This window comes from Streptomyces sp. MUM 203J (assembly GCF_022414595.1).
Classification (GTDB): Bacteria; Actinomycetota; Actinomycetes; order Streptomycetales; family Streptomycetaceae; genus Streptomyces.
This window is the reverse complement of record NZ_JADWYO010000027.1, coordinates 1-55,394: the sequence shown is the minus strand read 5'-3', so window position 1 is coordinate 55,394 and position 55,394 is coordinate 1. Positions and strand designations below refer to the sequence as shown.

The 55,394-nt window shown below is 73.3% G+C and carries 56 protein-coding genes (1 of these 56 running past the window's edge); 26 read left to right on the top strand and 30 right to left on the bottom strand.

What is annotated here, in order from left to right; translation table 11 throughout:
* Together I3F58_RS16015 and I3F58_RS16010 are read left to right on the top strand one after the other, a co-directional pair.
* On the top strand, positions 1 to 1,338 hold the 3' portion of the coding sequence (locus I3F58_RS16015; protein ID WP_240109281.1) for a glutamate-cysteine ligase family protein. Its footprint begins 186 nt before the window's first position; the window shows 1,338 of its 1,524 coding nt (coding positions 187-1,524); its start codon lies beyond the left edge, outside the window; the stop codon is at positions 1,336 to 1,338.
* A gap of 222 nt (positions 1,339 to 1,560) precedes the next feature.
* Positions 1,561 to 2,325 carry a CPBP family intramembrane glutamic endopeptidase gene (locus I3F58_RS16010; protein WP_240109296.1) on the top strand — a complete coding sequence of 255 codons (765 nt, stop codon included), beginning with the start codon at positions 1,561 to 1,563 and terminating at the stop codon, positions 2,323 to 2,325.
* Between the two features lie 36 nt (positions 2,326 to 2,361).
* On the opposite strand, the gene I3F58_RS16005 is transcribed toward I3F58_RS16010, so the two are convergent.
* Positions 2,362 to 3,171 carry a PhzF family phenazine biosynthesis protein gene (locus I3F58_RS16005; protein ID WP_240109280.1) on the bottom strand — a complete coding sequence of 270 codons (810 nt, stop codon included), beginning with the start codon at positions 3,169 to 3,171 and terminating at the stop codon, positions 2,362 to 2,364.
* Positions 3,172 to 3,419: 248 nt separating this feature from the next.
* Here I3F58_RS16005 and I3F58_RS16000 point away from each other — a divergent pair, with 248 nt between their 5' ends.
* Positions 3,420 to 4,424 (top strand): DMT family transporter, encoded by a 1,005-nt coding sequence (locus I3F58_RS16000; protein ID WP_240109279.1) that lies wholly within the window; start codon positions 3,420 to 3,422, stop codon positions 4,422 to 4,424.
* Positions 4,425 to 4,601: 177 nt separating this feature from the next.
* Complete coding sequence (locus tag I3F58_RS15995) at positions 4,602 to 5,567, top strand: DMT family transporter (RefSeq protein WP_240109278.1); 966 nt, start codon at positions 4,602 to 4,604, stop codon at positions 5,565 to 5,567.
* Positions 5,568 to 5,612: 45 nt separating this feature from the next.
* Here I3F58_RS15995 and I3F58_RS15990 read toward each other — a convergent pair whose 3' ends face one another.
* The gene (locus tag I3F58_RS15990) at positions 5,613 to 6,257 is read right to left on the bottom strand and encodes an FMN-binding negative transcriptional regulator (RefSeq protein WP_240109277.1); all 645 of its coding nucleotides are present in this window, start codon (positions 6,255 to 6,257) and stop codon (positions 5,613 to 5,615) included.
* Between the two features lie 44 nt (positions 6,258 to 6,301).
* A complete protein-coding gene (locus tag I3F58_RS15985) occupies positions 6,302 to 7,021 on the bottom strand; it encodes a pyridoxamine 5'-phosphate oxidase family protein (protein WP_374207981.1) in 720 nt (239 codons plus the stop codon).
* A gap of 30 nt (positions 7,022 to 7,051) precedes the next feature.
* Here I3F58_RS15985 and I3F58_RS15980 point away from each other — a divergent pair, with 30 nt between their 5' ends.
* Positions 7,052 to 8,383, top strand: a complete 1,332-nt coding sequence (locus I3F58_RS15980; RefSeq protein ID WP_240109275.1) for an aminotransferase class I/II-fold pyridoxal phosphate-dependent enzyme — start codon at positions 7,052 to 7,054, stop codon at positions 8,381 to 8,383.
* A gap of 123 nt (positions 8,384 to 8,506) precedes the next feature.
* On the opposite strand, the gene I3F58_RS15975 is transcribed toward I3F58_RS15980, so the two are convergent.
* Complete coding sequence (locus I3F58_RS15975) at positions 8,507 to 9,478, bottom strand: DMT family transporter (protein ID WP_240109274.1); 972 nt, start codon at positions 9,476 to 9,478, stop codon at positions 8,507 to 8,509.
* Positions 9,479 to 9,552: 74 nt separating this feature from the next.
* Here I3F58_RS15975 and I3F58_RS15970 point away from each other — a divergent pair, with 74 nt between their 5' ends.
* On the top strand, positions 9,553 to 10,473 hold the full coding sequence (locus tag I3F58_RS15970; protein WP_240109273.1) for a LysR family transcriptional regulator: 921 nt from the start codon (positions 9,553 to 9,555) through the stop codon (positions 10,471 to 10,473).
* Here I3F58_RS15970 and I3F58_RS15965 read toward each other — a convergent pair.
* From I3F58_RS15965 to I3F58_RS15880, 17 genes are all read right to left on the bottom strand, one after another.
* Positions 10,460 to 10,972 (bottom strand): Rieske (2Fe-2S) protein, encoded by a 513-nt coding sequence (locus I3F58_RS15965; RefSeq protein WP_240109272.1) that lies wholly within the window; start codon positions 10,970 to 10,972, stop codon positions 10,460 to 10,462. The two genes, I3F58_RS15970 and I3F58_RS15965, sit on opposite strands and share 14 nt — an antisense overlap.
* A gap of 74 nt (positions 10,973 to 11,046) precedes the next feature.
* Complete coding sequence (locus I3F58_RS15960; protein ID WP_240109271.1) at positions 11,047 to 13,221, bottom strand: prolyl oligopeptidase family serine peptidase; 2,175 nt, start codon at positions 13,219 to 13,221, stop codon at positions 11,047 to 11,049.
* A gap of 253 nt (positions 13,222 to 13,474) precedes the next feature.
* On the bottom strand, positions 13,475 to 13,642 hold the full coding sequence (locus tag I3F58_RS15955; RefSeq protein ID WP_240109270.1) for a hypothetical protein: 168 nt from the start codon (positions 13,640 to 13,642) through the stop codon (positions 13,475 to 13,477).
* Positions 13,643 to 13,780: 138 nt separating this feature from the next.
* On the bottom strand, positions 13,781 to 14,239 hold the full coding sequence (locus tag I3F58_RS15950; RefSeq protein WP_240109269.1) for a cyclic nucleotide-binding/CBS domain-containing protein: 459 nt from the start codon (positions 14,237 to 14,239) through the stop codon (positions 13,781 to 13,783).
* 11 nt (positions 14,240 to 14,250) lie between these two features.
* Complete coding sequence (locus I3F58_RS15945; RefSeq protein ID WP_240109268.1) at positions 14,251 to 14,445, bottom strand: hypothetical protein; 195 nt, start codon at positions 14,443 to 14,445, stop codon at positions 14,251 to 14,253.
* A 101-nt stretch (positions 14,446 to 14,546) separates the two neighbouring features.
* A complete protein-coding gene (locus I3F58_RS15940) occupies positions 14,547 to 16,022 on the bottom strand; it encodes an AAA family ATPase (protein ID WP_240109295.1) in 1,476 nt (491 codons plus the stop codon).
* A 103-nt stretch (positions 16,023 to 16,125) separates the two neighbouring features.
* Positions 16,126 to 16,992, bottom strand: a complete 867-nt coding sequence (locus I3F58_RS15935) for a universal stress protein (RefSeq protein ID WP_240109267.1) — start codon at positions 16,990 to 16,992, stop codon at positions 16,126 to 16,128.
* Positions 16,993 to 17,330: 338 nt separating this feature from the next.
* Positions 17,331 to 17,633, bottom strand: a complete 303-nt coding sequence (locus I3F58_RS15930) for a DNA-binding protein (RefSeq protein WP_240109266.1) — start codon at positions 17,631 to 17,633, stop codon at positions 17,331 to 17,333.
* Positions 17,634 to 17,908: 275 nt separating this feature from the next.
* Positions 17,909 to 19,327 (bottom strand): PP2C family protein-serine/threonine phosphatase, encoded by a 1,419-nt coding sequence (locus I3F58_RS15920; protein ID WP_240109265.1) that lies wholly within the window; start codon positions 19,325 to 19,327, stop codon positions 17,909 to 17,911.
* A gap of 404 nt (positions 19,328 to 19,731) precedes the next feature.
* Positions 19,732 to 20,598 (bottom strand): PfkB family carbohydrate kinase, encoded by an 867-nt coding sequence (locus I3F58_RS15915; protein WP_308355026.1) that lies wholly within the window; start codon positions 20,596 to 20,598, stop codon positions 19,732 to 19,734.
* 157 nt (positions 20,599 to 20,755) lie between these two features.
* On the bottom strand, positions 20,756 to 21,250 hold the full coding sequence (locus I3F58_RS15910) for a PAS domain-containing protein (protein ID WP_308355025.1): 495 nt from the start codon (positions 21,248 to 21,250) through the stop codon (positions 20,756 to 20,758).
* Positions 21,251 to 21,530: 280 nt separating this feature from the next.
* Complete coding sequence (locus I3F58_RS15905) at positions 21,531 to 23,885, bottom strand: FtsX-like permease family protein (protein ID WP_240109263.1); 2,355 nt, start codon at positions 23,883 to 23,885, stop codon at positions 21,531 to 21,533.
* Between the two features lie 21 nt (positions 23,886 to 23,906).
* Positions 23,907 to 24,635, bottom strand: coding sequence for an ABC transporter ATP-binding protein (locus I3F58_RS15900; protein WP_240109262.1), 729 nt, complete (start codon positions 24,633 to 24,635; stop codon positions 23,907 to 23,909).
* A 47-nt stretch (positions 24,636 to 24,682) separates the two neighbouring features.
* Entirely contained in the window at positions 24,683 to 25,123 is a 441-nt protein-coding gene (locus I3F58_RS15895) for a universal stress protein (RefSeq protein ID WP_240109261.1), read from the bottom strand.
* A 142-nt stretch (positions 25,124 to 25,265) separates the two neighbouring features.
* Positions 25,266 to 25,616, bottom strand: a complete 351-nt coding sequence (locus I3F58_RS15890) for a carboxymuconolactone decarboxylase family protein (RefSeq protein WP_240109260.1) — start codon at positions 25,614 to 25,616, stop codon at positions 25,266 to 25,268.
* A gap of 1,037 nt (positions 25,617 to 26,653) precedes the next feature.
* Positions 26,654 to 27,763 (bottom strand): SPFH domain-containing protein, encoded by a 1,110-nt coding sequence (locus tag I3F58_RS15885; protein WP_240109259.1) that lies wholly within the window; start codon positions 27,761 to 27,763, stop codon positions 26,654 to 26,656.
* Positions 27,764 to 27,791: 28 nt separating this feature from the next.
* Entirely contained in the window at positions 27,792 to 28,229 is a 438-nt protein-coding gene (locus I3F58_RS15880; RefSeq protein ID WP_240109258.1) for an NfeD family protein, read from the bottom strand.
* A 446-nt stretch (positions 28,230 to 28,675) separates the two neighbouring features.
* Between I3F58_RS15880 and I3F58_RS15875 the strand changes: the two genes are divergently transcribed.
* The 9 genes from I3F58_RS15875 (at position 28,676) to I3F58_RS15840 (ending at position 35,389) form a co-directional block, all read left to right on the top strand.
* Positions 28,676 to 29,545 carry a DUF4996 domain-containing protein gene (locus tag I3F58_RS15875; protein WP_240109257.1) on the top strand — a complete coding sequence of 290 codons (870 nt, stop codon included), beginning with the start codon at positions 28,676 to 28,678 and terminating at the stop codon, positions 29,543 to 29,545.
* Entirely contained in the window at positions 29,542 to 29,925 is a 384-nt protein-coding gene (locus tag I3F58_RS15870; protein WP_240109256.1) for a DUF3037 domain-containing protein, read from the top strand. The genes I3F58_RS15875 and I3F58_RS15870 overlap by 4 nt, the downstream gene beginning before the upstream one ends.
* Before the next feature lie 212 nt (positions 29,926 to 30,137).
* Entirely contained in the window at positions 30,138 to 30,899 is a 762-nt protein-coding gene (gene fabG, locus I3F58_RS15865; protein ID WP_240109255.1) for a 3-oxoacyl-ACP reductase FabG, read from the top strand.
* A 26-nt stretch (positions 30,900 to 30,925) separates the two neighbouring features.
* Entirely contained in the window at positions 30,926 to 31,693 is a 768-nt protein-coding gene (locus tag I3F58_RS15860; protein WP_240109254.1) for an SDR family oxidoreductase, read from the top strand.
* A 119-nt stretch (positions 31,694 to 31,812) separates the two neighbouring features.
* The gene (locus I3F58_RS15855; RefSeq protein WP_240109253.1) at positions 31,813 to 33,393 is read left to right on the top strand and encodes an ABC transporter substrate-binding protein; all 1,581 of its coding nucleotides are present in this window, start codon (positions 31,813 to 31,815) and stop codon (positions 33,391 to 33,393) included.
* A 111-nt stretch (positions 33,394 to 33,504) separates the two neighbouring features.
* Complete coding sequence (gene ung / locus I3F58_RS15850; protein WP_240109252.1) at positions 33,505 to 34,188, top strand: uracil-DNA glycosylase; 684 nt, start codon at positions 33,505 to 33,507, stop codon at positions 34,186 to 34,188.
* 233 nt (positions 34,189 to 34,421) lie between these two features.
* A complete protein-coding gene (locus I3F58_RS29810; RefSeq protein ID WP_374207982.1) occupies positions 34,422 to 34,607 on the top strand; it encodes a S26 family signal peptidase in 186 nt (61 codons plus the stop codon).
* Positions 34,604 to 34,897: a S26 family signal peptidase gene (locus tag I3F58_RS15845; RefSeq protein ID WP_240109251.1), complete on the top strand. Its 294-nt coding sequence runs from the start codon at positions 34,604 to 34,606 to the stop codon at positions 34,895 to 34,897. Before I3F58_RS29810 ends, I3F58_RS15845 begins: the two co-directional genes overlap by 4 nt.
* Before the next feature lie 54 nt (positions 34,898 to 34,951).
* Positions 34,952 to 35,389, top strand: a complete 438-nt coding sequence (locus I3F58_RS15840; protein ID WP_240109294.1) for a hypothetical protein — start codon at positions 34,952 to 34,954, stop codon at positions 35,387 to 35,389.
* Positions 35,390 to 36,086: 697 nt separating this feature from the next.
* Here the strand turns inward: I3F58_RS15840 and I3F58_RS15835 are convergent.
* Entirely contained in the window at positions 36,087 to 36,605 is a 519-nt protein-coding gene (locus tag I3F58_RS15835) for a DinB family protein (protein WP_240109250.1), read from the bottom strand.
* Between the two features lie 85 nt (positions 36,606 to 36,690).
* On the opposite strand from I3F58_RS15835, the gene I3F58_RS15830 reads away from it, so the two are divergent.
* Positions 36,691 to 37,602, top strand: coding sequence for a Gfo/Idh/MocA family protein (locus tag I3F58_RS15830; RefSeq protein ID WP_240109249.1), 912 nt, complete (start codon positions 36,691 to 36,693; stop codon positions 37,600 to 37,602).
* Here I3F58_RS15830 and lnt read toward each other — a convergent pair.
* The 4 genes from lnt to I3F58_RS15810 all read right to left on the bottom strand — a co-directional run bounded on the left by lnt (position 37,520) and on the right by I3F58_RS15810 (position 41,824).
* Positions 37,520 to 39,274 (bottom strand): apolipoprotein N-acyltransferase, encoded by a 1,755-nt coding sequence (gene lnt, locus I3F58_RS15825; protein ID WP_240109248.1) that lies wholly within the window; start codon positions 39,272 to 39,274, stop codon positions 37,520 to 37,522. The two genes, I3F58_RS15830 and lnt, sit on opposite strands and share 83 nt — an antisense overlap.
* Entirely contained in the window at positions 39,249 to 39,782 is a 534-nt protein-coding gene (locus I3F58_RS15820) for a nuclear transport factor 2 family protein (protein WP_240109247.1), read from the bottom strand. Before I3F58_RS15820 ends, lnt begins: the two co-directional genes overlap by 26 nt.
* Before the next feature lie 368 nt (positions 39,783 to 40,150).
* Positions 40,151 to 41,026: an undecaprenyl-diphosphate phosphatase gene (locus I3F58_RS15815; RefSeq protein ID WP_240109246.1), complete on the bottom strand. Its 876-nt coding sequence runs from the start codon at positions 41,024 to 41,026 to the stop codon at positions 40,151 to 40,153.
* Positions 41,027 to 41,107: 81 nt separating this feature from the next.
* Positions 41,108 to 41,824, bottom strand: coding sequence for a TVP38/TMEM64 family protein (locus I3F58_RS15810; protein WP_240109245.1), 717 nt, complete (start codon positions 41,822 to 41,824; stop codon positions 41,108 to 41,110).
* Between the two features lie 372 nt (positions 41,825 to 42,196).
* On the opposite strand from I3F58_RS15810, the gene I3F58_RS15805 reads away from it, so the two are divergent.
* Positions 42,197 to 43,369: an elongation factor Tu gene (locus I3F58_RS15805; RefSeq protein ID WP_240109244.1), complete on the top strand. Its 1,173-nt coding sequence runs from the start codon at positions 42,197 to 42,199 to the stop codon at positions 43,367 to 43,369.
* A 28-nt stretch (positions 43,370 to 43,397) separates the two neighbouring features.
* A complete protein-coding gene (locus tag I3F58_RS15800; RefSeq protein WP_240109243.1) occupies positions 43,398 to 44,255 on the top strand; it encodes a spermidine synthase in 858 nt (285 codons plus the stop codon).
* A 41-nt stretch (positions 44,256 to 44,296) separates the two neighbouring features.
* Here the strand turns inward: I3F58_RS15800 and I3F58_RS15795 are convergent, their stop codons facing one another.
* Positions 44,297 to 45,385: a hypothetical protein gene (locus I3F58_RS15795; RefSeq protein WP_240109242.1), complete on the bottom strand. Its 1,089-nt coding sequence runs from the start codon at positions 45,383 to 45,385 to the stop codon at positions 44,297 to 44,299.
* A 139-nt stretch (positions 45,386 to 45,524) separates the two neighbouring features.
* Here I3F58_RS15795 and I3F58_RS15790 point away from each other — a divergent pair, with 139 nt between their 5' ends.
* Together I3F58_RS15790 and I3F58_RS15785 are read left to right on the top strand one after the other, a co-directional pair.
* The gene (locus I3F58_RS15790; protein WP_240109241.1) at positions 45,525 to 45,977 is read left to right on the top strand and encodes a DUF4442 domain-containing protein; all 453 of its coding nucleotides are present in this window, start codon (positions 45,525 to 45,527) and stop codon (positions 45,975 to 45,977) included.
* Positions 45,978 to 46,179: 202 nt separating this feature from the next.
* Positions 46,180 to 46,872 carry a DedA family protein gene (locus tag I3F58_RS15785; RefSeq protein WP_240109240.1) on the top strand — a complete coding sequence of 231 codons (693 nt, stop codon included), beginning with the start codon at positions 46,180 to 46,182 and terminating at the stop codon, positions 46,870 to 46,872.
* A gap of 88 nt (positions 46,873 to 46,960) precedes the next feature.
* Here I3F58_RS15785 and I3F58_RS15780 read toward each other — a convergent pair whose 3' ends face one another.
* Positions 46,961 to 47,503 carry a gamma carbonic anhydrase family protein gene (locus I3F58_RS15780; RefSeq protein WP_240109239.1) on the bottom strand — a complete coding sequence of 181 codons (543 nt, stop codon included), beginning with the start codon at positions 47,501 to 47,503 and terminating at the stop codon, positions 46,961 to 46,963.
* A gap of 127 nt (positions 47,504 to 47,630) precedes the next feature.
* Here I3F58_RS15780 and I3F58_RS15775 point away from each other — a divergent pair, with 127 nt between their 5' ends.
* Positions 47,631 to 48,377, top strand: coding sequence for a DapH/DapD/GlmU-related protein (locus I3F58_RS15775; RefSeq protein ID WP_240109238.1), 747 nt, complete (start codon positions 47,631 to 47,633; stop codon positions 48,375 to 48,377).
* Positions 48,378 to 48,406: 29 nt separating this feature from the next.
* On the opposite strand, the gene I3F58_RS15770 is transcribed toward I3F58_RS15775, so the two are convergent.
* Complete coding sequence (locus I3F58_RS15770) at positions 48,407 to 49,276, bottom strand: EamA family transporter (protein ID WP_240109237.1); 870 nt, start codon at positions 49,274 to 49,276, stop codon at positions 48,407 to 48,409.
* 100 nt (positions 49,277 to 49,376) lie between these two features.
* Between I3F58_RS15770 and I3F58_RS15765 the strand changes: the two genes are divergently transcribed.
* Positions 49,377 to 49,949, top strand: coding sequence for a helix-turn-helix domain-containing protein (locus tag I3F58_RS15765; RefSeq protein WP_240109236.1), 573 nt, complete (start codon positions 49,377 to 49,379; stop codon positions 49,947 to 49,949).
* A 28-nt stretch (positions 49,950 to 49,977) separates the two neighbouring features.
* Here I3F58_RS15765 and I3F58_RS15760 read toward each other — a convergent pair whose 3' ends face one another.
* Positions 49,978 to 50,415, bottom strand: coding sequence for a CoA-binding protein (locus tag I3F58_RS15760; protein WP_240109235.1), 438 nt, complete (start codon positions 50,413 to 50,415; stop codon positions 49,978 to 49,980).
* A gap of 175 nt (positions 50,416 to 50,590) precedes the next feature.
* On the opposite strand from I3F58_RS15760, the gene I3F58_RS15755 reads away from it, so the two are divergent.
* The 4 genes from I3F58_RS15755 to I3F58_RS15740 form a co-directional block, all read left to right on the top strand.
* Complete coding sequence (locus I3F58_RS15755; RefSeq protein ID WP_240109234.1) at positions 50,591 to 51,007, top strand: DUF3291 domain-containing protein; 417 nt, start codon at positions 50,591 to 50,593, stop codon at positions 51,005 to 51,007.
* A 22-nt stretch (positions 51,008 to 51,029) separates the two neighbouring features.
* Positions 51,030 to 51,656: a YigZ family protein gene (locus I3F58_RS15750; RefSeq protein ID WP_240109233.1), complete on the top strand. Its 627-nt coding sequence runs from the start codon at positions 51,030 to 51,032 to the stop codon at positions 51,654 to 51,656.
* 140 nt (positions 51,657 to 51,796) lie between these two features.
* On the top strand, positions 51,797 to 52,987 hold the full coding sequence (locus tag I3F58_RS15745; RefSeq protein ID WP_240109232.1) for an exonuclease SbcCD subunit D: 1,191 nt from the start codon (positions 51,797 to 51,799) through the stop codon (positions 52,985 to 52,987).
* Positions 52,984 to 55,394: AAA family ATPase (locus tag I3F58_RS15740; RefSeq protein ID WP_240109231.1), on the top strand; the 2,411-nt coding region annotated here is incomplete at its 3' end. The genes I3F58_RS15745 and I3F58_RS15740, both read left to right, overlap by 4 nt.

Here is a 55,394-nt window from a genome sequence, read left to right as displayed (position 1 = left end):
ATGAACAGCGAGGTGCTGGAGCGCATCGCGAGCCGGGATTTCCAGACCGAGCTGGGAATGTTCAACCTGGAATTGAACGTGACTCCGCACCGGCTCGCCGGGCATGTTTTCTCACAGCTCACGGAGGAACTGCGCACCGGGCTGGGCTACGCCCACCGCAAGGCCGAGGAGCTGGGTGCCGGGATCGTCATGATCGGGATACTGCCCACACTCACCCGGCAGGACGTGGACCTCGCCAACATGTCGGCCGGCGACCGCTACCTGCTGCTCAACGAGCAGGTCCTGCAGGCGCGCGGTGAGGACTTCACCCTGGACATCGACGGGGTGGAGCGGCTCAACTGCACGGCGGCCTCCATCACCCCGGAGGCCGCCTGCACCTCCGTGCAGCTGCACCTCCAGGTCACCCCGGCTCGGTTCGCGGACGTGTGGAACGCGGCGCAGGCGGTGGCCGCGGTGCAGATCGCCGTGGGGGCCAACGCGCCGTTCCTCTTCGGCCGCGAGGTGTGGCGGGAGACCCGGCCGCCGCTGTTCGAGCAGGCCACGGACACCCGGCCGCCGGAACTCAAGGCCCAGGGCGTACGGCCGCGCACCTGGTTCGGGGAGCGGTGGGTGGACTCGGCGTACGAACTCTTCGAGGAGAACCTGCGGTACTTCCCCTCGCTGCTGCCGCTGTGCGGGGAGGAGGACCCGCTGCGTGTCCTGGATGACGGCGGCACCCCCGGTCTGCACGAACTCGTCCTGCACAACGGGACCGTCTACCGCTGGAACCGGCCCGTGTACGGGACCGTCGACGGGGTCCCGCACCTCAGGGTGGAGAACCGTGTGCTGCCGGCCGGGCCGACCGTGGACGACGTCGTCGCCAACGCCGCCTTCTACTACGGACTGGTGCGGGCCCTGGCCGAGGACGCCCGGCCGGTGTGGCGGCGGATGCCCTTCGAGGACGCGGCGGCCAACTTCGACGCCGCCTGCCGGCACGGCATCGACGCCGAGCTGCGCTGGCCGCGCCCCGGGCGCGGGGGCGGGGTGAGCGCTGTGCCCGCCGTGAAGCTCGTACGGGACGAGCTGCTCCCGCTCGCCGCGGCGGGGCTGGACGCGTGGGGCATCGAGCCCGCCGACCGGGACCGCACGCTGGGCGTGATCGAGGAACGCTGCCGGAGGCGGGTGAACGGCGCGACCTGGCAGGTGGAGACCTTCCGCCGGGCTGTCGAGGCCGGACTCGACCGGGAGGCCGCGCTGGCCGCCACCGCCCGCCGCTACCGGGAGCTGTCGCTGCGGGGCGAACCCGTGCACACGTGGCCGGTCCGGTTCCCGGGGCCGTATCCGCAGCGCACACGCTGAGGGGCCGGGGAAAACCGGGCGGGGCGGGTCGTGAGGCGGGTCGCCCCGGGACCGGATGCACGGTGGGCGGCCGCGTCGGGCAAGCTGGACCGCGCGAGATCCATGAGCGGAAGGTGGCGCGGCGTGCGGGAGCGGACGGGCGGGGCGGGCGGCTCCGGGGGCGGGGCGGGCGGACCGGGAGGCGGGGCGGGTGGCCCCGGGGACGGCGCGGGCGGTCCCCGCGTGGCCGACCCGGGCACGCGCCGGATTCTGCGGTCCGAGACCCTGATCGTGCTGGCGCTCTCGCTGGGCGCCAGCGCCGTCTCCTCGGTGATCAGTTTCGTCGGGGCGCTCACCAGGCCCGGCGGCCTCCAGGACCAGGCGGCCAGGCTCAACAGCTCCTACGCCCCCGGGCGGCCCTGGCTGGACCTGGCCTGGCAGCTGTTCGCCATCGGCACGGCACTGGTCCCCGTCGTGCTGGTCGCCCATCTGCTGCTCCGCGAGGGGACCGGGCTGCGCGCCATCGGCTTCGACCGGCGCGCCCCCTGGCAGGACCTGGGGCGCGGCGCGCTGGTCGCGGCCGGGATCGGCAGCGCCGGGCTCGCCTTCTATCTGGCCGCCCGGGCCGGCGGCTTCAACCTCACGGTCGTGCCGGAGTCGCTGCCCGAGGTGTGGTGGAAGTACCCGGTGCTGATCCTCTCCGCGCTGCAGAACTCCGTGGTGGAGGAGGTGATCGTCGTCGGCTATCTGCTGCGCAGGCTCGACCAGCTGGGCTGGTCCCCGGCGCGGTCGCTGGCGGCCAGCTCGGTGCTGCGCGGCTCGTACCACCTCTACCAGGGCATCGGCGGTTTCGTCGGCAACATGGTGATGGGCGTGGTGTTCGTCTGGCTGTACCGGCGGTGGGGGAGGGTCGGGCCGCTCGTGGCGGCGCACGCGCTCCTCGACATCGTCGCCTTCGTCGGGTACGGGCTGCTCGCCGGGGAGGTGGGGTGGCTGCCCACGCCGTGAGCGGGCCCGGGCGGCAGCCGGGCCCGGACGCCCTGCTCAGGCGAGCAGGTCACCCTCCAGGACGGTCACCGCGTGACCCGTCAGCAGGGTGCGCTCTCCACGCAGCGCCGTACGGACGACCCCGGTGCGGGCCCCGCCCTGGAGGCCCGTCAGCTCGGACCGGCCGAGGCGGGCCGACCAGAAGGGCGCCAGCGCCGTGTGCGCGCTGCCCGTGACCGGGTCCTCGTCGATGCCCAGCCGGGGGAAGAAGCAGCGCGACACGAAGTCGAGGCCACGGGCCGGGTCCTCGGCGGCGGCCGTGGCGATGACGCCCCGCTTCGACAGCGCGGCGAGCGCGGCCAGGTCCGGTGCGAGGGAGCGCACGGCCGCTTCGTCCCTCAGTTCCACCAGCAGGTCACCGATGTGCTCGGCCGTGTCGTGCACGGACAGGACGTCGGAGCCCAGCACCTCGGCGAGGCCCTTCGGCGTCTCCACCGGGGTGAGCGGCGAGGTGGGGAAGTCCATCGTGACCGTCCCGTCCCCGGTCGCCGTGGCGGTCAGGACGCCGCAGCGCGCGGCGAAGCGCACGGCGCCGGCCGACCGGCCGGTGGTCCGCAGTACGTGCGCGGTGGCCAGGGTGGCGTGACCGCACATGTCGACCTCGGCGACCGGAGTGAACCAGCGCAGCGCCCAGTCGGCGTCGCCGCCCTCCGGCAGCGGGTGCGCGAACGCGGTCTCGGAGAGGTTCATCTCGGCGGCCACCCGCTGGAGCCGGTCGTCGTCGGGGAAGGCGTCGAGGAGCACGACAGCCGCGGGATTGCCGGAGAACGGGCGGTCGGTGAAGGCGTCGACGATTCGGATTCGCATGGGCCGACCGTAGAGGCGGCGGGAGGCCGTCGGCCAAGTCCAATCGCGGGTGACTGGACTGCATTCTCGCCGGCGGACACGGCTGGTCCGGTGCGGGCCGGGACCAGCGGCTTCGAACGGGCTGCCACGCGGCATCCATGCGCCGGGGCGCCCGCCGGGCCGGATGCCCGCCCCGGGTGGGAGCGCCCGCCGTCTCAACAGGTGCGACAGCACTTACGCTGCTGAACGCTCCCTGCCATCATGTGCCGATGCACGCGTCTCAGGTGAGAAGCGCCGGCCTGGGACTGGCCCTGGCCTCGGCGTTCGCATTCGGTGGATCAGGGGTGGCGGCCAAGCCGCTCATCGAGGCGGGCCTCGACCCGCTGCACGTGGTGTGGCTCCGGGTCGCCGGCGCCGCGCTCGTCATGCTGCCCGTGGCCTGGCGGCACCGTGCGCTGCTGCGTCGGAGACCCGCCCTGCTGGCCGGGTTCGGGCTGCTCGCCGTCGCGGGCGTCCAGGCGTTCTACTTCGCCGCGCTGTCCCGGATCCCCGTCGGGGTCGCGCTGCTCATCGAGTACCTCGCCCCCGCTCTGGTGCTTGGCTGGGTGCGGTTCGTCCAGCGGCGTCCGGTGACCAGGGCCGCCGCCGTCGGCGTGGTCCTCGCCGTCACGGGGCTCGCCTGTGTGGTCGAGGTCTGGGCGGGGCTCGGCTTCGATGTCCTGGGGCTGGTCCTCGCGCTGGGCGCGGCCTGCTGCCAGGTCGGCTACTTCATCCTGTCCGACCAGGGAAGTGACGAGGCCGAACCGGCGGACCCGCTGGGCGTCATCGCGTACGGGCTGCTCGTCGGTGCGCTCGTCCTGACCGCCGTCGCCCGCCCCTGGGACATGGACGTGCGGGTGCTGCGCGGCGCCGCCGACCTGGGCGGGACGGCCGTGCCCGCCTGGCTGCTGCTCGGCTGGGTCGTCCTGATCGCGACCGTGCTGGCGTACGTCACCGGCGTCATCTCGGTGCGGAGGCTGTCCCCGCAGGTGGCCGGAGTGGTGGCCTGCCTGGAGGCGGTCATCGCGACGGTGCTGGCGTGGGTGCTGCTGAAGGAGCACCTCTCGACGCCGCAGATCGTCGGCGGGGTGCTCGTGCTGGTCGGGGCGTTCATCGCCCAGTCGTCCACGCCCAAGGCGCCGCCGTCGGGGCCGGTGGCGGGTTCTGGAGCGGAGACGCCCGAGAGCCCGGGGGCCGACACGGGCCGGTTGTCGGCCGGGCGGTCCTCCGCGTAGGGTGCCGATCATGCATTCGACCGTTCTTCCGCCGCCCGCCGCGTAGCGCGGGCGGCCATCTCCTGACGAGGACCGGGCTCGGGGTAGTCCCCGAGCGGCTCGTCGCTGCCCGCGGAGCAGGCGACCAGTCAAATCCGTCCTCCTTCCGGGAGAAGTCACGTGTCGAATCCTGTCCGTATGCCCGCGTCCATGTCCGTCGGGCGGGCACTCCTCTGTCTGATCGTCGCCGGGATCGCCTGGGGCACCGCCGGGGCGGCGGCCTCGCTGGTGTACCGGGTCAGCGACCTGGGCCCGCTCGCCCTGTCGTTCTGGCGCTGCGCCGGCGGGCTCGCCCTGATGCTCGCTGTGCTCGCGGTGCGCAGGCGCCGGACAGCCGGATCCGCCCCGGCCGCTGTCGCGGCGGCCGAGCCGCGACGGCGCAGGCTGCTGCGGATCCTCGGTACGGGGATCGGGCTCACCATGTTCCAGAGCGCCTACTTCGCCGCCGTCGAGGCGACCGGGCTCGCCGTCGGCACCGTCGTCACGCTGGGCGCCGGACCCGTCCTCATCGCCCTGGGCGCGCGCCTGACGCTGGGGGAACGGCTCGGGGGCGGTGGCACGGTGGCGGTCGGCGGCGCGCTGGCGGGGCTCGCCGTCCTGGTGCTCGGCGGTGATGCCGGGACCGTACGGCCCGCGGGTGTGGCCCTGGCGCTGCTGTCGGCCGCCGGGTATGCCGCCGTCACGCTGATCACCCGGTGGCTGGGGCGTGACGGGGGCGGGGCCGACGCGATGGCGACCAGCACCTGGGCGTTCGGCATCGGGGCGATCGGGCTGCTGCCTTTCGCCGGGGCGGAGGGGCTGTTGCCGCACACCGCTCAGCCGGTCCAGGTGCTGGTGCTGCTCGCATACGTGGCGGCGGTGCCGACTGCGTTGGCCTACGCGCTGTACTTCGCGGGGGCGGCCGTCGTCCGGGCCGCGACGGTGTCGGTGATCATGCTGCTGGAGCCGGTGAGCGCGGCGGTCATCGCCGTCACGCTGCTCGGTGAGCGGCTGACTGCGGCGACCGTGGCCGGGACGCTGCTGCTGCTCGCTGCGGTGACCGGCCTGACGCTGGCCGAGACCCGGCTGGCGGCCGTGCGGCGCCGGGAGGCCGTCACGGCCTGAGGGCCGTCGGGCCCCGGCTGCCGCGGCCCTGCGCGTAAGCCGGGGTCACGCCCGGGCGCGGCGGCGCCGCTGCTGGGCGTGCGCCGCCGCGTCCAGCGGGGCGCCCCGGGCCGCGAGCCCGGCGGCTATCCGGTCCCCCACGGCCTCCGGCTTGTTGGCTCCGTACTTGAACTTGGCCCGCACGCCGGTCACCTCCAGCCGCAGCGCGCGCAGGCCGGGCAGCCGCCTGCTGTACGGCCCCTCGTCCACAGCCACCCGGGCCGAGCCGCCCTCCGGCTGGAAGTGGTCGACCTGGCGGTTGAGAAGCTCCGCCTTGGCGGCCGGATCGTCCACGATGTGCGCGGTGCAGACCAACTGGACCGCCGAGTAGAACGAGGTCGGCGTGCCGTGCTCGGGCGGGTCCTCAGGGGGTGCGGCCCAGGGGCCGGGGACGAACGCGTAGTCGTCGACGACGCTGAGCGTCACCCGGGGCCGGGCCTCCAGGTCCCGCCACAGCGGGTTGGGCCGGGCCAGGTGGGTGACGACCTCGCCGTACGGGCCGGGTTCGGAGTCGTACCGGAAGTGCAGTGGCTGGACCCACGGCGGGCCGTCGGCCGGGCCGTTGACGGCGAGCTGCCCGAAGTCGTGGTGCCCGAGCCACTCCCTCCACTCCGAGTCGTCCCGCGCCGCGTCCCAGGGATGGATGAGCATGGTGCCTGTCTCCCGGTCCCGTGTTCCTCCGTCCCGGCCAGGTCTCAGCGCTTCGGCGCGGCGAGGTAGCCGGGCAGGGCGATGGACGGCTCCAGGTCGCCGTTGGGGACGGGGGCGCCGTGGCGGGGCGCGACCGGGACGACTCCGGCCCAGTGGGGGAGACTCAGGTCCTCCGGCTCGTCGTTGGCGCCGCCGGTGCGCACCTTGGCGGACACCTCGGCCAGGTCGAGGCGGAGGACGGCGGTCGCTGCCAGCTCCTTGGCGTTGGCGGGGCGCGAGTCACGGGACCGGCCGGGGACGACCTGGTCGACGAGGGCGTCCAGCGCCATCCGCTTCTCCGCCTCGTCCGTGACCTGGCAAGCGATGCCGTGGACCACGGCCGAGCGGTAGTTGATCGAGTGGTGGAAGGCCGAGCGGGCCAGCACCAGGCCGTCGACGTGGGTGACGGTCACGCAGACCGCCAGCCCGGGTTCCTCCTCGCGCTGTTCGCGCGCCATCCGCAGGGGACGCGATCCTGTCGAGCCGTGGACGTAGAGCCGGTCGCCCACCCGTGCGTACAGCGTCGGCAGCACGACCGGAGCGCCGTCGCGCACGAAGCCGAGGTGGCAGAGGTAGGCCTCGTCGAGTATCGCGTGGACGAGAGTCTTGTCGTACGAGGCCCGCTCGCGGGAGCGGGTCGGGACGGTCCGCTCCGTCGGCTCGTAGGCCGGGAGCTCCGGTGCAGTTCCCGCGGTTGTCGTCGCTGCGGCTTCCGTCACGGCCATCCCCTATTGCACTAGTGCATAATGTTGTTTGTGCTAGGAGAATATCGGATCGAAGGGCGCCGCGCATCCGACATCGCGGCCAGTGTGGAGCGGGGTGTCGGCGCGGGAGCGCTGTCCCCTGGTGAACTGCTTCCTCCCATGCGGGAGTTGGCCAGGGATCTGGGGGTCAATCCGAACACCGTCGCCGCCGCCTACCGCACGCTGCGCGAGCGGGGGGTGATCGAGACCGCGGGGCGCCGGGGCAGCCGCGTGCGCTCCCGGCCCGCCACGACCGCCCGGGGCAGCGTGCGGATCGAGGCCCCCGAGGGTGTGCGGGACGTGGGCTCGGGCAACCCGGACACCTCGCTGCTCCCGCCGCTGGGCGAGGCGCTGGCGGCAGCGGCGCGGCAGAACGACGCGGCGCCCGGACTGTACGGGGAGGCCCCGGTGGACGAGGGGTTCGTACGGCTGGCGCGGGCCGCGCTGGACGCCGACGGGGTGCCCGCCGGTCCGGTCGCCGTCACCTCGGGGTCGCTGGACGCCATGGAGCGGGTCCTGGCGGCACACCTGCGGCCCGGGGACGCCGTGGCGGTCGAGGACCCGGGGTGGGGCAGCGTGCTGGACCTGGTGCCCGCCCTGGGGCTGCGGCCCGTCCCCGTACGGCTCGACGACGACGGGCCGCTGCCCGGCGAGGTCGAGCGGGCCCTGCAGGACGGGGCGCGGGCCCTGGTCGTGACCTGCCGGGCGCAGAACCCCACCGGGGCGGCGGTCGGCGCGGACCGGGCCCTGGAGCTGCGCCGCGTCCTGGCCGCCCACCCCGGGGTGCTGCTCGTGGAGGACGACCACGGGCACGGCTTCGTCGACGCCCCGCTGCACCCGCTCGCCGGAACCACCCGTCACTGGGCGTTCGTCAGGTCGGTCGCCAAGGCGTACGGGCCGGACCTCCGGGTGGCCGCGCTCACCGGGGACGAGGTCACCGTCGACCGGGTGCTGGGCCGCCAGCGGCTCGGCCCCGGCTGGGTGAGCCGGATCCTGCAGCGGGCCGTCGCCCACCTGTGGGGGGCCGGTGCCGTGGACGCGTTCGCCGTGGCGCGGTCCTACGGGGGGCGGCGCGAGGCCCTGCTCCGTGCCCTGGCGGCCCGCGGTGTGGAGGCGCACGGGCGCAGCGGGATGAATGTGTGGGTACCGGTCGACGACGAGACCGGCACCGTCGCCCGGCTGCTCCACGCGGGATGGGCCGTCACGCCCGGGGCCCGGTTCCGGCTCGCGTCCGGCCCGGGAGTGCGGCTCACCGTCTCCGCCCTGACGGCGGCCGACATCGAGCCCCTGGCGGAGGCGGTCGCGGCTGCCACGGGGCCGATGCCCGCACGCCGCTACGGCTGAGGGCGGGGCGGTGGGGGCACGGGTGGCGGCGTGGCCGCCGGGCTCCCGGCGGACGGGGCCGGCCCGCCCGGGCTCCCGGGCGGGTGTCGGGCCATCGGGTGCCGGGTGCCTGGCCGCCCCGGGTTACCGCTGCCGTGATGCGCGTGGGGTGCTGCGGCTCTGGGTGAGGGCCGCTCCGGCCAGCACGATGAGGGCGCCGACCGGCGTGTTCCAGGTGAGCTGCTCGTCCAGCAGGGTCACGCCGGCCGCCGTCGCGATGACCGGGATGAAGTACGTGACCATCTGCCCCGTGGTCGGCCCGACCTCCGCCACGATCCCGTACTGGAGCAGCATCGCCATCCCCGTGCCGAGCGCCCCCAGTGCGACGACCGCGAGCAGGGGGAGCAGCGGGAAGGCGGCGGGCGGACCGGCGAACAGCGGCGTGACCACGGCCAGCTGCGCCGTCGCCAGCATCAGCTGCGCTCCGGTCAGCGACAGATGCGACTCGGTCCGCCCGGCCAGTGTGCGCCGCACATAGATCCAGCCGATCGGGTAGCTCAGCGACGCGCCCAGCGCCATGGCGGTTCCGGCCGCGTCTATCCCCGAGAAGCCCTGCCAGGCGCCCAGGACCGTCAGCACTCCGAGGAAGCCCAGCCCGAGCCCTGCCACCCGCCGCCGCGTCGGCCGGTCCTCGGACAGCGCGACCAGCGACAGAGCCATGCCCCACAGCGGCGAGGTGGCGTTGCATATCCCCGCCAGCGTCGACGGGATCGTCAGCTCCGCGTAGGCGAAGAGCGAGAACGGCAGCGCGTTCAGGAAGAACGCCGCCACCGCCAGATGCCCCCAGGTGCGCGCCCCCCGCGGCAGTCCCGCCCTCCGCACCGCCATGGCCACGGCCAGCACCGCCGTACCGAACAGCAGCCGCCCGAACGTCACATGGAACGGCGCGAAGGCCTGCGTGCCCACCTTGATCAGAAGGAAGCTGAAACCCCAGACGAGCGCCAGTACGGCGAACCGGAGCCGCCAGTCGACGCGGGGCGGACGGGAGGAGGCGGCGGTGCCGGGCCCCGGGGCGCGGTCGGCCAGGGGCAGGCGAGGGCGGGTCGGGGTCGGCATGCCGTCCACGATGACCGGAACGATCTCTTAGGACAAGTGAGATTTCCTCAAGGGATCTGATTAGTATGACTTACATGTTGAATCTGGAGCGCCTGCGGACCCTGGACGCCCTCGCCCGTCACGGCTCGGTGAGCGGTGCCGCCGAAGGACTGCACGTCACGACCTCCGCCGTCTCCCAGCAACTGTCCAAGCTGGAGCGCGAGGTGGGACAGCAGCTCGTGGCCAGGAACGGCCGCGGCGTCCGGCTCACCGACGCCGGCGAGCTGCTCGCCTCGCACGCGGCCCGCATCCTTTCGCAGGTCGAACTCGCCCAGGCGGAGATCGAGGCCCAGCGCGGGCAGGTCGTCGGGGAGGTCCGCGTGGCCGGATTCCCGACCGCCGCACGCGGACTGTTCCCGCACGCCGTCACCTCCCTCCGGACCCTGCATCCCGATCTGCGCGTCCGCAGCAGCGAACTGGAGCCGGAGGACGGCATTCGCGCCGTCCTGCGCGGCGACGTGGACCTGGCCGTCGTCCTGGACTGGAGCAACAAGCGCCTCCCCGTCCCCGGCGGGCTCGTCCAGGCCGCGCTGCTCGACGACGCCGCCGACGTCGCGCTGCCCGTCACCCACCCGCTCGCCGGGCGCGCCGAGACCGGCCTGGAGGACTTCGCGGACGACGAGTGGGTGTCCTGGCCCGAGGGCGAGTTCTGCTACGAATGGCTGGTGTTCACCCTGCGCTCGCAGGGCATCGAGCCCCGCATCGCCCACTTCGCCGGAGAGCACCACACACAGCTCGCGCTCATCCAGGCCGGACTCGGGGTGTGCGTCACGCCCCGCCTCGGCCGCGGCCACGTGCCCGACGGTGTCGTGCTGGTCCCCGTACGGCAGCAGATGCGCCGTCACATCTACGCCGTGTGGCGCGCGGACGCCGACCGGCGGCCGTCCGTCCGCGCGGCCGTGGAGGCGCTGCGCGAGGCCGGGCGGGCCGTGGGTGAACCGGCTACGCGAGCGTGATCGAGTCGCCGTCCACGGTGATCGAGGCGGCCGCGAGCGGTGTGGTGGCGGGGCCCGCCTTCACACTGCCGTCCGTGGCGTCGAACTTGCTGCCGTGACAGGGGCAGTTGATGATCCCGTCGCTGATGTCCTTCACCGCGCAGCCCTGATGCGTGCACATGGCGGAGAACGCCTTGAACTCGCCCGCCGCGGGCTGGGTGACGACGATGCCCTGGTCGGCGAAGACCCGGCCCCCGCCCTCCGGGATGTCACTGGTCTTCGCCAGCACCTTTCCCGCGCCTCCCGAACCGCCCGAGTCACCTGAACTCCCGGCCGCGGCCGAACCGCCGGTCCCCGCCCCGGGGGCCGCCCCGCCGTTCACGGCGCCGGCCCCCGAGTCCTCCTTGCCGCCGCACGCCGTCAGCACGGCGACGATCCCCGCGCTCCCCGCAGCCGCGACGACGGTACGGCGCGCCAGCGGCCCGCCCGTTCCCTGCGCTGCCCCGCTCCCTACGGTCATGCATGGTCCCCTTCCACTCGCTCATCGACCTGTCGATCCGTCGCATGGGGGTACGCAGCGGGGCAGCGGGCCGTTCACACCCCGAGCGACCTTTTGAGGAAGCCGACTTCGAGGCGCAGCTGACCGGCCACCACCTCCTCCCGCATGACCCGGTGCGTCGCCCCCGGGAGCGGCAGCACCGTGTGCGGCCGGCCCGCCGCCAGGAGCGCGGAGGACAGCCGCAGCGTGTGCGCCGCCACCACGTTGTCGTCCGCCAGCCCGTGCACCAGCATCAGCGGACGGGACAGCCGGGGCGCCTCCGAGACGAGAGACGACCGCGCATACGCGTCGGGATCGGCCTCCGGGTGCCCGAGGAAGCGCTCCTCCCAGTGCGTGTCGTAGAGCCGCCGGTCCGCAGGCGCCGCTCCCGCGACCGCCGCGTGGAACACCTCCGGGCGGCGCAGTACGGCTCCGAGGGCGAGGTAGCCGCCGTACGACCAGCCCCTGATGCCGACCCGTCCCAGGTCCAGGCCCGGAAACCGTTCGGCCGCCGCGTGCAGGGCGTCCACCTGGTCCTCCAGGGCAGGCCCCAGCCGGTCACCGCGCACGGCCACCTCCCACGCCCGGCCCCGCCCCGGGGTGCCGCGCCCGTCGGTGACCAGCACCGCGAACCCCTGCTCCGCGAACCACTGGGCCACGGCGCTCGGCCACCCGTACGCCTCGACGGCCAGCTGCAGGCCCGGCCCTCCGTACGGGCTGAGCAGCACGGGCAGCGGCGCGCCCGACCCCGGTTCGTACCAGGAGGGCAGGTGCAGATGGCCGCGCAGCCGCCGGGCGCCCAACGACAGGTGCGAGACGCGCATGGACAGCGGCGGCCGCTCCGCCACGACTCCGATACCGGCCGTCGGCCGCCCGTCGCGCAGCACCGTCGCGGTGCGGCCGCCGCGTGTCGCGGAGGACACCACCACGGTGCCGCCGCCCACCGCCGCCGTGTGGAGGCCCGGCTCCCCGGTCACCTGCCGGAAGCCCGCCTCCGGTCCGTACGTCCACACGTGCGTCTGTGTGGGCTCCGCGCTCGCCGTGAAGAACACCTGCTCCCCGGACACGCCCACGACCTCGCGCACCTGGACGCCGGTCGGGGAGACGGCTCCCCCGATCTCCAGCCCGCAGGTGTCCCCCCGCACGGCCGGGACCACCAGCGCCCCCCGCGCGGTGCGGGCCGGCGTGCCCGGCAGGAGGGGCACCCAGGCGTCGTCCCGGCGGGTGCGCAGCGGACGGGCGGCGCCCGTACCCGGGTCGACCGCGAGGAGCACGGCGGTGCGCTGGTCCCGGGTCTGCGCCTCCACGAACGGGCCGTGCGCGTCCCACCCGGCAGCCGTCACGTACTCGTAGCGGGTGTCCGTCCACGTGCCCCCGGGGTGCCCGCCCGGGTCGGCCGCCGCCGGGAGCCGGACCGCAGTACGGTCTCCGTCCAGTGTCAGGACGTGCGCCGTCACCTCGGGGTTCGCGGTGCCCGCCGCCGGATGGCGCAGGACGCGCGGTGGCCGGGCGGGGTTCGCCGGGTCCGCCAGGAACCACCGTTCCACCCGGGCGTGGTCGACTCGCACGACCAGCAGGGCGTCCCCGTCCGGCGACCACCAGTACGCGCGCGAGCGGCCGATCGACTCCGCCGACACATGATCCACCAGGCCGTACGTGACATCCGGTGTCTCGGGCACGGCCAGGGCCCGGTCCCCCGTGCCGTCGGCGCCGACAACCCGCAGGGCACCCCCGGACACGTACGCGACACACGTGCCGTCCGGTGAGGGGCGCGGGTCGACGACCGGCCCGGCGGTGGGAATCCGCCGGGGAGCGCCGCCCTCCGTCCGGACCGCCCACAGGACACCGCCGAGCGCGAAGGCGGCGAGCCGGACATCCCGGTCCGCGGCGTAGTCGACGAGGCCCGACGTCATGTCGCGGGCGCGCTCCCTGCGTACCGATTCCTCCTCCGGTACGTCCGCGTCACCGGCATCTCCGGACGGGACGCGTGAGGGGGCCAGCGCAACCGGGTCGGCCAGGAGCCGTTCGACGCCGTCCGTGAACAGCCAGAGGCGGCCGACCGGATCGGTCCCCGACCCGGTGCGGACGAACAGCACCCGCGTCCCGTCGGGAGACACCGCGAACCGGCCCGGGACCCCGAGGGAGAAACGTCGGCTGCGGGCGAGGATCCGGGGAAACCCGGGAACGGCCGGGGGCGCCTCGGACGTGTCCGCGGAGGGAGGGGAAGTCATGGGCTGAGCATGACACTTGGGCGGATCATGTACGAGGCCGCAGTCAGCCCGTCGCCGCGCGAGCCACTGCCGCGCAGCCTGTCGGGGACGCCTTCCGAAGCCACGGCGATCCGCTGCGTCACGCCCCTGCGCGAGGGCGGCTCGCTCCCCGGGACCGTCGACGCCGGTTCCTGCGTCATGAAGTTGTCCACCTGGTGGCGCCGACCTGCGTCGGTACGGCTGTGCGCACCCCTGACCTGCGCGGATGATTCTTTCAGCGTCTCCCCTGATGTCCGAAGTCGAACGCCGACCGGCAGATGTCCGGCAGATCGGTCTCTTCTCTGCCGTGCCGGGTCACGACACCCCGCTCGACGAGTCCCGCCAGCGGCACGACGGGGTTCTCCGGACTCTGGCTCTGAATCGCTTCCAGATCCAGTCTCATCCGGACGCGATCGGCTGGGACGCCTAGAAGGACGTAGACGCGGTGGCCGCCGCCACCGAGGGCGCGGGGCTCGCCCGGACGGTCGCCCGCCTGCTGCCGCTCGGCGCAGTCAGGGGATGAGCGGCCGGGGGCGCATGGTCAGGCTCCGCTTGAACGGGTGTCCGTGGAGGGTGGCCCGGGTGGTTCCTCAAGGACGCTCCAGGCGACCGGGCCCAGGAGGTCGGCCAACCGCTGGAAGACGTCGATGAGCATGTCGTCCACGGTGAGGACGCCCACGACCCGGTGACCGTCCAGGACCGGTAGGCGGCGGACCCCGGCCGTGCGGAAGGTCCGGTAGGCCACGTGGACGTCGTCGGAGGCGCCCACCGTGATCACGGGCGAGCTCATCACCGCGTCGACCACCGTGTCCGTGCCGAGGCCCCCGGCGAGGGCGGCCAGTGCGAGGTCGCGGTCGGTGACGATGCCGCGGAGGGAGCCGCCCTCGGTGACGATCACGGAACCGACCCCGTACTCGGCCATCTCCCGGGCGACTTGTCGCAGCGGTGTCCGTGTGGGCACGGACACCGCCGGATGGCTCATCGCTTCGGAGACCTTCATCGGCCTGGTTCCTACAGCCCCTGGGACAGCAGCAGTTCGTGCGCCAGCCGTGCTCCGTGCGCCGCCTGCTTCTCCCGCTCGACGTCCTCCGAGGGGATCTCCTCCAGCCCTTCGGCGAGTGCTTTGACGGCCTGGGCCAGGACCTGCACCTGGGCCTCCAGGACACGCAGCCTCTCGTGCTCGTTCGGGGCGATGTTCTCGGACATCACGGTACGCCTTTCTTTCGGGGGAGCGGGCTCTCCCGGCTGTCGGGGTGGGTCGTGCCATGGGCGGGGCCGGGGGTCGGTCGCAACGGTGTCTTCGCTGCTTAGTCCGGCTCCATATACGGCCGGCGGAAGACCAGGGGGCCGGTGTCGTGCGGGCGTACGACTGCCAGCGCCTGAGCGACCGCGGCCTCCAGGGGGCCGCCGGTGTCGATCACGGCGGCTTCCGTCCACGGCGGCTCCCGCGCCGCCATGGTGAGCGCCACGCCGAGGTCGGCGTCGGACGGTCCGGCAGTGCGGCCTTCCAGGCGGGCCGCCGTCATCTCGTCCTGGACCTGGCAGCGCAGGGCCACGAGGTCCGCGCCGGCGCGTTCGGCCGCCCGCCGGGCTGCCTCGCGCTGTCCGGCGTCCGACCAGGTGGCGTCGAGAACGACGGACTCGCCCCTGGACAGCAGATCGGCCGCACGTTCCAGCAGGGCCGTGTAGGTCGTCGCGGTCCGCTCGGGCGTATACAGGCCCTCACCGTAGGGGGCCGGAGCGGGCCGGTCCGCCGGGATCCCCGCGAGCTCTTTGCGCAGGCGGTCGCTGCTGAGCAGCGTGACGCCGAGGCGGTCGGCCAGCGCACCCGACAGAGTGGACTTCCCGCTGCCGGGCAGCCCTCCCACGAGGATCAGGCGGACGGCGGCGGCACGCAGATGGCGCAGGGTCGTGGTGACCAGTCGCCGTGCGGCCAGATCCGCGTCAGGTGCGCCTTGGCGGGCCTGGATCAGGGAGACCTTGGCGCGGACGAAGGCGCGGTAGGCGACGTAGTGGTGTTGCAGCGAGGGTGGTGCGGGGTCGCCGGAGTACTCGCTGTACCGGGCGAGGAAGAACGCCGCCAGATCCGGGGCGTCGAGCTGTTCCAGGTCCATCGCGAGGAACGCGGCGTCGTCCAGGGCGTCGACGTAGCGGAGGTGGTCGTCGAATTCCAGACAGTCCAGGACGCGGGGGCCGTCGTCGAGGCAGAAGACGTCCTCGGCGAGCAGGTCGCCGTGCCCGTCGACGATCCGGCCCTGCTCGATCCGCATCTCGAACAGCCGCTCACGGCCCGCGAGATAGCGGCGGACCAGCCGTTCCACCTCCTCCACGCCCTCGGACACACGGCCTTCTCCGCCCATCTCACGGACCTGCGCGAAGCTCGCCTCCCAGCGCGAGGACAAAGCGTCGCTCGTGCCTTGCGCGTCCACGTCCGGAGTGCGGGGTGCGCTCGCGTGACGGGTGGCGAGCAGCCGGGCGACGGCCCGCAGGGCATCGTCGACAACCGCGCCCTCCCGTACGAGCCGGGACAGACGGCGCTCCGCCGGCATGCGGCGCATCACCACGAGGGGCTCGGGAGTCTCCGCGTCGCCCGGGACACGGATCTCGCCCACGCCCAGATAGACATCCGGAGCGAAACGGCGGTTGAGAGCGACTTCCCGCTCACACGCGACCCGCCGTGCCTCCACAGTGGTGTAGTCGAGGAACTTCAGATCGACCGGCTTCTTGAGCTTGTAGGCGCGGTCGCCGACGAAGAACACGACCGCCGTATGGGTCTCGCGCACCTCCGCTCGCGGGAGCGTGCCGGTGTCAGAGGCGACGTCCGGCCGGGGCGTGGCGGTGTGCTTCTGGCGCACCGTCGCGATCTGCTCGTTCAACGGGGTCGGCTCAGTCATGGGGGACGACGGCGACGGGGCAGCGCGCGTGGTGCAGGGCGGCATGGGCCACGGGACCGAGGCGGGGTGCGAGCGGGGGACGGTGCTTGCGGCGGCCGACGACCAGCAGTTCGGCACCCTCGGCGGCGCGCACGAGGGCCTCGGCCGGGCTTTCGAGGCGGACGGCATCGACCGGCTCCACGCCGGGGAACTTCTCGCGCCAGGGGTGAAGGACCTGACCCAGCTGCTTCTCCGCGTCCTGTGTGATCTCCTCGGCGACGTCGTGGTCCACGCCCCAGGGGGTGTGTGCGTGGAGCGGCAGGCTGCGACCGTGGACGACCTGGAGGGGTACGCCGCGCGCTGCGGCGGCCTCGAAGGCGAAGGCGAGCAGGTCGTCGCAGGGGCCGTGCAGCTTCAGCGCCACCATGACGCTGCGGGGGACGGGAGACGAGCCCTGTTCGCGGGACTCGGGACGCACCAGGACCACGGGCCGGGTGGCCCGTGCCACGAGGGCCATGCTGACGGAGCCGAGGAAGTAGCTCTCGGCGGGAGTCAGGCCGAGTGAACCGAGCACGGTCAGCTCGGACTCCGATGCCGCCTGGAGCAGCGCGTTCTGGGCGTCGTCGGCCACCAGGCTGCCGATGATCAGGAGTCCCGGGTGGCGCGCCTGGAGTTCGGCCCGCGCATGACGCACGAGCCGTCTTGCCCAGTAGTTCTGGTCCAGCTCCGAAGGGACCACCGTCGGTTCGGGCGCCAGCGGGGGCCAGGCATGCAGCAGCCGCAGGGTGGCCTTGCGGCGCTCGGCCTCGTCGGCGGCCCAGCGGGCGGCGGTCATGCTCTCGGGTGAGCCGTCGAGACCGACGGTGACGACTGACTCCACGGCGGCTGCCTTCCTCTCGTGCGGTCCCGGGACGGACGGACAAGCACGCTCAAGACCGAAGCAGCCCGCGTGCTCACGATTCGAGGAGTACCCCAGATCGTCCCGCCCCGCATGCGGGGCGGGACGTGACCGGGCCGGGGAGCGCTGTGGCGTCGTGGCCGTGCGTCTGAGGGACGGACCGGTCCCTGAGAGCCGTGCCCTGTTCGGCGGCCGTCGGTTGCTGCGGGGCCCCGGGGGATCCGCCCACTCCATCCACAACCGGCGCATCGAGGGGCTGCTCAGTGCCTACGGACGTCCACTCGCCCCGGAGGAGCACCGGTCGGGTGATGCGCGGTGAGTCAGATCTTGATCACGGTTGCGCGTCCGCCGCACGGCGTCGTGAGGTCCTCGGAGCCGGGGGCGAGGACCGTGAACGGCCCGGGTGCGGCGAGCGCGGTGGCGGCGTGGCGGGCGATGGGCCCGGTGACCGGCTCGACGACGAGCCGAGAGAGCGTCCATTCCAGGACCGGGCGGTTGATGCGGGGGAGGACCACACCGACGAGGGTGGCCGCGGAGGTGATCACGCGGAGGCCGTCGGCGCGGGCCAGGTCGAGCCGGCCGGTGACGGTGCGGTCGCGCGGGACGGCCTTGGCCAGTCCCACGCCGTTGAGGACGAGGGTGCCGCCGGTGACCGCCGGGGAACGGGTCGCCCGGCGCTCGCCCCGGGCTGGGGCTGCTCGCCTCGTGCCTGGCTGAGCCGGTCGCGCAGGGCCCGGAGCTCCTCGTCCGTGACGGGTCCGTGTCCGGCCTCGGCGACGGTGATGAGCTTGAGGCTGTCGCGTTCGATCGGGCGGGCGACGGCCGCGGCCACGTGGGCGGACAGGCTGGAGGAGCCGCTGCGGGCCCGTCGGCCGGGGGCAGGAGAGTGGGCCGAGGGTCATGGTTCTCGGCGGGCGGTACGTGCGTCGGATCTCCGGTGGGGAGAGCGGATGAGCGCTTCGCAACGAGGTTCGACCTCTGCCGTGGGCGGCGTGCGCAGGGCGAGGATGGCCATGTCGTCGTGGCCGTCGCTGGGGTGGTGGTCGGCCAGGGTGTCGACGAAGTCCTGCAGGGGCAGGCCGATGTAGGCGGTGGCGAGTTCGGCGAGTCGCGTCAGTCCGTCGTCGATGGTGCGGGCGGGGTGTTCGACGAGGCCGTCGGTGTAGAGGACCACGGTGGCTCCAGGGGGCAGGGGGCGGGTGTGGTCGGGGCGGCGCTGCTCGGTGCTCACGGCGAGCGGCAGGCCGGGTTCGGCGTGGAGGTGGTGGGCCTGCCGGTCGGGGGTGATCAGAAGTGGGGGGAGATGGCCGGCGGTGCTCCAGAGCAGCGTCCAGCCGTCGGCGCCCGCGGGTTCGATGCGGGCGAGGCAGGCGGTGGTGACGGGCAGATCGGTGATCGCGTGGAGGGTGCGGTCGAGCTGGTGCAGGATGGTGCTGGGCGGGGTGAGGCGGTCGTAGAGCAGGGCGCGGAGCATGCTGCGGGTCTGGGCCATGGCGGCGGCCGCGTGCAGGTCGTGGCCGACGACGTCGCCGATGACGGCGGCGCAGGCGTTGTCGGGCAGCCAGAGGGCGTCGTACCAGTCTCCGCCGAGGTGGCCCGGCGTGGCGGCGGGGCGGTACGTGGCGGCGCCGGTGAAGGGGTACAGGTCGGGCAGGGCGGGCAGCAGGAGACGCTGGAAGTGTTCGGCGCTGTCGCGGTGTGCTTCGAGGAGGCGGATGTTCTCGATGGCGATGCCGGCGGCTCCGGCCAGGGTGATGACCACGGCCTCGTCGTCGCCGTCGAAAGGGCGGCCGTCGCGTCGTTCGGACAGGTAGAGGTCGCCGTAGATCGTGCCGCGGACGGTGATGGCGACGCCCAGGAGGGTGCGCATCGGCGGGTGGCCGGGCGGGAACCCCACCGAGGCCGGGTGGGACGCGATGTCGTCGACGCGCAGGGGCCCGGGGTTGTGGATCAGGTGTCCGAGAACGCCGCGTCCGCGGGGGAAGGCGGTCCCGGCCAGGGCGGCGCGCTCGGACTCCGACAGGCCGGCGGTGATGAACTGCTCCAGTTCCTCGCCGGACTCGTCCAGCACGCCCAGCGCTCCGTAGCGGGCGCCGGTCAGATCCATGGCCGTGGTGACGAAGCGGTGCAGTACGGCCGACAGGTCCTCTTCCCTGCTCATGGCCAGCACCGCGTCCAACAGGCCCTGCAGCCGGTCCTTGGCGGCGGCCAGCTCCCTCAGATTCCGGGCGATCTCGTCGAGCTGGGTGCCCGGTCGCAGCCCGGACCGCAGGTGTGCGGCGTGCGGCTGTCCCGAATCCTCCTCGCCGTCCGCCATCACCGGTGTCCCGCCGCCCGGCGCCCCGCACCGACGGCTCGCAGCCGGCAGGCTCCCCGCTGGACGGGGGTGCCGGCGAGAGCTGTCTTGACTGTGGGAGGCCCGGAGAGACGGGAGATCCGCGAGGGCTGCATGAAGGGCATCGTGCCAGCGCGAGTGTCCGGACGCGGGTGTTGGCCGAGGGTGTGTCCCGCAGGCGTGGCCTCGCGGGGGGCTGGGTGGCGAGCGCGCCCGGATCCGGGGCGATGCGCTGCCAAGCGGTCGTGGTCGGGGTCGCGCCGTGCGGGAGCAGTGCGGCCGGAATGCGTGGTGGCCGGCTGAAGCCTCCGGGCCGGTGCCGGGGGAGGACACGGGGACCGTTTCGGCGAGCGCGGCCCTCCCGGCACCGGCCGAAGGGGCCGTGCTCAGGCAGGCGAAGAGCCGAGGGGCTGGAAGCCGCTCATCACCTGGGGGCGGAGGGACTGAGCTGTTTCCGGGTCGAAGGACTCGGTGCTGGGGGTGAGAACCGCTGCGGCGGCCACGGCCACCCCCAGGGCGCAGGCGCTGACGGGATCGTCGCCGGCGGCCAGCCGTGCGGCGATGGCGGCCACCATGCCGTCGCCCGCCCCGGCGTCACTCAACGGCTCGCCGGGAAGCGGTGGCGCGTGCAGCACGGTGTGGCCGTGGCGGGTCGAACCTACCGCGCCCAGCGCCCCGACCGTGGTGACGGCGACTTCGGCGGCACCTGTGGTGAGCAGGTGCTCGTTGACGGCACGCGCGTCGTCGAAGCCGAGGACGTTCCGGCCGGTCAGGGCCGCGGCCTCGGTCCGGTTGCATCTGAGGAGGAGGACGCCTTCCGTGAGTGCTCCGCTGAGTGCCGGACCGGAGGTGTCCAGGATCAGCCGGGCCCCGGCTTGCTTGATGCGGCGGGCGGCCCGCGCGTAGAAGTCGGCGGGCAGGCCGCGGGGAAGGCTTCCACTGGCCACGACGTACGGGCAATCGCCGACGGCCCGCTCCAGTACGTCGAGGCACCGCAGCCCCTGGTGGTAGCTGTGGCGTGTTTCGGTCTCGAACAGCACGAGCGCTTCGCGGGTCTCGTCCTCGATGCCGACGGCGACGTGGTCGACGCCTTCCCCGTCCAGCAGCCGGTTCAGGCGGAGGCCGACCTCGCCTCCGGCGGTGTGGACGGCGGTGGCCCGCCCTCCCAGCCGTACGACAGCCCGGGCCACGTTGATCCCTCCGCCTCCGGCAGCCACTCCCCATTGGCCCGTCGCCGTCCTGTCGCTGTTCACCGCCGGGCATCGACCGTCGACGGGAGATCGCAACCGGCGCTGCAAGGGACCGCATGTCACATGGAAGCCGGGGGCGACGCGCCCCGGTGGGGCTGCGGCAGGTGCTTGTGTGAAGTGCGGGCGCGATGACGTCGCTTCGGGTCGGTGTCGTGCTGGATCACCCTGTCCGGGCTGCGTACAGCTCGGCCTCCAGAGCCTCCCGCCCGGTCGGCGGCCCGGTGGGCGGCGGCAGGCCGCCGGAGGCGCGGGACCGGATGAACGCGGTCACATCCTCCACCCGGTGGATGATGCACTCCGCGGTGCCGTCCGGGGCGGGGATCGGGGTGTCGAACGGCGGCCACCAGCGCTCCTCGAAGGTGCCGGGCCGGTCCGTGACGGGGATGTCGTGCCTGTGCAGAGCCATGGTGTCCGGCTCGCGCGAGAGAAGGACACGGTGCGGGGAGGCGTTCAGGTTACGGACCCCGTCGGCATCGGGGTCGGCCGGGTTGCCAGAGAAGGCGTCGGAGAGGTACCGCCCCAGCAGCTCCTCCCGGGTGCGGCCGGTAGCCACCGGACAGGCCCGGTTCACCTCCGCGATCACCAGGTTCGAGCCCAGCACCAGATACGGGCTCGGTGCCGCCGCGAACAGCGTCGCACAATCCGGGTCCGCCATGACCCACCCCTTCATGTCATGGTCTCACCCGCGCATCACCTCACCCCTTCTCCCTTCTCCACGGGGGATGCCGACCGGCTGCGAGGGTGCCGCTGCCAAGACCGCGACGGGCTCGATCTGTCCGCGCCGCCGCAGGACACCGACGCGCGGTCGCACCCCATCGGATCCCGCGCCGCCGAGCCGCGCCGTGGGCGATCCGGCCCGGCGGCCTGGATGCCGCGCCCGCGCACCCTGGCGGGCCCCGGCGCACGAGGCCCGGCATCCCGCTCGCACCCCACCGTCATCGCGCGCGTTCCCGTACCACCCGTGCGATGTCCAGGCGGCGTACGGCGCGTGCGGCGGGAAGCTGGGAGAGCGCGGCGGCCGTCAGGACCGCTGCCGCGCTCAGGGCCGGTGCGGGCCAGCCCAGTGACAGCCGCAGGGTGAAGAGGTCACTGCTGAAGGAGCGGAGGAAGGCCCAGGCCGCCGCCGTGCCGACGGCCAGGCCGAGAGGGAGGGCCAGCAGTACGGCGGTGAGGTTCTCGGCGGCCAGCAGTCCGGCGACGCGGCGCAGGGGGACTCCGGCGGCGCGCAGAGTGGCCAGTTCGGCGGTGCGTTCGGCGACGTTCACGGTCATCGTCACGTAGATGACAGTGAAGGCGAGTGCGCCGCCGAGGACCAGCATGCCGCCGATGAAGACCCAGAACAGGCCCAGGTAACGGTTGATCTCCTCGCGCAGCGCGTGCTCGTCGGTGTAGGCGAGCACCCCGGGCAGCCCCAGCACCGCAGTGCGCACCTCCTCACGGTCCGCGCCGTCGGTGAAGCGCAGCAGGTGGCCGGTCTGGCCGTTGCCGGCCACCGCCCCGACGGTGCCGCGGGCGGCGTAGAGCGCGGTGCCCAGCGGTTCCTCCACCAGTCCGGCGAGTCTGACCTGGAGGCCGGGCCGCCCGGGAGCCGTGAGGGTGATCGGGTCGCCAGGGCGCACGTGCAGGCGGTCGGCCAGCGCCGCCCCGGCGAGGACTCCGTCGTCCGGCAGGTCCCGCCAGTGCCCGGACGGAGTCCGGAACCCGTGCATGACGGTGCCGGGCTGAAAGCCGGTCAGGTCCGTGGCGTACGAGCGGCCGTCGTGGGAGGCGGTCACGCGGACCGTGGTCACGGGCTCCACGGAGCTCACCCCGCGGACCGCGCCCAACTGCCGGGTGAGGTCTCCGGCTCCGGGGTCGCTGATCACCGTGGCGTCCTGCCGCTGCACACGTTCGAAGTGCTCGGCGAGCGCGGCCCGCATGGAGGTGATCATTCCCGCCGAGGCCAGGACCAGGACGAGTGCCAGGACGCTGCCGGTCATGGTGGCGAGGGTGCGCCGACGGCTGCGGGCCAGGTCGCGCAGGGCCATCCGCCAGGTGAGCGGGACGCGGCGGAACCCGGTGAGCAGCCGCCCCCAGCGGCGCGGCCGGAACAGCGGTGCCGCCCGCCCACGCATCGCCTCGGCGGGCGGGGTACGGGCGGCGGACAGGGCCGGCACCCCGCCGGCGACCACACCCACCAGCACGCCGAAGAGCAGCCCCGTGACGACGGTGCCCGGGTGACGGCCGATCACCGTGTCGGGTACGTCCAGGGCGGAGGTGTAGGCGCGGGTCACCGCCGCCGTGGCGACCGCGCCCAGCACCGTCCCGGCGACCGCCCCGGCCGTCCCCGTCAGCACCGCGTGACCGAGATAGTGCCGTACCACGGCTCCTCGGCGGGCCCCGGCCGCCAGCAGGGTGCCGATCACCGTGCGTTCGGCGAGCACGAGGCGGGTGAGCAGGACGTGGGCGGCCACAGCGGCGGCCGACAGGAACAGCAGCGGAAAGGCGACAGCCAGCTCGGAGAACCCCCGCAGGTCTTCGGCCAGGGCAGCGTTCGAGGGCTGGTCGGCCCGCGTGACCACGTCGACTGCGCCCGCCTCCCGCAGCGCCCGCGCCACCTGTGCGGCGGCGTCGGCGGAGTGGCGGGCGGGGCCGGTGAGCTCGACCAACGCCTGGTCGGGGGCGGCGAGCCCGGCGAGCGAGCGCGTGGTGGGCTCCGGGACGAAGAGCACCGCGAAGGAGTGCGGGTCGACAATCAGCTCCTGGCGGCTGGGCGCGGGCCACAGGTACTCCGGGGACACCGCGATGCCGCGGACCGTCAGTGACCGCCATCCGCTGCCGTCGAACACCTGAACCGTGTCGCCGGGTGCCAGGCCGAAGGTGTTCGCGGCGTGCCGCTCGACCAGGATGCCCGACAGGTCGCCCGGGGCCGGCCGGGCGCCGCGGACCACGTCGACGCCGTCCACCGCGGGCTGCCGGCCGTCGGCGGGGAGCCCGGTCACCCGGCCCCGCAGTCTGCCGTCGCCGATCTCGACCGGAAGATCGGCCTCCGTGCGGGTGGCGACGGCCGCCACTCCGTCCAGGCCGCGCACCGCCGCCGCGAGCCGCCGGGCGTCGTCGCCGCGCGCCGTCAGATCGGCGAAGTGCAGCCGCTGGTAGGTGCGGTCGTAGGAGGCGCTCAGGTTGCGGTAGGCGTCGTAGCTGGCGGTGAAGAGGGTGACGCCGAGCATCACCGTCACCGCGACCGCGGCGAACTGGGTCAGGCGCCGCCGCAGATCACGCCGGGTCTTGGTGAACAGTACGCGGTTCATGACGCCCCGTCCTCCCGCTGGTCACCAGCTGACCTGGTCGGCGTCCACGGGCGCCGGCCGGCGCTCGACCGACTGCACGCGTCCGTCGCGCATCGTCACGACCTGGTGCGCCATCGCCGCCACGGCGGCGTTGTGGGTCACCATCAGCACCCCGAGGCCGGCTTCCCGGTTGGCGTCCTGCAGCAGCCGCAGGATCGTCCGCCCGGTGGCCATGTCGAGGGCGCCGGTCGGTTCGTCGGCGAGCAGCAGGTCGGGGTCGGTGACGAGCGAGCGGGCCAGCGCCACCCGCTGCTGCTCACCGCCGGACAGCTGGGCGGGGAACGCGTCCGACCGGTCGGCGAGCCCGACCGCAGCCAGCAGTTCCACGGCCCGCCGCCGGTCGCCCCGGCGGGTCAGCTCGGCGACGACCTCGATGTTCTCCCTGGCGGTCAGCGTCGGGATCAGGTTGAAGAACTGGAAGACGAAGCCGACGTGCTCCCGCCGGAATCCGGAGAGCGAGCCCGGAGGCCGTCCGGTCAGCTCCTTCCCGGCCACCCGGATCCGTCCCCGGTCGGCCGCCTCGATGCCTCCGACCACGTTGAGCAGCGTCGTCTTTCCCGAACCGCTCGGGCCGAGCACCACCACCACCTCCCCGGGCCCGATGTCCAGGTCCACGTCGCGCAGGGCGTGCACGGCGGCCTCACCGCTCGCATAGGACTTGCTCACCCCGCGCAGCAGCACACCGCCACGCGCCCCCGCCGCCACTGCCATACAGCCTCCCGCTCCGCCGGTCCCCTCGGCCTGCCCCGATGCCCAGGTCAGCGACGGTCGGACCGTACGACGAGGACCGGACAGTCCGCATGGTGCACGCAGCGCCCGCTGACCGATCCGAGGAGCGTCCCGGTGAAGGCGCGGCGCCGGTGGCCGCCCACCACCGGCGGGCCGGCGTCCCGGGACGCCTCGGCCGGCACGGCCGCCGGGTGCCCCTCGACGACCCGCGGGTCCACCGGCACCTCCGCATGCTTCCCGAGGACTCCCTCGATCGTCCGGCCCGGGCTCTGCCGGGTCTGCTCGGTCAAGTCGACGTCGGAGCAGTCCACTGGCATCCCGTGGGCCGGCGGAAGCCGCCGCACCTGCACGGGACGCGGCCCGGAACCGGTCAGCGCCGCCCGGCGGGCCGCCGAGCGCAGTGCGGGCCTGCCGGACTCCGGTCCGTCCACCCCCACCACGATCAGCCGTTCGGTCTCCGGCCGTCCCATGTCGCTCCTCCCTGGCCCGGAACCGCCGCAGGTACGGCGCCCGGGGAGGGGCGCGGCGGTGGCGGTCCGGTCGTCCCGCGGGTGGGCACCATGATGTCCGGCACAGTCCCGCGAACCCGGCCGACGCGCGCGGCGGAACGGGTCACCGGCTCGCTTCCGAACGGAACTCCCGGAACGCGGCGAAGGCGCGCGGGCCGTAGACCGTGCCCGGGCCGCCGTTCATGAGGATCGCGACGCCGAGGGCCTCGGCTACCTGTTCCTCGCTCGCGCCCTGCCGGGCGGCCCCGTGGGCGTGGGCCGCGATACAGCCGTCGCACTCCCTGCTCACCGCGATGGCCAGCGCGATGAGCTCCTTGGTCATGGCGTCCAGGGCGCCGGGGGCGAGCGCGGCGTCGTGCAGCTGTTTGTAGCCCTCGTACACCCGCGGGAGGGCACGTCGCAGTTCACGACCGGGCCCCCGCAGCTCTTCCCGGACCTGCTCCCCGTAGCTCATGCCCGTCTCCTCCCGGTGCCGTGCCTGGCGTCGTCCTGTCCCGTGCCCGGAAGGCCCCGACTGAGACCAGCGGGCTGCCGTCGCCGAGAGGCGGGTCGGGGTGCGCCGTACGCCGCTCCCGTCGAGCGGGACGCATGCCCACGCTCTCGCACGCCGACACCCGCAGAACACAGCCGCCGCAGGACACGCAGGAGAGCGGGCGGTCTGGTGGTCGACCGGGCCGAACTCCGACGAGAGACCTCCAGCGCGAGGGTCCGCGGAAAGCGAGAGCCGCTCCGCCACCGGGTTCCTTCCGCGCTGCCATCGTCCCGCGCCCCGACCCGGGCGCGGTGGGGCCGAACGGTCCCGGCCGCGGGCCGGTAGGGCCCCGCACGTCACTTCCTTCGGCACCGCAGCCCTGTGCGCGCCGAGTCGGTCCGGTGGCCCGAGGCGCCACGGGAGCGGTGCGACGCGTGGCCGACGGGTGGGGCACCGCGGGTCCGCGAAGGCACCCGAGAGCGGAACAGGACCGCCGTCGTGGTCGGTCCGGGCTGCGGACTCCGCCGGGGCGAGGTCTTCGGGCTCAGTCCGGAGGACATCGACGAGGAACGCGGCTTGTCTCACGTTCGGCGCCAGGTGCAGGCGACTCACGGAGGGCTGTGCATCGCCCTGCCGAAGGGAAGAAGACCCGCACGGTGCATCTGCCCCCTCGGCGGCCGGGGAATCGAAGGCGTCACAACGAGGCGTCCCGCCGGTGGAGGTGGAGGAAGGAATTCTCCCCGCTGCTCACCACGCGCTTCGGCAACGACGTCGCGGTAACACAAGGAACACCTGCGCCGGGAAGCCGTTCCCGGCCGAGGCCGGCGATTCCCGCCACGCGCCGAGGGGCCGGAGCCTGGCGGTGGGCGGCGGCCCCGGAGGACGGTTTGCGGCGGGCCGTGATCTCACGGGAACCATTCCATCGGGAGCGTGGCCGAGGACACGCAGCGTCCCTTTCTGTGAGGGCAAGGAAGAAGTGGATCCGCGCGCTTCGCCGGTGCCGTGGACGCCGTGGATGCTCAGCCGCCGGAGGTCTGTCCCCGGCCCGGCGCCTGGGACGCCCTCGCGGCCTCGGCCTCGGCCTTCGCGTCGCTCACCACCTCGGCGGCCTGCTTCGCGACCTCGTCGGCGGCCGCGGCAGCGTCGAGCGACGGCGGCAAGCCCGTCTCCAGCTCCGGAGCTCCGGCTTCGTCCGTCGCGCTGCCGGTGTCGCGGGTGGTCTCGCCCTCCGGTTGCGTGGCCGCGGGAAGACCCGTCGTCGACTGATCGCCGAATGCGTGGGTGACGGCGCGGACGGCCTCGGTCAGCTCACCCGGGATCACCCAGAACGTGTTGTTGTCGCTCTTCGCGAGATGCGGGAGCGTTTCGAGGTACTTGTAGGCGAGGATCTTGGGGTCGGCATTGTTACGGTGAACGGCTTGGAAGACGCGCTCCACCGCCTTCGCCTCGCCGTCCGCCCGCAGGATCATGGCCTGCTGCGTGCCCTGTGCTTCCAGGATGTCCTTCTGCTTCGTGCCCTCAGCGGTGAGGATCTTGGCCTGCCGCTCCCCTTCGGCGTGCAGAATGGCTGCGCGCTTGTCGCGCTCGGCCCGCATCTGCTTCTCCATCGCCTCTTTGATGGTGTTCGGGGGATCGATTTCCTTGATCTCGACGCGGTTGACCCGGATGCCCCACCTGCCGGTGGCGTCGTCGAGGACGGCCCGGAGGCGGGCGTTGATCTCCTCGCGTGAGGTGAGCGTCTCCTCCAGGTCCATCGAACCGATGACGTTCCGCAGCGTGGTCACAGTGAGCTGATCGATCGCCTGCAAGTAGTCAGCGACCTCGTAGGCGGCCGCCCGCGGGTCGGTGATCTGGTAGTAGAGCACGGTGTCGATGTTCACCACGAGGTTGTCCTCGGTGATCACCGGCTTTGGGGCTGACGAATACACCTGCTCGCGCACGTCGAGCTTGGTGTTGACACGGTCCGCCACCGGCACGACGAAGTTCAGGCCGGGTTGCAGCGTCCGCCGGTACCGGCCGAACCGCTCGATGTTGTAGCGGCGCGCCTGTGGGACGATCCGCACGGTGGCGGCCACGAGGAAGACGACAACGATCGCCGCCACGAGAATCGGGATGACAACCGGATCCACGGTTCCTCCCTCGGTATGGCTCAGCCGTTCACTGAAGGAGCTCGCGAGGGTAGACGACCGCGGTCGCGCCCTCGATCTCCATGATGTCCACCAGCGCTCCCACGGGGATTACCTGACCTTCGTCGAAGGCCCGAGCGGACCAGTCCTCACCGGAGACCCTGATCAGACCGCTGCTGGCGGTCACTTCCTGCGTGACCTCGGCCCGCTTGCCGATCAGCGCGTCGCTTCCCTCGCGGGTGAGGGGAGCCTGTGTCATGTGCCGCAACGCGACACGGCGGACGATGACAAGGCCCGCTGCCGCTGCCACCCCGAGCGCCACGAGCTGGCCGAGAAGGCCGACTCCCAGGCCGGCGACCACGGCGGCGACCAGAGCGGCACCGGCCAGCAACCCGAGTACCAGCGTCAGGGTGAAGAACTCCGCGACACCGAGCGCCGCGGCGGCGAGCAGCCATACGAACCACGGCATCGAATCAGCCTCCCTCAGAGGCCCTGTACATGGCATACCCGGGTGGGACTGGACAGAACCTGCGTGCCCGCGCCGGTCGGCCACGGGCCACCGTGCCGAGCCCCGGCAGTGGGCGGCGTCGGCCGTCGGAAATCGATCCGCGTCCTCGTCTCCGACGCTGTTCCGCACGCCCTTCTCGACAGCCGGAGAGCCCGTGGTGCCCCTGGCCCGGTGGCTCGGACACTCCTCGCCGGCGATCACCCTCGGTTACTATGCTCACTTCATGCCGGAAGCCGGCAGCAAGGGGCGCGGCACCGTCGACGGTCTGCCGGGGGAGCGGGGAGACCGCCCCGTCGGCCGAAACTCCCCAGATTCTTCCCAGCCCCGTTGACCGGTGATTCCTGCCTCCACGCCCCGGAGAAATCGTCCGTGAATTATGAGGCTGAAGAGATAGGTGGCCTGGGAAAGTGTTGGAAGAGGTCGTAGCGACCCGCTATGTCACGCCTTTGCGTGAGGGCGGGTCGCTCCCCGGGATCGTCGAGGCCGACGATCTCGGTACGTACGTCATGAAGTTCACCGGCGCCGGACAGGGGCGCAAGACGCTGGTCGCCGAGGTGGTCTGCGGGCAGCTCGGCCGCCGCCTCGGGCTGCGGGTCCCGGAGCTGGTCACCATCCAGCTCGACCCTGTCATCGGCCTGGGCGAGCCCGACCAGGAGGTCCAGGAGCTGCTCAAGGCGAGCGGCGGGCTCAACCTCGGCATGGACTACCTGCCCGGATCGATCGGCTTCGACCCGCTCGCGTACGCGGTGGACCCGCTCGCCGCCGGGCGGGTCGTGTGGTTCGACGCGCTGATCAACAACGTCGACCGGTCCTGGCGCAACCCCAACATGCTGGTCTGGCACGGTGAGCCCTGGCTGATCGACCACGGCGCCACGATGATCTGGCAGCACAACTGGCCCGGCGCCCCGGCGTCCGCCGCCAGGCCCTATGACGCCTCCGACCACGTCCTGGCGACCTTCGGGCCGGACGTCGCCGCCGCGGCGGCGGAGCTGGCGCCTCTGGTCACCGAGGAGCTGCTGACCGAGGTGGCCTCCGACGTGCCCGACGCGTGGCTGGCGGACGAACCCGGCTTCGACTCGCCCGACGCGGTGCGCCAGGCCTATGTGGCGGCCCTGCTGCCGCGTGCGGTCAGCATCCACGAGCGGATCACGATCGGTGAGCGCACCGGCGACAGGCCCTCCCAGGCACCTGGCTGGCTGACCGAGCGGGCGACGCCCTGGCCCCATCCCACGAAGAGCGAGAAGAGCACCGAGAGCGCGGAGGAAGACGGCGAGTGAGCGAGCGGGACGTCTTCGAGTACGCGCTGCTGCGCGTCGTACCGCGGGTCGAGCGCGGCGAGTGCTTCAACGCGGGCGTGGTGGTCTACTGCCGCGCCCGGTCCTTCGTGGCCGCGCGTACCCACCTGGACGAGAACAAGCTGCTGGCGCTGGACCCGGAAGCCGACGTCACAGGCGTGCGGGCGGCGCTTCGTGCCGTCGAGGGCGTCTGCCGGGGCGGCGAGGACGCCGGGCAGGCGGCGCGGGAGGAAGCGGGCCGGCGGTTCCGCTGGCTGATCGCGCCCCGCTCGACGGTCGTCCAGCCGGGGCCGGTGCACACCGGGCTGACCCTGGACCCCGAGGCCGAGGTGGAACGGCTGCTGCACCTCCTCGTGCGCTGACGCCCGGCACCCGCGTGGGGAGGGCCGGCGCGCCGGGACCCCGGCGGGCCCAAGCCCCCGGCGGCGTGATCCGGCACCCGGGCGACAGGCCGTTGACACCGGGTGCCAGGGCTTCTAGCGTCTCGTCCTGCTGAAGGTACTAAGCGGTCGCTCACCGCCTCGTGAGGGCGTGACCGGGCGGCTCCAGGGACTCAAGGGCGAGGAGAACCAGCATGTCCACCACCCAGCAGCGCGTCGCCGTGGTGACCGGGGCGGCGCGCGGCATCGGCGCCGCCACCGCCGTACGGCTCGCGGCCGAGGGGCGCGCCGTCGCCGTGCTCGACCTGGACGAGGCCGCCTGCAAGGACACCGTCGACACCATCACGGCCGCCGGGGGCACCGCCCTCGCGGTCGGCTGCGACGTCTCGGACGCCGCCCGGGTGGAGGCCGCCGTGGCCCGTGTCGCCACCGAACTCGGCGCCCCGGTCATCCTCGTCAACAACGCCGGGGTCCTGCGCGACAACCTGCTCTTCAAGATGAGCGAGGCCGACTGGGACACCGTGATGAACGTGCACCTCAAGGGCGCGTTCCTGATGTCCCAGGCCTGCCAGAAGCACATGGTCGACGCCGGGTTCGGCCGGATCGTCTGCCTCTCCTCGTCCTCCGCGCTCGGCAACCGCGGTCAGGCCAACTACTCCGCCGTCAAGGCCGGCCTCCAGGGCTTCACCAAGACCCTGGCCAAGGAGCTCGGCAAGTTCGGGATCACCGCCAACGCCGTCGCGCCCGGCTTCATCGCCACCGACATGACCGCCCAGACCGCCGCGCGCGTGGGCATGGGCTTCGATGACTTCAAGGCCGCGGCGGCCACCCAGATCCCGGTCCAGCGGGTCGGCACGCCCGACGACGTCGCCAATGCCATCGCCTTCTTCGCCGGCGAAGACGCGGGCTTCGTGTCCGGTCAGGTCCTGTACGTGGCCGGCGGACCGCTCGACTGACCCCGGCAACGAGAAAGGAGCGGAACATGACCGCACAGCAGCCGGCCGAGCCCTCCGGGAAGGTCGCCCTCGTCACGGGCGCCAGCCGTGGCATCGGATACGGGATCGCGCAGGCGCTCGTCGCGCGAGGCGACCGGGTGTGCATCACCGGACGCGGCGAGGAGGCCCTCAAGGAGGCCGTGGAGCGGCTCGGCGCCGACCGGGTCGTGCACATCGCGGGCAAGGCGCACGACGAGGCCCACCAGGCCGCTGCCGTCGAGCGCGCCATGGAGTCCTTCGGCCGCATCGACTACCTGATCAACAACGCCGGTACGAACCCGGTGTTCGGGCCGATGGCGGACCTCGACCTGAACGTGGCGCGGAAGGTCTTCGAGACCAACGTCGTCTCTGCGCTCGGCTTCGCCCAGCAGACCTGGAAGGCGTGGCAGAAGGACCACGGCGGGGCCATCGTCAACATCGCGTCGATCGCCGGACTCTCCGCCTCGCCCTTCGTCGGCGCCTACGGGATGAGCAAGGCGGCGATGATCAATCTGACCCAGCAGCTCGCCCATGAATTCGCGCCTATTGTCCGCGTCAATGGCATTGCTCCCGGCGTCGTGAAGACGAAATTCGCTCAGGCGCTGTACGAGGGGCGGGAAGCGGAGGCCTCCGCTGCCTATCCGCTCGGCAGGCTGGGTGTGCCCTCGGATATCGGAGGTGCCGCCGCATTCCTCACATCCGACCAATCGAACTGGATCACCGGCCAGACGCTGGTGATCGATGGGGGAATTTTCCTCAATGCCGGAGTCGGCTGAGGTGGATAATGCCTGATTAGCCGAGATATGCCTCAAGTGCCCCGTCGGTCCCTCACATTGACCTGGCGGGGCGCTGCGGTATGGTCTGCCGACCATGGCTGAACGAGGAGCGTGTGCACGTGTTCAACCGGACCAGCCTGCAGGCAACTGCTGCAGCCCTTGCGTCCATATCCCTCCTGTCGGGATGCGGTCTCTTCAGTGATGACGAGGCAGATACGGAGAGCAAGATCGTCGTGGGGACGACCAGCTCCCCGACCACTCTCGACCCCGCTGCCGCCTGGGACAGCTCCTGGGAGCTGTACCGGAACGTCTTCCAGACGCTGCTGAGCTTCCCCACAGGAAGCACGACGCCCCAGTCGGACGCGGCGGACTGCAAGTTCACGGACACGGCGAGCAAGGTCTACCAGTGCGACCTCCGCGAGGGGCTGCAGTTCTCCAACGGCAGCAAGCTCGACGCAGCGGCGGTGAAGCACTCCATCGAGCGGATCCGCACCATCGACGCCGACAGCGGCCCGAACGGCCTGCTCGGCTCGCTCGACGAGATCGAGACCAAGGGCGATCGGACCGTGGTCTTCCGCCTGAGCGTGTCGGACGCCACGTTCCCGTTCGTGCTGGCCACCCCCGCCATGTCGATCGTGGAGCCCGCCTCGTACCCGGCGGACAGGCTCCGCGAGGACGGCAAGGTCGTCGGCTCGGGCCCGTACCAGCTGGAGAGCTACACGGAGGGTGTCGAGGCCGGACTGGTCAAGAACCCCACCTACAAGGGGTACGCCGACCGCAAGAACACCGCGGTCACCATCAAGTACTTCGCTGAGTCCGAGGCCATGGTCACGGCGCTCAAGAAGAAGGAGATCGACGCGACCTACATCGGTCTCACCGCCGAGCTGATCGCGGAACTGGGCGAGAGGAAGGCCGAGAACGAGGGGATCCACCTCCTCGAGGCCTCCGGCTCCACCATCCAGTACCTGGTCTTCAACGCCAAGGACGAGACCACCGGCAAGTCCTCCGTCCGCAGGGCGGTCGCGCAGACCATCGACAGGGAGGCCCTGGTAGCCAAGGTCTACCGCGGCACCGCCGAACCGCTGTACTCGATGATCCCCAAGGGAATCGCGGGTCACACGACCAGGTTCTTCGACCACTTCGGCGACCCGGACGTCGACAAGGCCCGCGACATCCTCGAGGAGGATGGCATCACCGAGCCGGTGAAGCTGAACATCGGCTACACCACCGACCGGTACGGCTCCTCCACCGCCGCCGCGTTCGCGGAGATCAAGCGGCAGCTCGAGGCCTCCGGGCTCTTCGAGGTGGCACTGGAGGGCAAGCCCTGGAAGGAGTTCCAGGCCAACTACCAGTCGGGCAAGTACCAGGTCTTCGGGCGCGGCTGGTTCCCCGACTTCCCGGACCCGGACAACTTCATCGCGCCCTTCGTGGGCAAGGACAACGTGCACGCGGCGCCGTACGAACTGCCTGAGATCACGGATACGCTGCTGCCGGAGTCGCGCCGCAAGAGCGACCGAGCCGCGGTGACCGCCCAGTTCAGCAAGGCGCAGGACATCCTGGTCGAGGATGCGCGGCTGCTGCCCCTCACACAGGGGCGTCTGCACATCGCGACCAGGGAGGACATCGGCGGCGGCGAGCGTAGCCTGGACCCGCAGACGATCATGCTTGTCTGGGAGCTGAACCGGCGGACCAGCTGGTAGAAGGGCGGGGATCCTGCCCCGGGTGGCGGTGTGGTCTCCGCGAGGGCGCCTGTCAGTGGCCGCAGGTAGGTTCTGTGGTGCACAAGCGATCCCACACCGGAGGTTGTTGACGTGACCGACACCGCCATGCTGCCCGAGTCCTGGCGCGGCGTCCTCGGCGACGAGCTGCACAAGCCGTACTTCAAGCTGCTCACCGAGTTCGTGGCGGAGGAGCGGGCCAACGGGCCGGTCTACCCGCCGCAGGACCAGGTGTTCGCCGCACTGGAGGCCACGCCGTTCGACAAGGTCAAGGTCCTCGTGCTGGGCCAGGACCCCTACCACGGTGAGGGCCAGGGGCACGGGCTGTGCTTCTCCGTGCGGCCGGGCGTCAGGACCCCGCCGTCCCTGCGGAACATCTACAAGGAGATGCAGCAGGAGCTGGGCCACCCCGTCCCGGACAACGGCTATCTGATGCCGTGGGCCGAGCAGGGCGTCCTCCTGCTCAACGCCGTGCTCACCGTCCGCGCCGGTGAGCCCAACTCCCACAAGGGCAAGGGCTGGGAGACCTTCACGGACGCGGTGATCAACGCCGTGGCGCAGCGGACCGACCCGGCCGTCTTCGTGCTGTGGGGCGCCTACGCGCAGAAGAAGCTGCGGCTGATCGACGAGACGCGGCATGTCGTGGTCAAGGGTGCGCACCCGTCGCCGCTGTCGGCGAAGAAGTTCTTCGGCTCCCGGCCGTTCACGCAGATCGACAAGGCGATCGCGGACCAGGGGCATGAGCCGATCGACTGGCGCATCCCGGACCTGGGCTGACGCCCGTCACGGGGGAGAGGGCCGCGGAGGGGCGGGAGGGGCGGGACGAGACAGGGGCGGGATCTGCGGATCGCAGGCCGGCCCCTGATGCCACCGGCCCGGTGGCCGTGGCGGCGTCCCTCCCGGCGCTCGTTGGCGGCGGACACCCGACCGGCTGACCGAGTGGGGCGCGATGCGGCCGACCTGTCGGCACGGTCGGCGGACCTTCCCTCGATCCGGTCGGGCCCGAGCCGATACGGCGCGGGGACGTCGTCCTGTTCCGCGCTCCCGGCCGGTACGGGGGCACACCCGTGCTCCATCGTGTCGTGGGCTTCGGCGGCGGCCGTGTGACCTGCCGCGACGCAGGCACACCGATGCCCGACGGGGCACCGCTCCCGGAACCGTACGTCGAGGGCGTCACGCTGCCGGGGGCGGCGTGACGCCCTTCGACGTGCCGGTGCCCGAGGGGCGGCTGTTCCCGTTCGGGGACCACAGCGCCGACGCCGACGACGCGTGCTTCTTCCTGGACCGCGGGCAGAGCGGAACCGTGCCGCGGTCGGCGGTGGAGGCCCGCGCGCCGGGGACGCCCGCCCGTCCGGTGCCCTTCGGCCTCGCCCCGCTCGCGGGCGGGCTCACGTCCCTGGCGGGTGGGGGCGCGCTCGCTGCATCGCTGAAGGGGCGCCCCCGGCCCGGGGCGGTTAGCGTCGTCGGAGAAGCGGAGGGGCTGTAGCGGCTGGGAGGCCATGTGACGGAGCAGCGGCAGAGCGCGTCCGACGACGCAGTCATGACCGGCATCGGCCAGGCGACGATGCTCCTCCACGCAGGCGACCGTGAGGAGGCCCGCAACCGCTTCCATGCGCTGTGGGCGCGGATCGGGGAGGACGGGGACCCGCTGCACCGGTGCACGCTCGCCCACTACATGGCCGACGCCCAGGACGACCCGGACGCCGAACTCGCCTGGGACCTGCGGGCGCTGAACGCGGCGCGGGCTTCGGGCGACGCGCGGCCCGCCGCCCGTGACGCGGCGGCGGCGCTGCGCGCGCTGTACCCGTCGCTGCACCTCAACCTGGCGGCGGACTATCTGAAGCTCGGGCGGCCCGATGACGCGCGTGTCCATCTGCGGTGGGCACGCGGGGCGGCGGGGGCGCTCGGCGACGACGGGTACGGCGCCGGGGTGCGGGCCTCCATGGAACGACTGGGGCGGCTGCTGGGCGGGGAGTGACAGGGGAGGGACGGGGTGCTCCGACGGTTGCTCCCCCGGCACGCCCCTTCCGGAATCGGGTGCTCCCCCCGGCTCCCGCTCCTCGAACACAGCCGGCCGGTCTCCCGTGCACGGCTCCGCACCCCTAGCGGCCCGCGGCGGCGCGGCAGGCGCGGGACTCCCGGCTGCCGGGGCGCCACGCACCGTACTGCTCGGACAGGGCGCACACGTCGGGGACGGTCACGGGAGCTGTGAAAAGAGGTGCGGTGGGGGTGCGGCGTGGGCGCGGCTCTCGCTCGGGCGGCCTCGCGTGGCGGGTCGGGGGAGGGTTCGCCTGCACCGGCCGGCCGAGCCGGGGAGGGACCCCACCGCCCGGAGTGCGCGCGGGCGGCGCTGCCGGACCGGTGCTCTCCAGGGCCTCGCGCGGTGGTGGCTCGGTGATCGTCCGCTCACGTGGCGGCTCGGTGACCGGCTGTTCCGGCGGCGGGGGCGCCGCGGGTCCCGTGGTGGCCGGAGCCGGGTGATTCCGGGGTACCGACACGCATCCGGCGACGGCCGCCGCGGTCACCGCGAGAGCCATGACGGCCACGGCTCGGGAGCGGGTCAAGCCGGTAGAGCGGGGCAGGGGTGTGGCTGATCCTCGCACCCGCTCACTCTGGAGGGCACTCGGGTGCCCTGCACCCGCTACCGGGGGTTACGGCACGCATGGGTGACCGGATCAGTCACCGGTTGCCCCGTCGATCCGCTCGCGCAGGAAGTCGGCGTGGCCGTTGTGACGCGCGTACTCCTCGATCATGTGGAGGTAGATCCAGCGCAGGTTGTACCGCTTTCCGCTCCGGGGGTGCCGTCCGAGCGACACCTCGTCGAGGGACACCCGCTCGGCGGCCAGTCCACGGGCCCGGACGATCTCCTCCTGCCAGGTCGCGTACGCCTCCTCCCACGTGTCGCCCTCGCCCGGGTGGAAGTCGCCGTCCTCGTCCTCGTCCGTGTAGTAGAGCGGCCCGGCGTCCTCGTCGGACAGGATCCTGCGGAACCAGTGGCGCTCCACCTCCGCCATGTGCCGTACCAGGCCGAGCAGCGACAGTTCGGACGGCGGGACCGTCGCCTCCCTCAGCTGCTTCTCGTCCAGGTCCCGGCACTTGACCGCGAGGGTCTCCCGGTGGAACTCCAACCACTCCTCCAGGCCGTCGCGTTCGCCTGCCAGGGTGTCGGGTACGGTGCGCTTCTCAGTCGCCATGGTCGGCATCCTCCCCCTGCCACCCGGTCTCACGCGACCGGATATCGCCCCCGTATGCTGCACGCACCACAGGAGAGGAGTCCCCGTGAAGGTGGCCTGCATCGGGCTCGGTGACATCGCACAGAAGGCGTACCTGCCGGTCCTGGCCCTCCAGCCGGGTGTCGAACTGCACCTCCAGACCCGTACCCCGGCCACCCTCGCCCGGGTCGGGGACGCCCACCACGTGCCCGCCGCCCGACGCCACACCGACCTGGACGGGCTGCTCGCGGCACGGCCGGACGCCGCCTTCGTCCACGCGCCCACAGGGGTCCACCCCGAGATCGTGGCGCGGCTCCTGGAGGCCGGGGTCCCCACCTACGTCGACAAGCCCCTCGCGTACGAACTCGCGGACTCCCAGCGCCTCGTGGAGCTGGCCGAGCGGCACGGCACCGGCCTGGCCGTCGGCTTCAACCGGCGCTACGCCCCCGCGTACGCGCAGTGCGCCGACCACCCGCGTGATCTGATCCTCATGCAGAAGAACCGCGTCGGCCTCCCCGAGGAGCCGCGCGCTCTCGTCCTCGACGACTTCATCCACGTCGTCGACACCCTGCGCTTCCTGCTGCCGGGACCGGTCGAGCACACCGACGTGCGTGCCCGGGTGGAGGACGGACTGTTGCACCATGTGGTGCTCCAGCTGTCCGGGGAGGGCTTCACCGCCCTCGGTGTCATGAACCGGATGAGCGGGTCCACCGAGGAGATCCTCGAAGTGTCCGGCCAGGACACCAAGCGGCAGGTCGTCAACCTCGCGGAGGTCGTCGACCACAAGGGCCAGCCCACTGTCCGGCGGCGCGGTGACTGGGTGCCGGTGGCCCGCCAGCGCGGCATCGAGCAGGCCGTGCTGGCCTTCCTGGACGCCGTACGGGCCGGGCGGACGCTCAGCGCCCGTGACGCCCTGCGGACCCATGAGCTGTGCGAGCGCGTCGTACGGGAGTGCCTGGAGCAGGCGGGCGGCGCCTGAGACGCGGCCCGCCGGTGAGCGCCCGCACCCCGCTCAGGGCCGCCGCGCCCGCCAGCAGCGCCAGCGCCGCCCACACGGGCCAGTCCCCGAGCCGTACGTACACCGTCTCGGCGGTCGCGAGCGGCACCTCGTACACCTCCGCCGCGCTGCGGTCCGTGCCGAGCGGCACACCGATCCGCGCTCCGTCCGGGCCGTAGACAGCGCTCACGCCGGTCAGGGTCGCGTGGACGAAGGGACGGCCCGACTCCGCCGCCCGCAGCGCCGCCAGCGACGCGTGCTGCTCCGGGGCCCAGCTCTGCTGGAACGTCGACGTCGCGGACTGGGCGACCAGCACCTGGGCGCCGTCCCGCACCAGGCGGCGGCTCATGTCCGGGAACGCCGTCTCGAAGCAGACCAGTGGGCCGAGGCGCGCGTCCGCCGCGGTCTCCGTGCCGGTGGTCATCACGACCTGCCGTGCGCCGCGCCGCCGGTCCTCCTCGGCGGCCTCGCCCACCGACGTGGCCCAGCCCAGCAGGGAGCGGGCCGGAACGTACTCCCCGAACGGCACCAGGCGCATCTTGTCGTACCGCTCCCCGGTCGGGCCGTCCGGGCCCACCAGGATGCTGCTCTTGTAGATGCCCGGCTGGTCCGCGCGGCGCGCGTCGACGTTGACCAGGATCTCCGCGCCGACCTCACGGGACAGCGCCGCCAGCCGGGCCGTGAGGTCCGGCCGGGCCGTCAGATCCGCGCCGACACTGCTCTCGCCCCACACCACCAGGTCCACGTCCCGCCCGGCCAGCGACCGGGTCAGCTCCTCGCCCCGGGTGAACCGCAGCTCGGCGCCTTCCGGACCGCCGAGCACCCCGGGCTGCACCACCGCGACCCGCAGCCGGCCCGTCGGCTCGGGCGGAGGAGCCCAGAGCCACACCGCGCCCACGCCCGCGGCGCCCGCCGCCAGCGCGGCCACCGCGACGGCGACCGGCCGCACGGTACCGGGCGGAGCGGACGGCCCGGGTGCCGCGCCCACGCCACGCGACGCCCCGGCGCCGGGTGCCGCCACGGTTCCTGCCACTGCCCCCGCCCCGGCCTCCTCCACCGCCCTACGCCGCCACGGGCCCGCCGTCAGGAGCAGCACCAGCGCCACGTTCACCCCCACCACCAGCAGCGTCACCAGCCACACCCCGCCCAGCGACGCCACCCGCAGCGCCGGGGCGACCTGCCACTGGCTCGCGCCCAGCAGCCCCCACGGCCCGCCCAGCCCCTCCCAGGACCGCACGAGCTCCACCGTCAGCCAGCCCGACGGCACCAGCGCCAGCGCGGCCACCGCCCGGGGCGCGGACGGCACTCCCTCAAGCAGCCGGTGCACCAGCCAGCCCCACGGCGCCCACAGCAGCCCCAGCAGTGCCGCGAGCACCACCGTGAACACGTGCAGGTTCGGGAACAGCCAGTGGTGCACGGCCAGCATGAACCCCAGCCCGCCGAGCCAGCCGTCGAGCGCCGCGCGCCGAGGCCGGGGGGCCGTACGGACGAGCAGCATCCACGGGACGAGCGCCCCGTAGGCCAGCCACCACAGCGAGGGCTCGGGGAACGTGAACGCGGGCAGGGCGCCGACGAGGACCGCGAGCAGGCCACGCCCCCAGCGGGACGACAGCATCCGCCCGCCGGTCTCAGTCCACCCGGCTCGCATCCTCATGCGCGCCTCCTCGCCCGGGAGCCGAAGGAGCCCCGGAAGCCTCGGGGCGGCCCGGTGCCGTCGCGGCCTCCGATGCGCCGGGAGCCCGGCGCCACCGCTCGTGTGCCTCCACCGAGTGCACCCGCCAGCCCTCCGGCGTGCGCCGGAGCACGAACCGGTAGCGACCACCTGAGAGGAAGCCGTCCAGCGGTATCGCGTCCACATAGTCGGCCCGCGCCTCCGCGCTGTCGGCCGGGTACCCGTCCGGTTCGTGCAGCCGCACCCGTCGGTTGACGATCAGATGCTGGCGCACCGGGAACGCCCGGAGCGTCCCGGTCAGCCAGGCCGCCGCCTCGTCGACCGGACCCGCGATGCCGCCCGCGTCCCGGCAGTCCAGGCGCCCGTCCGCCGTGAACAGCCTCCGGTACGCGGGCCAGTCCGCGTCGTCGACGGCCAAGGCGTACCCGGTGATCAACTCGTCGATGGCCAGCCGGTCCATCACGGTGGCCAGGTCCACGCGCTGCGTCATCGCTCCAGTGTCGGCCCGCCCCGTCCGACGCGCCAGGGCCCGGCGGCGTGCCGCCCGTACGGCAGGCGGCCCGTTCGCACGGGGTGTGAAGGGAACACCTGCGTACGGGCGCCCTGCACCCTCGTGCCGGGCACCCCTCTCGGGGCACCCTGATGGGTACGGCTCCGGGCGCGAGAACCCCCGGACCACACGGGCCGCCGGTCACCCCCCCCAAGCCGGCGGCCCGCCCCTCCGGCCGCTCACGCGGGTCCCGGCGGTCCCCTGCTCCCGTGGCGAACCGTCGCGCCTGGCCGAGGCTCGCAGGCACCGTGAACGGGTGCCCCTTCCCGTCCTCACCGGCAGGCACCGGAACCCGTCGGCTGCGGATGTCAGTCCGCGGAGAGGGCGCCTTCGTTCGGGTCGAGGACTCCGGCCCAGATCAGCGCCAGGAGGACCAGCCCGAGCCCTATCCGGTAGACGACGAACGGCATGAAGCTCTTGGTCGTGATGAACTTCATGAACCAGGCAATCACCGCATATCCGACGCCGAAGGCGACGGCCGTCGCGAAGATGGTCGGCGCCCACGCGACATGGCCCTCGCTCACGGCCTTCAGTTCGTACACGCCCGACGCCAGCACGGCAGGGATGGCGAGCAGGAAGGAGTAGCGGGCGGCCGACTCACGCGAGTAGTTCATGAACAGGCCGCCGCTGATCGTGGCGCCCGACCGGGAGACACCCGGAATGAGGGCCATCGCCTGGCACATGCCGAAGACCAGGCCGTCCCTGACTCCGAGGTCCGCGAGCGTCTTGCGCTCCTTCGCGGCACGGTGCCTGCCGCCCTCCTGGGCGCGGGTCGCCAGCCAGTCCGCGAAGCCCAGCACCACGCCGAGCAGGATCAGGGTCGTCGCGATCAGCCGCAGATCGCGGAACGGGCCCTCGATGTGGTCCTTGAGGGTCACCCCCAGTATGCCGATCGGGACCGAGCCGACGATCACCAGCCAGCCCAGGCGGGCGTCCTGGTCGGAGCGCATCTCCTTGTCCGTCAGGGACCGGAACCACGCGGAGAGGATGCGCCCGATGTCCTTGCGGAAGTAGATGAGGACGGCGGCCTCGGTACCGATCTGGGTGATCGCGGTGAACGCGGCGCCCGGGTCGGCCCATCCGGCGAACGCGGCGGTGAGACGCAGGTGGGCGCTGGAGGAGATCGGGAGGAACTCCGTCAGCCCCTGGACGAGTCCGAGGATGAGCGATTCGAACCAATTCATGGGGCCAGGGCCGTCCCGATATGTACGTGTGCGGTCGTTGAGGTCGGTGCAGCGTATCGCCCGCGGGTGAACGGACGGTGATCATCCGGTGTCGCGCGCGAGCCGGTGGCGCCTGCGCCAGGCGACCACCCCGGCGGCGAGCGCGCTGACGACGATGAAGGCGGTGGCGAGGAGGAACGCCGGGGACGTGGGCGAGGCGGCCTGACTGCCCGCGATCACGTACGCGGCCGTGTTCGGCACACAGCCGAGGCCGGTGCCGACCAGGAACGGCGTGTAGCCCATCCGGGAGACGGCGGCGCAGTAGTTGGCCGCCGCGAACGGCACGCCCGGGAACAGCCGGATCGCCAGCGTCGACCGGAACCCGTACCGGCTGAGCTGCCCGTCCGCCAGCTCCAGGAAGCGCCCCCGCAGCAGCGGGCGCAGCGCGTCCTGGCCCAGGACCCGCCCCAGCGTGAACGCGATGCCGGCGCCCAGGACCGTCCCGCCCACGGCGGCCCCGAGCCCGGCCTGGGTCCCGAACAGTGCTCCCGCCGCGAGGTTCAGCACCGGGCGCGGCACGAAGGCCGCCGTACACAGCCCGTAGGCCGCACCGAAGAGCACCGCCGCGCCGGTGCCGCTCACCTGAGGTGGCCAGCCGCCGTCCGCCAGCAGCCGGTGCGGCTCGTAGGCCACGACGGCCGCCGCGCCGCTCGCGAGCAGGACGGCCAGCAGGGCCAGCCGCGACCAGGGCGACAGCAGCGCCCTGGAGCGGCGGAGGGTGAGGCCGGCCTGCGACGGCCGGACGACGGGCTCGAGCATCCGGGGAGCGTAACCGACACGCGCCCGTGATCGCCGTGACGGACCACGCCCGCGGAACAGGAACCGGACGGCGCCACGGGTGGCGGGCACCGCGCGGCGGGGTCCCTCCGGAGGGCGCGGCCCACCCGAAAAACCGGTCGACGGAGCGTCACCGGTCACGGCAGCATCGACGCCATGGTCCGGTATGCCTTCCTCGCAGCGTCGTCCGCGCTCGCGGACGCGCCGAAGGCTGCCGCCGTCGTCCCGGACGGCGCCCGAAGCTGACCCTTCCCGGGACGATCGTCCGGCGGACCCCGCAGGGGGGGAGGGTCGGCAAGGCGGAGGGGTCCGGCACTTCGACACGCGTCAGTTCCGGGAAGGAACCGTCCAGCCATGTCCAAGACCCCCTACGTCCGTACCAAGCCGCATCTCAACATCGGCACCATGGGGCACGTCGGCCACGGCAAGACCACGCTCACCGCCGCCATCACCAAGGTGCTCGGTGAGCGCGGCACCGGCGCCTTCGTCCCGTTCGACCGGATCGACCGGGCGACCGAGGAGGCACGGCGCGGCACCGCCATCGACAGCGCGCAGGTCGAGTACGAGACGGACACCCGCCACTACGCGCACGTCGACATGCCCGGCCACGCCGACTACGTCACGAACATGGCCACCCGCGCGGCCCGGCTCGACGGCGCCATCCTCGTGGTCTCCGCGCCCGACGGGATCATGCCGCAGACCGCCGAGCACGTGCTGCTCGCCCGCCAGGTCGGTGTCGACCACATCGTCGTCGCCCTCAGCAAGGCCGACGCGGGCGACGACGTACTCACCGACCTCGTGGAGCTGGAGGTACGCCAGCTGCTCACCGCTCACGGCTACGGCGGCGGCACCGTCCCGGTCGTCCGGGTCTCGGGGCTCCGGGCGCTGGAGGGCGACCCGCGCTGGACCCGTGCCGTCGAGGCGCTGCTCGACGCCGTCGACACCTATGTGCCGGTGCCCGAGCGGCATGTGGACGGGCCGTTTCTGCTGGCCGTCGAGAACGTGCTCACCGTCACCGGGCGCGGCACCGTGGTCACCGGTGCCGTCGAGCGCGGCACGGTACGGACCGGGGACCGGGTCCAGGTGCTGGGCGCCGGCGCTCCGGAGACCGTCGTCACGGGTCTGGAGGCGTTCGGCAGGCCCATGGAGTCCGCCCAGGCCGGCGACAGCGTCGCCCTGCTGCTGCGCGGGGTGCCGCGCGGTGCGGTACGCCGCGGGCACGTCGTGGCCGCGCCCGGCAGCGTCGCGCCGCGGCGCCGCTTCACCGCGCGGGTGCACGTGCTGCCGGCGGCCGGGGGCGGGCGGGCTGCGCCTGTCCCGACCGGCTGCCGGCCGCAGTTCCACATCCGCACGGCCGATGTCGTCGGGGCCGTCGACCTGGGGGACGCGGCCGTCGCCCGGCCCGGGGACACGGTCACCATGACGGTCGAGCTGGGCCGTGAGGTACCGCTGGAGCCCGGTCTCGGTTTCGTGATGCGGGAGGGCGGGCGCACGGTGGGTTCGGGCACGGTGACCGAGGTGCGGTAGCCGCGGCCGAGGCTGGGAGAATGGGGTGGTGACCGAGCCCCTGCCCGTACTCCGCGCCGTCGACGGCGGCACCGCCAAGCTCATGCCGGACGTCGACCGGGAGCGGGCCTGGCTGCTGACCGTCGACGGTGCGCCCCAGTCGTACGTCGACCTGGACGAGCCGACCCACCTGGAGTTCGAGTACGCGCGCAGGCTCGCGCATGTCGTGGACTGCGCGCTCGGCGAGGGCCTCCCGCTCGGCGTCGTCCACCTGGGCGGCGGGGCGCTCACGCTGCCGCGCTACGTCGCCGCGACCCGGCCGGGCTCCCGCCAGGACGTCGTCGAGGCCGACCGGGGCCTGCTCGCCCTGGTAGCGGAGCACCTCCCCGTGCCCGAACCCGGACCGGACGGACGGGGCATCCACGTACACGCGGCGGACGCGCGGGAGTGGCTGGAGGAGGCGCCGACGGGCTCGGCGGATCTGGTGGTGGGGGATGTGTTCGGGGGCTCGCGGGTGCCCGCGCACCTCACGTCGGTCGAGTACGCGCGCGAGGTGGCACGGGTGCTGCGGCCGGGCGGGCAGTACGCGGCGAACCTCGCCGACGGCGCGCCCTTCACGTTCCTCCGCTCCCAGCTGGCCACCTTCGGGGCCGTGTTCGAGGAGCTGGCGCTGATCGCGGAGCCGGCCGTGCTGCGCGGACGGCGCTTCGGCAACCTCGTGCTCGTCGCCTCGCACGTCCCGGTGGACACCGCCCGGCTGGCGCGGCTCGCGGCAGGCGATCCGTTCCCCGCGCGCGTGGAGCACGGCCCGGCGCTGATCCGCCTCACCGGAGGCGCGCCGACGGTACGGGACGAAGACGCCGTGGCGTCACCCGTACCGCCCGACGGCGCCTTCGGCATCGGCTGACAGGACCTCCCACGCCGAGTGGCGGGGCCTCTCCCGAGCGGTCAGGAGGCCTCGCCCGAGGCCTCGGCGAGGCGCACCGTGCTGAGGATCTTCTTGATCGTGGCGTCCGGCACCTCGTCCTTGACGCCCTTCGGGGCGTACAGGACCCAGGTCGAGAAGTCCCCCTTGGCGTTCTTGAAGGCGAACGCGATGGACTTGCCGTCGGTCGCGCACTTGTGAGGGTGCTTCAGGCCGTCCGCGCTCGCGGTGGCGACATGGCCCTCCAGGCCGGACGTGCTCGTGTACGCCTCAGCCTTGCTGATCTTGATGTTCTCCTGGGGCTCGCTCTGCGCGTACGCCGCCCAGACCCAGCTTCCGGCGGCGATGCGGGCGGCCTCCTCGGTGTTCTTCGCGCCCTGTGCGCCCTTGGTGCCGGTCGTCGCCAGCTCCCAGCTGTCCTCCTTGCCGTCCTTGTCGTCGTCGTACGTGCACCACTCGCTCTTGAAGTAGGCGGGAGAGGACATGCCCATGCCCTGGAGGAGCGAGCCGTCGCCCTTCTTCTCGTCCTCCAGGCCGATGATCCAGCCGGACCCCTTGACCTCCCAGTCGCCCGGAACGTCGAACACCGTGCCCCACTTGGGGTTGTAGACGACCTTCCAGCCGGAGACGGTCGGCTTCGCGGCCTTGTCACCGCCGCGCGGGTTGTCGACGACGGGAGGGGCGGTGGACGGGTCGGCGGACGCGGACGAGCTCTGTGAGGGCTTCGGGCCGTCGTTCGCGGTCGTCTTCCCGCCGTCGTCACCGAGGACGAGGTACCCGGTCACCCCGGCGGTCACCAGGACGGCGAACGCCGCCGCCGACGCGACGACCGCCGTGGTCCTGCGGTCGCCGCCGTCCTTCCCCGGAGGCGGGGTCGGTGCGCCGGGCTGATGCCCGGGCACGGCGTACTGCGGCACGGTCGGTTGCTGGTAAGGGTTGGGGCTGCCGTACTCCGGCTGCGGCGGCCGGCCGGGCTGAGCCGGTGGCTGGCCGGGTATTCCCGGCTGCTGATACGGGTTCGGCTGCTGATACCCCGGCTGCCGGTAGGGCTGGGGTGTGTTCGGGTCCTGCGGGTTCTGCTCGCCCCCGGGCGGCTGCTGTCCTGGCCACATGGCCAGTAACCATAGAGGGGCGGGGTGATGGGAGTCATGGCCGCCCCGGGCCGGATCACCGGGGAGTGCGGGGGGTCGGGCTCTCCGCCGTCGGCGACAGGGGTTCCCCGCCCTTGCTACTGCCTGGTAACTTCTGGGTATGTCCGACACGCTGCCGAACATCGGCGAGATGCTGCTGGCCACGGTTCCCATGGCCAGGACCCTGAACCTGGAGGTCGTCGAGGCGACCGCCGACCGCGCGGTGCTGCGCCTGCCCGACCAGAAGGACTTCCACAACCACGTGGGCGGCCCGCACGCGGGCGCGATGTTCACCCTGGGCGAGTCCGCCAGCGGCGCCATCGTCATCGGTGCCTTCGGTGACCAGATGGGCCGGGCCGTTCCGCTCGCCGTCCGGTCCGAGATCGCGTACAAGAAGCTCGCGATGGGCGTCGTCACGGCGACCGCCACCCTGGGCCGCACCCGCGACGAGGTCATCGCGGAACTCGATGCCGGGCAGCGCCCAGAGTTCCCGGTCCGTATCGAGATCACTCGCGAGGACGGCGGAGTGACCGGGGAGATGACCATCACCTGGACCCTGCGCCCGAACGCCTGACGGGCCTCCCGTCTCCCGCCCCCGCACCCTTCCGGTGCGGGGGCGGTCGCGTTTCTCCGCGCTGTGTCCACCTGCGGGGCAACCCTCGCGTCCGCCCGGGCGTCTCCTGTGGTGATCCACAGCCGAGGGGTTGTCGGCGGGAACAGGTAGGCTGCCCGCTCCACCCTCGTTCCCGCAGGTCGACACAACGGAGGAACCGGCGTTGCACGTCCAGGAGTGGCTTGAGACGGTGCCACCGCTCAGCATCTACATCCTGGTGGGTGTGGTGATCGGGCTCGAAAGCCTCGGAATCCCCCTGCCGGGCGAGATCGTGCTGGTCAGCTCCGCTCTCCTGGCCTCCCAGCACGGCGAGATCAACCCGTGGGTGCTCGGCGCCTGCGCCACCGCGGGCGCGATCATCGGCGACTCCATCGGCTACGCGATCGGCCGCAGGGGAGGCAGGCCGCTGCTGACCTGGCTGGGCGGCAAGTTCCCGGGCCACTTCAGCGAGGCCAACATCGCGATGGCCGAGCGGTCCTTCGAGAAGTGGGGCATGTGGGCCGTCTTCTTCGGCCGGTTCGTCGCCCTGCTGCGGATCTTCGCGGGCCCGCTGGCCGGCGTGCTGCGGATGCCGTACTGGAAGTTCCTGATCGCCAACGTCTTCGGCGGGATCCTTTGGGCGGGCGGCACGACCGCCGTCATCTACTCGGTGGGGATCGTCGCGGAGGCCTGGCTGAAGCGGTTCTCGTGGGTCGGCCTCGTCCTGGCCGTCGCCGTGGGGCTCACATCGATGCTGGTGATCAAGCAGCGGGCCAAGAAGGCCGCGGCCAGGTCGGCGGCCGAGCGGGCCGCCGCGGCCTTGGACGGTGCCCGGCCGGACCAGGAGTCCGTCCCGGCCGGTGCCTCGAAGGGCTGACCTCACGGGCCCCGAGGGGGTACGGGACCGCTCACCGGTCCCGTACCCCCTCGGGTGCGTCGGGCGGGCTGCCCGCAGGGCCCGGCCCTCAAGCGGCGCCGTGCGCCTCGCGGTGGGCGCGGGCGAGGTCCCCGTACATGGCGGCGTTCAGCCGGATGCCCTCGCGCTCCTCGGCCGTCAGCTCCCGCCGCACCTTCGCGGGCACCCCCGCGACCAGCGACCCGGGCGGGACCCGCATCCCCTGCGGGACAAGTGCCTGTGCGGCGACCAGCGAGCCCGCGCCGATGTGCGCGCCGTTCAGGACCGTGGCGCCCATGCCGACCAGCACGTCGTCCTCGACGGTGCAGCCGTGCAGGACCGCGTTGTGCCCCACCGAGACCCGCGCGCCCACCGTCACCGGGAAGCCCGGGTCCACATGCACGGTGCAGTTGTCCTGGATGTTGCTGTCCTCACCCACGGCGATCGGCCCGCAGTCGCCGCGCAGCACCGCGTGGTACCAGACGCTGGAGCCCGCCGCCAGCGACACCTCGCCCACCACCACGGACGTCGGCGCGGCGAAGGCGCTGTCGTCCACCTCCGGCGCCTTGCCGCCCACCGCGGTGACCAACGCCTGCTCCCGCTGTTCGCTCATCCTCAGCTCCTCGTACGTCGTCGCGCCACGGGAACCGTATGCGACGCGGCACACCGCCCCCGCGGTGGGGCGAACATCACAGCGTCCGGCTCCCGTCAGCGATGATCAGGGCCACTAACGTGTCCGGGTGTCCAGGAACAGAAACACGTTCTCGCTCTCGTCGCTCGCCGCGTGGCGGCGCCGCGCGCTCTCCCGTGCGGTGCACCGGGGCTGGCGCTGGGCGCAGGAGCACGGGGCCGTGACCGCCGAGCGGCCGGGGCCGACGCGGTTCCGGCGGATCGGCGCGGGCACGAAGCTGGCGTTCCCTCAGGGCACGGTGTTCGGTGAGCAGTGGATCGAGCTGGGGGAGTGCTGCATCATCGCGGAGCAGGTCACGCTCAGCGCCGGGATGCTGCCCGGGCTCGACCTGGGGCCGGATCCGGTGGTCACCCTCGGCAACGGTGTCGTGCTCGGACGCGGCAGCCATGTGGTGGCGGACGCCCCGGTGACGATCGGTGCGGACACCTTCTGCGGGCCGTACGTCTACATCACCTCGACCAACCACAGCTATGACGATCCGCACGAGCCGGTCGGGCGGCAGTGGCCGCGTTCGGCTCCGGTCGAGATCGGTCCCGGCTGCTGGCTCGGCACCGGCGCGGTGATCCTCCCGGGTGCCCGGCTGGGCCGCAACGTGGTGGTCGCGGCCGGAGCCGTCGTGCGGGGCGAGGTCCCCGACCGCGCGGTGGTCGCCGGAGCGCCCGCCCGGGTCGTACGGCGCTGGGACCCGGACGAGGGATGGCAGCCGCCGCTGCGCACCCCCGCGCCCGAGCCGATACCCGGGCATGTGACGGCCGCTCAGCTCGCCGCGCTGGCTCACTGGCAGCAGCAGGCCTGAGCCGCCGGTTCCCGCCCGGACCGGAGGCGTCAGCCCGACGCGAGCAGCACCGAGCCCGCCAGGGCCAGCCCCGCACCCGCCGCCTGGACCGCACGCAGGCGCTCCTTCAGGACACCGCGCGCCGCCAGAGCCGTCACCACCGGATAGAGGCTCGCCAGCACCGCCGCCACCGCCACCGGACCGCTCTGCGCGGCGATCGCGTACGTACCGTTCGCCGCCACGTCCGCGAGGCCGACGAACGCCAGCGCGGGCAGCGAGGCCCACAGCACACGCGGACCGCCGCCGTCCTCCGGCAGCGCCCGCCCGCCGCGCCGCACCGACACCCACAGCGCCGCACCGCCGACCGCGACATTGGTCACCCGCTGCACGAACAGCGCCAGGAACAGCCCCGTGACCGTCGTCGAGGCCTCCGCGATCAGCACCATGACCCCGCCGAACCCGAACGCGGCGATCAGTGTGAGCAGGACGGTCTGCCGCTGCACCGGCGCCCCGCGCAGCTCCGGCCCGCCGGCCAGCACCACGCCCGCCACCGCGACGCCCACCCCGGCGAACTGGAGGAACCCGGGCAGCTCGCCCGCGAACAGGCCGGCCGAAACGGGCACGACCACGCCCAGCGAGGCGAGCGGGGACACCACGCCCATGGGGCCCATGGCCAGCGCCTTGTAGAAGGCGAGCATCGCGACGGGCCCGAGCAGGCCCGCGCCGACCGCGAACCACAGCCGTGGTCCCGCCTCGCTCCAGCCCCCGGTGGCCACCACGACCGCCCCGAGCACCACGACGGCGACGGTCTGGGAGGCGGCGACGACGGTCAGCGCCGGTATCCGGCGGGTGAGCAGCCCGCCGCCGAAGTCGGCCAGCCCCCACAGCAGGCTGGTGGCCAGGGCGAACAGGGCGGTCATGGTGCCTCGCAGTACAGTGCGGTGAACGGTGAATAGCGTGCGGTGAACCACACCGTAGTTCACTCTATTGAACTCTGTCATCCAGAATATTGGACGGAACGTGTCTGACCTCGATCAGCTCACCCAGGCGCTCGCCCGTAACCTCAAGCGCTGGCGCGGTGAGCGGGGCTTCACGCTGGATGCGCTCGCCGCCCGCTCCGGGGTCAGCCGGGGCATGATCATCGCGATCGAGCAGGCGAGGACCAATCCCAGTGTCGGTACGACGGTGAAGCTCGCGGACGCGCTGGGGGTCTCCATCACGACCCTCCTGGACTTCGAGAGCGGCCCGCAGGTCCGCCTGGTGTCGCCCGATCAGGCGGTCCGCATGTGGTCCACCCCGGCGGGCAGTCATACCACCCTGCTGGTCGGCACCGAGGCCCGCGGCCCGCTGGAGCTGTGGGCCTGGTCCCTGATGCCCGGTGACGCCAGCAGTTCCGATCCGCATCCGGAGGGCACGACGGAGCTGCTGCATGTGACGGCGGGTGAGCTGACCCTCGTCGTCGACGGGGTGGAACACCGGGTTCCTGCCGGGGTGTCGGCCGTCTTCGAGTCGAATGTCCCCCACGCCTACCGCAACGACGGTGACGGGCCCGTCGAGATGACCATGGCGGTCTCGGTCCCGCCGGTCCGCTGAGGGCGGAGGCGGCCGGAGCGGTGGCGGCTTACCGCAGGCCGTGCACCTCGATGGCCGGGCAGCGGTCCATCACCATGTCCAGGCCCGCCGCGCGCGTGCGCGCGTAGGCCTCCTCGTCGATGACTCCCAGCTGGAACCACACGGCCTTCGCCCCCTTCGCCACTGCCTCGTCCGCGACGGTGCCGGCCAGTTCGCTGCGGACGAAGACGTCCACGACGTCGACGGGGAAGGGGATCTCGGCCAGGGAGGTGTATCCCTGCTCCCCGAGGACCGTCTCCGCCTTCGGGTGCACGGGCACGATCCGCTTGCCGAGCCGCTGAAGCACCTGGGCCACGCCGTAGGCCGCACGGGAGCGGTTGCCGGACAGCCCCACGACGGCCCAGGTGTCCCCGAGGCCGGTCAGAATCCTGCGGACCGTCTCCTGCTCGCCGCCGTCCGCCGTCCCGGCCTCGCTCTGTGCGGTCATGGTGTCGCCTCCTGTGTGCTGATCGCTCTGGGGAAACCGTCCGGTGGGGTGCCTGCATTCCGGGGAGGGCGGTTGCCGACTCAATTGGAGAGTGGCACTATCTATTTATGGATAGTGCCACTCTCTAATTTGTGTGTGCGTCCTCGGATCCACCCTGCCTGTGAGGAGCCCTCGTATGCCCACCCTTCCCTGGACCAGCCCCAACCCCGCCCCGCCCCACGTCCCCGCCTTCGTCATGGCCTCCCGCTTCGAGGTCCGCTCACTCCGGCACGTTCCGCGGTTCTTCCTCAGGTCCCTGGCGGCCTGGCGCCAGGTCAACCGGGCGCCCGGCGTCTACGGCGCCTCCCTTGTGGCCCGGCCCCTCAAGCGCACCTTCTACACGCTGTCCGCGTGGCGGGACCGCGACGCCCTGTACGCCTACGCCAAGGCCGAACCGCACCGCGGCATCATGCGGGAGCTTCGGGCGACGACGCGGGACTCGGCCTTCACCTTCTGGGAGGTGACCACCGACGAGCTCCCGCTCGCGTGGGACGACGCACTGCGCCGCCTGGACCTGCAGTCCCCGTCCCAGGGCTCCGCGACGGACGGGTAGGCCGAGCCGTTAGGGTGGCGGAATGCAGGAGCAGTACCTGACGGTGGCGCGTGAGGGCGTACACGAGTCCGAGATCAACCGGTCCCGCTTCATCTGCGCGCTCGCCCCCGCCGCGACGGAGCAGGAGGCGCAGGACTTCGTCGCCCGCGTCCGCCGGGAGCACCCCACGGCCACTCACAACTGCTTCGCCTACGTCATCGGCGCCGATGCCTCCGTGCAGAGGGCAGGCGACGACGGAGAGCCGGGCGGCACCGCGGGTGTACCCATGCTCCAGATGCTCACGCGCCGCGAGGTCCGGTACGTCGTGGCCGTCGTCACCCGCTACTACGGCGGCGTGAAGCTCGGCGCCGGCGGGCTGATCCGCGCGTACGGAGGCGTCGTGGGGGAGGCCCTGGACGCGCTCGGCACCGTCACCCGCCGCCGCTACCGGCTCGGCACGGTCACGGTCGACCACCAGCGCGCCGGGAAGCTCCAGAGCGACCTGCGCTCCACCGGGAGGGCCGTCCGCGACGTACGGTACGGGGACGCCGTGGAGATCGAGATCGGCCTGCCCGACGCGGACGTCGACGCCTTCCGCCGCTGGCTCGCGGACGCCACCGCCGGAACAGCTGCCTTCGAACCCGGCGGCGAGGCGTACGGGGAGACCTGAACGGCCCGCCCGGTCCCTGGCGGCCGGGCGCCCCGCCCCGGTGGACGCCGCACGGATCGGTGCCCGGTCGCCGTGGGCGCCGCCGGCCGGTCCGTCCGAACCGCACCCGTTGTCAGACTCTCCCGCTACCCTCACCGATCATGAGACTCCTGCACACGTCGGACTGGCACCTGGGACGGTCCTTCCACCGCGTCGGCCTGCTCGACGCCCAGGCAGCCTTCCTCGACCGCCTCGTGGCCGTGGTGCGGGACCGCGACGTGGACGCGGTCGTCGTCGCGGGGGACATATACGACCGAGCCGTGCCGCCCCTGGCCGCCGTGGAACTCTTCGACGCAGCCCTGCACCGGCTCGCGGACGCCGGTGTCCCCACGGTGATGATCTCCGGCAACCACGATTCGGCACGCCGCCTCGGCGTCGGCGCGGGGCTGATGGAGCACGCGGGCATCCACCTGCGCACCGACCCGGACGGCATCGGCGTCCCCGTCCTCCTCCGCGACGGGCCGCACGGCGAGGTCGCCTTCTACGGCCTCCCCTACCTCGAACCGTCCCTCGTACGCGAGCGGTTCGGCACCCGCAGGGCCTCCCACCAGGCCGTCCTCACCGCGGCCATGGACCGGGTCCGTGCCGATCTGGCGATCCGCCCGGCCGGCACGCGCTCCGTCGTCCTCGCGCACGCCTTCGTCGCGGGCGGCGAACCGAGCGACAGCGAGCGGGACATCACCGTCGGCGGTGCCGCCGCCGTGCCCGCCGCCGTCTTCGACGGCGTCGACTACGTGGCCCTCGGGCACCTGCACGGCAGCCAGCGACTCACCGAGCGGGTGCGCTACTCGGGTTCCCCGCTCGCGTACTCCTTCTCCGAGTGGCGGCACCGCAAGACGATGTGGCTCATCGACCTCGGTCCCGCCGGTGAGATCGACGCCGAGCGGATCGACTGCCCCGTGCCCCGGCCGCTCGCCCGGATCCGAGGCACCCTCGACCGGCTCCTCGACGACCCGGCGCTCGGTCCCCACGAGGACGCGTGGGTGGAGGCCACCCTCACCGACGCCGTACGGCCCGCCGACCCCATGGCCAGGCTCACCGAACGGTTCCCGCACACCCTGAACCTCGTCTTCGAGCCCGAGGGCGACGGCGACGACCCCGCGCACCTCTCGTACGCCCGCCGTCTCAGGGGCCGCACCGACCACGAGATCGCGGAGGACTTCGTGACCCACGTCCGGGGCGGCGCGGCCCCCGACCTCCGTGAGAAGGCCGCGCTCCAGGGCGCCTTCGAGGACGTACGCGCCGACCTCGCCGCCCGTGAGCGCGAGGCGTCCCGTGAGGTGACCCGATGAGGCTGCACCGGCTCCACGTCACCGCCTTCGGCCCCTTCGGCACCCGCCAGGACATCGACTTCGACGCCCTGTCCGCCGCCGGGCTCTTCCTCCTCCACGGCGCAACCGGTGCCGGCAAGACATCCGTACTCGACGCCGTCTGCTTCGCCCTGTACGGCTCCGTGCCCGGCGCCCGGCAGTCGCCCGGCGCCCCGCTGCGCAGCGACCACGCCCCCGGCGGCACCCCCACCGAGGTGGTCCTCGAACTGACCGTGGCGGGACGGCGGCTGCGGCTCACCCGGCGCCCCGCCCAGCCCCGTCCCAGGAAGCGCGGCGGCGGCTTCACCACCGAGAGGGCCCAGTCACTCCTGGAGGAGCAGGACCCCGAGACGGGTGTCTGGGCCGGGCTCAGCCGTTCGCACCAGGAGATCGGGGAGGAGATCGGCCAGCTCCTCGGCATGAACCGGGAGCAGTTCTGCCAGGTCGTCCTGCTGCCCCAGGGCGACTTCTCACGTTTCCTGCGCGCCGACGCCGAAGCACGGGGCAGGCTCCTCGGGCGGCTGTTCGACACCCGCCGGTTCGCCGCTGTCGAGGAGCGCCTGGCCGAGCTGCGGCGAGGCGCCCAGAAGCAGGTCGAGGCAGGCGACCAGCGGCTGCTCGCCCTCGCACACCGCATGGCGCAGGCCGCCGGAAACGCCGCCCGCGGCTGGCCCGCCGCTGAGGGCTCCCCCGGCGAACCGGGGCTCGCGGAGGCCGTGCTCGTCTGGGCGGCCGTCGCCCGGTCCGGTGCCCGGGAGGCCCGGGACGCCGCCGGACTCGCCCTGCTCGACGCCGAGTCCCGGCAGGCCGCCGCCCACCATGCCCTCGACCAGGAGCGCGAGCGAGCGGCCCGCCGCGGTCAGTACGAGGACGCCCGGCGCCGCGCCGCCGACCTGGAGGCCCGGCGCGGCGAACGCGACGCCTGGGAGGCCCGGCTCGAGGAGGCCGACCGTGCCGAGCGGGTCGCCGGGCCGCTCGCCCTGCGTGCCGACGCCGAGCGTGAGCACGGCGCCGCCGAGGCCGCGCACGCGCATGCGAAAGCAGCGCTGCCCGACGCCCTCTCCCAGGCCGGAACCGACCGGCTCGCCGCACTCGACCGCTCCCTCCGACAGGACCTCGCCGGACTGGAGGCCGCCGCGCTGGCGGAGCGGCGCCGTGCGGAGATCGTCCACGAGCGCGCCGAACTCGACCGGCAGGCCCGCGCCGACGACGAGATCCTGCACGAGGCCGCCACCTGGCTGGACGGCTGGGAGGCCCGGCGGGGCGTCCTCCAGGAGCGGCTGGACGCCGCCCAGGAGGCCGCGACCCGCGCCGAGCATCTGGCGGGGCGGCTGGCCCCGGCCCGCCGCCGACTGGACGCCGCCCGCCGCCGTGACGCCCTCGCCGTCGACGTACAGGCGGCCGAGGCCCGCCTGACGGCTGCCCGGGAGGAAGCCAACCGCGCCCACGAGACCTGGCTCGACCTGCGGGAACGTCGACTGCGGGGCATCGCCGCCGAACTCGCGGCCGGGCTCACCGACGGCGACCCGTGCGCCGTCTGCGGCGCCACCGACCACCCTGCCCCGGCCCGCCCCGCGGACGGCCACGTCGACCGGGCCGCCGAGGACACGGCGTACGAGACCCACACCCGCGCCGACACCTCCCGCACCACCGCGGAACGGCAGCTGGCCGTCCTGCGCGAGAACTTCACCGCGGCGGCCGCGGAAGCCGCGGCCCCGGAACCCGGCACGGGCCCGGAGCAGGGCGACGGCCGGGCGGGCGGCACGGACGCGGGGCGTGGCGCGGGCGCCCCTCTCGTCGCGCCCACCGTCGCGGAGCTGGGCGCGGCCGTGGACGCACTGGAGCGGGAGCGCGACCGGGCCCGGGCGCTGGCGGGGGGCACCCACGCCGTACGCGAGGAGCTCGACCAGGCCGAGCGGGAGCACGTGCGGCGGCTTCAGGAGCGGCAGCAGGCCGAACTGCGCGCCGCCGCCCGTACCTCCCGCCGCGAGGCGCTGGACCAGCAGCAGTCCGTGCTCGACGCAGACCTGGCCCGGGCCCTGGGCGAGGGCGGCGGCACCGTCGCGGAGCGGGCCGCCGTCCTGGAGCGGCGCATCGCCGCCGTCGCCGCCGCCCACGACGCCGTACGTGCCCTGGAGGAGGCCGCCCGGCGGCTGCAGGAGGCGGACGGCAGGCTCGCGGAGGCCGCGTACAAGGCCGGTTTCGCCACCCCGGACGCCGCGTCCCGCGCGCTCCTGGACGACGGGCGCAGGCGGGAGTTGCGGCACCGGCTCGACACCTGGCAGGCGGAGTCCGCCGCCGTCCGGGACCGGCTCGCCGACCCCGGCACCCCACGGCCCCGCCGCTTCGAACCCCTCACCACCGACGAAGCCCGCCAACTCCTCACCGC

What these genes read in the sequence shown, in the direction of transcription:
- I3F58_RS15995 (WP_240109278.1), top strand. Translation starts at nt 4,602, where the DNA reads ATGCCCGCGTCCATGTCCGTCGGGCGGGCACTCCTCTGTCTGATCGTC.
- I3F58_RS15900 (WP_240109262.1), bottom strand. Translation starts at nt 24,635, where the DNA reads ATGGCAGTGGCGGCGGGGGCGCGTGGCGGTGTGCTGCTGCGCGGGGTG.
- I3F58_RS15750 (WP_240109233.1), top strand. Translation starts at nt 51,030, where the DNA reads ATGCAGGAGCAGTACCTGACGGTGGCGCGTGAGGGCGTACACGAGTCC.
- I3F58_RS15815 (WP_240109246.1), bottom strand. Translation starts at nt 41,026, where the DNA reads ATGAATTGGTTCGAATCGCTCATCCTCGGACTCGTCCAGGGGCTGACG.
- fabG (WP_240109255.1), top strand. Translation starts at nt 30,138, where the DNA reads ATGTCCACCACCCAGCAGCGCGTCGCCGTGGTGACCGGGGCGGCGCGC.
- I3F58_RS15905 (WP_240109263.1), bottom strand. Translation starts at nt 23,885, where the DNA reads ATGAACCGCGTACTGTTCACCAAGACCCGGCGTGATCTGCGGCGGCGC.
- I3F58_RS15945 (WP_240109268.1), bottom strand. Translation starts at nt 14,445, where the DNA reads ATGTCCGAGAACATCGCCCCGAACGAGCACGAGAGGCTGCGTGTCCTG.
- lnt (WP_240109248.1), bottom strand. Translation starts at nt 39,274, where the DNA reads ATGAGGATGCGAGCCGGGTGGACTGAGACCGGCGGGCGGATGCTGTCG.
- I3F58_RS15975 (WP_240109274.1), bottom strand. Translation starts at nt 9,478, where the DNA reads ATGCCGACCCCGACCCGCCCTCGCCTGCCCCTGGCCGACCGCGCCCCG.
- I3F58_RS15970 (WP_240109273.1), top strand. Translation starts at nt 9,553, where the DNA reads ATGTTGAATCTGGAGCGCCTGCGGACCCTGGACGCCCTCGCCCGTCAC.
- I3F58_RS15770 (WP_240109237.1), bottom strand. Translation starts at nt 49,276, where the DNA reads ATGACCGCCCTGTTCGCCCTGGCCACCAGCCTGCTGTGGGGGCTGGCC.
- I3F58_RS15960 (WP_240109271.1), bottom strand. Translation starts at nt 13,221, where the DNA reads ATGACTTCCCCTCCCTCCGCGGACACGTCCGAGGCGCCCCCGGCCGTT.
- I3F58_RS15955 (WP_240109270.1), bottom strand. Translation starts at nt 13,642, where the DNA reads ATGAGACTGGATCTGGAAGCGATTCAGAGCCAGAGTCCGGAGAACCCC.
- I3F58_RS15820 (WP_240109247.1), bottom strand. Translation starts at nt 39,782, where the DNA reads ATGACGCAGCGCGTGGACCTGGCCACCGTGATGGACCGGCTGGCCATC.
- I3F58_RS15860 (WP_240109254.1), top strand. Translation starts at nt 30,926, where the DNA reads ATGACCGCACAGCAGCCGGCCGAGCCCTCCGGGAAGGTCGCCCTCGTC.
- I3F58_RS15790 (WP_240109241.1), top strand. Translation starts at nt 45,525, where the DNA reads ATGTCCGACACGCTGCCGAACATCGGCGAGATGCTGCTGGCCACGGTT.
- I3F58_RS15985 (WP_374207981.1), bottom strand. Translation starts at nt 7,021, where the DNA reads ATGGCCGTGACGGAAGCCGCAGCGACGACAACCGCGGGAACTGCACCG.
- I3F58_RS15965 (WP_240109272.1), bottom strand. Translation starts at nt 10,972, where the DNA reads ATGACCGTAGGGAGCGGGGCAGCGCAGGGAACGGGCGGGCCGCTGGCG.
- I3F58_RS15880 (WP_240109258.1), bottom strand. Translation starts at nt 28,229, where the DNA reads ATGCCGTGGTTCGTATGGCTGCTCGCCGCCGCGGCGCTCGGTGTCGCG.
- I3F58_RS15950 (WP_240109269.1), bottom strand. Translation starts at nt 14,239, where the DNA reads ATGAAGGTCTCCGAAGCGATGAGCCATCCGGCGGTGTCCGTGCCCACA.
- I3F58_RS15910 (WP_308355025.1), bottom strand. Translation starts at nt 21,250, where the DNA reads ATGGCGGACCCGGATTGTGCGACGCTGTTCGCGGCGGCACCGAGCCCG.
- I3F58_RS15755 (WP_240109234.1), top strand. Translation starts at nt 50,591, where the DNA reads ATGCCCACCCTTCCCTGGACCAGCCCCAACCCCGCCCCGCCCCACGTC.
- I3F58_RS16005 (WP_240109280.1), bottom strand. Translation starts at nt 3,171, where the DNA reads ATGCGAATCCGAATCGTCGACGCCTTCACCGACCGCCCGTTCTCCGGC.
- I3F58_RS15890 (WP_240109260.1), bottom strand. Translation starts at nt 25,616, where the DNA reads ATGAGCTACGGGGAGCAGGTCCGGGAAGAGCTGCGGGGGCCCGGTCGT.
- I3F58_RS15810 (WP_240109245.1), bottom strand. Translation starts at nt 41,824, where the DNA reads ATGCTCGAGCCCGTCGTCCGGCCGTCGCAGGCCGGCCTCACCCTCCGC.
- I3F58_RS15835 (WP_240109250.1), bottom strand. Translation starts at nt 36,605, where the DNA reads ATGGCGACTGAGAAGCGCACCGTACCCGACACCCTGGCAGGCGAACGC.
- I3F58_RS15795 (WP_240109242.1), bottom strand. Translation starts at nt 45,385, where the DNA reads ATGTGGCCAGGACAGCAGCCGCCCGGGGGCGAGCAGAACCCGCAGGAC.
- I3F58_RS15745 (WP_240109232.1), top strand. Translation starts at nt 51,797, where the DNA reads ATGAGACTCCTGCACACGTCGGACTGGCACCTGGGACGGTCCTTCCAC.
- I3F58_RS15805 (WP_240109244.1), top strand. Translation starts at nt 42,197, where the DNA reads ATGTCCAAGACCCCCTACGTCCGTACCAAGCCGCATCTCAACATCGGC.
- I3F58_RS15780 (WP_240109239.1), bottom strand. Translation starts at nt 47,503, where the DNA reads ATGAGCGAACAGCGGGAGCAGGCGTTGGTCACCGCGGTGGGCGGCAAG.
- I3F58_RS16000 (WP_240109279.1), top strand. Translation starts at nt 3,420, where the DNA reads ATGCACGCGTCTCAGGTGAGAAGCGCCGGCCTGGGACTGGCCCTGGCC.
- I3F58_RS15920 (WP_240109265.1), bottom strand. Translation starts at nt 19,327, where the DNA reads ATGGCGGACGGCGAGGAGGATTCGGGACAGCCGCACGCCGCACACCTG.
- I3F58_RS15840 (WP_240109294.1), top strand. Translation starts at nt 34,952, where the DNA reads ATGACCGGCATCGGCCAGGCGACGATGCTCCTCCACGCAGGCGACCGT.
- I3F58_RS15990 (WP_240109277.1), bottom strand. Translation starts at nt 6,257, where the DNA reads ATGCTCATCCATCCCTGGGACGCGGCGCGGGACGACTCGGAGTGGAGG.
- I3F58_RS15895 (WP_240109261.1), bottom strand. Translation starts at nt 25,123, where the DNA reads ATGGGACGGCCGGAGACCGAACGGCTGATCGTGGTGGGGGTGGACGGA.
- I3F58_RS15760 (WP_240109235.1), bottom strand. Translation starts at nt 50,415, where the DNA reads ATGACCGCACAGAGCGAGGCCGGGACGGCGGACGGCGGCGAGCAGGAG.